Here is a 57,671-nt window from a genome sequence, read left to right on the forward strand (position 1 = left end):
GCGTCCATGAGCCTGAGCCTCGGCATGGATGTGCCGAACTGGCCGCCGGAAAACATCGAAGATCTGGCCAAGAAGTTCGACGACCAGATCTGATCATTAACCCCTCCGCCCAGGTCCCGCGTGGATCGGTTGGGGCGGTTAGAATGAGAGGCCCCAGGTCTCGTCCGCCAAGTAGGGACGAGAAACCAGGGTCGAGTAGGAGAGACCCCGATGCGCCACGGCGCCGCCTATCGTAAGCTCGGCCGTACGGTCAGCCACCGCCAGGCCATGTTCGCCAACATGGCCGCCTCGCTGATCAAGCACGAGCAGATCACGACCACCCTGCCCAAGGCGAAGGAACTGCGTCCGTTCGTCGAGAAGCTGGTCACCCTGGCCAAGAAGGGCGACCTGCACGCCCGTCGTCAGGCCATCAGCGCCGTTCGCGACGTGCCGCAGGTCGGCAAGCTGTTCGACACGCTGGCTCCGCGTTACGCCGAGCGTAACGGCGGCTACATCCGCATCATGAAGGCGGGCTTCCGTCACGGCGACAACGCTGCGATGGCCGTCATCGAGTTCGTGGATCGCGACGTCGAGGCCAAGGGCAAGGACTCCGGTCCGGTCTTCGCCATCGAGGGCGACGACGAGGCCTGATTTCAGGCTTTACTGTTGAAATGTCGAAAGGGCGGCCGGAGCGATCCGGCCGCCCTTTCTTTTTGCCTCCGCCGTGGCTTGGCTGTGGGTAATCCTCGTCGCAGGCCTTTTCAGGCTGCGGGTAAATTGCGTCCGGGCCGCGAAGACGCCAAGCTGTCGCCAAGCCTCGCAGAAGGCTGAGAGTGAACGCATCAGGAGATCCCATGACCCGTCCGCCCGCCGTGCTTGCGGCCAGTTTGGCTTTTTGGGCCCTGTCTTCCGTCAGCGCCCTGGCGCTGGAGGCCGGTTCGGCCCCGGCGGCGATAGTCGCCCAGGCCGCCCCCGCCCGCACCCTCACCACCCCGCTGGAGGCGTTCGGCCATGAGGTGGGGGCGGACTATCATCTGATCACCTACACCCAGTTCGAGCGCTATCTGCACACCCTGGCCGGCCAGTCGGACCGGATGAAGCTGTTGGAGATCGGCAAGTCCTCGGAAGGGCGGACGCAGTACCTCTCGGTCGTTTCCTCGCCGCAGAACCTGGCGAACATCGACCGCTATCAGGAGATCGCGCGGCGCCTGGCCAAGGCCGAGGGCGTCAGCGAGGACGAGGCCCGCGCCCTGGCCGCCGAGGGCAAGGCCGTGGTGTGGATCGACGGCGGCCTGCACTCCACCGAAACCGTGCCGCCCCAGGCCCTGATCGCCGCCTTGTATGAATGGCTGACCGCCGAGGACGCCGAGGCCAGGCGCATCCTGGACGACGTGGTCATCCTGTTCGCGCCGATGAACCCGGACGGATGGGAGCTGGTCTCGACCTGGTATATGCGTAACGCGGACCCGCTGAAGCGCGAATACGCGTCTATTCCCCGCCTGTATCAGAAGTACGTCGGTCACGATAACAACCGCGACTACTACCTGTCGGCGATGACCGAGACGACCAACGTCAATCGGCAGTTCTTCCGCGAGTGGTTCCCGCAGATCATCTACAACCACCACCAGACGGCGCCGGCGGGGACCGTGGTCTTCATGCCGCCGTTCCGCGACCCCTTCAACTACAACTACGATCCGCTGGTCATGAGCACCCTGTCCGAGGTCGGGGCCGCCATGCACAGCCGCCTGATCGAGGAGGGCAAGCCCGGCTCGACCATGCGCAGCGGGGCCAACTATTCGACATGGAACAACGGGATGGAGCGCTCCGTCACCTATTTCCACAATGCGGTCGGCCTGCTGACCGAGATCACCGGCCATCCGACCCCCAGCCAGATCAGCCTGATCCCGGACAACCAGTTGCCGCGCAACGACCTGCCCCTGCCGGTGGCGCCCCAGACCTGGCGTTTCGCCCAGTCGATTGAGTACTCGCAATCGATCAATCGGGCGGTGCTGAACTACGCCTCGCGCAACAAGGATCGGGTGCTGTTCAACATCTGGCGCATGGGGCAAAACGCCATCGACAAGGGGAATGCCGACACCTGGCGGGTCACGCCCTCGGCGATCGACGCCCTGAACGCAGCGGCGGGCGAGAACGCTCGCCGAGTCGATCCGGCGCTGTATGAAAGCGTGTTGCGCGACCCGGCCCGGCGCGATCCGCGCGGCTATGTCATCCCGGCGGATCAGGCCGACCTGCCCACCGCCGTCGCCTTCCTCAACAGCCTGATCAAGACCGGCGTGGATGTGGATCGCGCCACCCAGGCCTTCACCGTGGGCGGCAAGACCTATCCGGCGGGCTCCTATGTGGTGAAGACGGCCCAGGCCTATCGCCCGCACGTCCTGGACATGTTCGAGCCGCAGGACCACCCGCACGACCTGCAGTATCCGGGCGGCCCGCCCAAACTGCCCTATGACGCCACCGGCTACACCCTGGCCATGCAGATGGGCGTGCAGTTCGACCGCATCCTGGACGGCTTCGAGGCGCCGACCGAACGCGTCGCCGACGTCATGGCCCCGCCGCCGGGCCGGATCGAGGGATCGGGCCGGGCGGGCTGGCTGATCGATCATGCGCCCGTCAACGGCTACATCCTGACCAACCGCCTGCTGGCGGCGGGTCTGCCCGTCTACTGGCAGGAGGGCGAGACCCGCGCCGGTCGCGCGACCCTGCCGCCCGGCGCCCTGTGGATTCCGGCCGACGACAAGGCCCGCCCGATTGTCGAGGCGGCCGTGCGCGACCTGGGCCTGACCGCCCACGCGGTCGCCCGCGCGCCGGGCGGCGAGCAGATCGCCCTGAAGCCGGTGCGCATCGGCCTGGTCGACCGCTACGGCGGCTCCATGGCCTCGGGCTGGACCCAGTGGATGCTGGAGCAGTTCGAATATCCGTTCGAGGTGGTCTACCCGCAGCGCCTCGACGCAGGCGACCTGAACAAGGATTTCGACGTCCTGGTCTTCGCCTCGGACATGATCCCGGCCGACCTGTCCGCCGCCGCCCAGCGCCCGCAGCCGGCGCCCGAGAGCATCCCCGCCGAATACCGCGGCTGGCTGGGCCACATCACCGCCGAGACGACCGTGCCCCAGCTGGACGCCTTTGCACGGGCGGGCGGCAGCGTCGTCACCATCGGCTCGGCCCACCGCCTGGCCGCCGCCATGGGCGCGCCGGTGCAGGACGTGCTGACGGGCGCCGACGGCAAGCCCCTGGCCTCGACCGACTTCTTCATCCCCGGCGCGGTGATGCAGACCGAGGTCGACAACAGCCGCCCCCTGACCTTCGGCGCCCCGCGTCAGATGAACGTCTTCTTCAACCGCAACACGGGCTTCCGCCATGCGGGCGAAGGGGCCGGCCTGGTGCGCTATCCGCAACAGGTCGCCGTCTCCAGCGGCTGGGCGATCGGCCCGGAGAGGCTGTCGGGCGCCGACGCCGTGCTGGACCTGCAGCACAGCCAGGGCCGGGTCATCGTTCTGGGTCCCGATGTGGTGAACCGCGCCCAGGCGCGGGCGTCGTCGCGACTGCTGTTCAACGCCCTGTTCTACGGCCCCGCTGCAAGCCGCGCTAAGGACTAAGCGCGGCGCTCAGGCGTAAAAATGAAAAGGCCGCCCGGCGTCTGCGGGGCGGCCTTTTTGCTGCGGGAAGCGTCGGGATCAGCTTTCGGAGGCGTCGGCCTGCGCCGCCTTCGCGGCCCGGCTGCGGCCATAGATGAAGTAGACGGCGAGGCCGACAAGGTTCCAGACCACGAACCAGATCTGTGTCTTCTGCGGCAGGCTGGCGAGCAGGTACAGACAGCCCGCGATGGCGACGGGACCAACGAACCAGCCCAGCGGCGTGCGGAAGCCGCGCGCCATGTCCGGCGCGCGACGACGCAGGATCAACATGCACAGGGCCACGGCGCTGAACGCCACCAGAGTGCCGGCGTTGGCGAGGGCGACGATTTCGTCCAGCGGGAAGAACAGGGCGATGGTTCCCACCACGCAGGCGGTGAACATGGTGATGCGCACCGGGGCGCCGCCCCTGGAGACGCGGGCCAGGCCGCGCGGCAGCAGGCCGTCGCGCGCCATGACGAAGAAGATGCGGCTCTGGCCGTAGAAGAAGGCCAGGATCACCGTGGGCAGGGTCAGGACCGCCGTGACCGCCAGGAAATGAGCGGCGCCGGGCTGGCTGATCTCGCGCAGGATCAGGGCCAGCGGCTCGGGGCTGTTGGCGAAGCGGGTGAAGGGTGTCGCCCCCAGGGCGACGGTGGCGATGATGGTGTAGATGGCCGCGCAGGCCAGCATGGAGCCGATGATCCCAATCGCCAGGTCGCGCTTGGGATTGCGCGTTTCCTCGGCCGCCGTGGCGATGGCGTCGAAACCGTAGAAGGCCGAGAAGATGATGGCCGCCGCCGCCATGACCCCGCGCTCGACGCCGTCAGGCCCCATGTGACGGGCGAAACCATAGGGGCTGAAGGGCTCCAGGTTGGCGGCGTTGAAGTGAGGCAGGGCGAACCAGACGAACAGGGCCAGGGCCGACAGCTTCACCGCCACCAGGATCAGGTTCAGCGTCGCGCTTTTCTTGGCGCCCGTCAGCAGCAGGGCGGCCACGACGACGATGATGAAGAGGGCGGGCACGTTGGCGATTCCGCCCGCGTGCGGCCCCTGCATCAGGGCCATCGGCAGGCCCAGCCAGTCATGCAGCAGAGGGGCAGCATAGCCTGCCCAACTGACGGCCACGGCGCTGACCACAAGGCTGTATTCCAGGATCAGGCTCCAGCCGATGACCCAACCTGCCATCTGGCCCAGCACTACGCGCGAATAGGTATAGGCGCTGCCCGACGCCGTCACCGTGCTGGCCATCTCTGCGTAGCACATGGCGGCGCAGGCGCAGACGAAACCGGCGATCAGGAAGGACAGCAGGACGGCGGGGCCCGCCTTGTCCGCGCCGATGCCGATCAGGGTCAGGATGCCGGTGCCGACGATGGCGCCTACGCCCATCGCCACCAGATGCGGCCAGCTCAGGCTGCGAGCGAGGCTTTGGGGGCCCGGTTCTGGATTGGAGCGCGGTAGCGCGTCTGGGCCGCCCATCGGTGGCTCCTGTCTGGGGAAGGTCATGAAGCCAGCGGGTTTGCGGTGGATGCCGCGGCAATACAAGGGGCTCGGGCGCGCCAGCGGACGACCCGTCCGGATTTCTGATCCGATGGCGGAATTTTCGTCACGGTTTCACCGTTGAAACGGCACGAAAACGAGGCCGATCCGTCACCGGCACGCGCAAGCTTCCATCGCGCTTTTCTCTATCCCTCCCCATCGGGCAGGAGGGGTCCGATGTCATTACCGGTCGGTATGGCCGTCCCCCCGCCGCAGATTTTTGATCAATCGGTGGAACGACGATGAACAGCAGCTTCAAGACCCTGCTCGTGGTGGCGGCCAGCACCCTGGCTCTGGCGGCCTGCGGCGGCTCGGCCGAGGTGGCTTCGCCCGGCGAGGGCGACTTCGGCAATGGCGGCGGCAATGGCGGCGGTAACGGCAACGGCAATGGCGGCAACGGCCAGGCGGCGGCGGACTGCCCCGCTGGTTTCGCCAACGTCGGCACCATGGCCAACGGCACGTTGCGCAACTGTCAGCTGCCGCAGCAGATCAACGGCCCGCTGACCGTGCCGCTGCGCGCCGGCACCATCTATTCGATTTCGGGCCGCACGGCCGTCGGCGTGGACGGCGGCGTCGACGCCTCGGCCAACACCGGCACTCAGGGCGTACTGACGGTCGAGGCGGGCGTGACCATCTTCGCCTCGGGCGGCGGCGACTATCTGCTGATCAACCGCGGCTCGCAGATCTACGCGGAAGGCACGGCCTCGCAGCCGATCATCTTCACCAGCCGCCAGAACGTCGAAGGCGCGACGAACGAGAACTCGCACGGTCAATGGGGCGGCATCGTCATCGCCGGCCGCGCGCCTCAGGCCAACTGCCAGCTGACCGCACCGGTCACCTGCACCGGCCAGGTCGAGGGCACCAACGCCTTCTATGGCGGCGGCAACGCCAACGACAACTCGGGGCGTCTGCGTTACGTGCAGATCCGTTATTCGGGCTTTGAAATCTCGACCGGCAACGAACTGCAGGCTCTGACCCTGGCGGGCGTCGGCGCGGGCACTGTCATCGAATACGTCCAGTCCTACAACTCGTCGGACGACGGCATCGAAATCTTCGGCGGCAACGTCAACCTGAGCCGCATCGTCATCAACGGCGCTGACGACGATGGCTTCGACACCGACACCGGCTGGCGCGGCGGCGCCCAGTTCGGCATCGTGACCCAGCGCGCTCCGAATGCGACCAGCCGCTCGGCCGGTTTCGAGTTCTCGGCCGCCCCGGCCTCGACGCCTCTGGCCCAGCGCTACAACTCCCAGCCCAAGATCGCCAACTGGACCCTGGTGGGCCGCAACTCGCCGACCGACGCCCACACCGTCGCCCACTTCGACACGGGCGTGAAGGCCACCGTCGTCAACTCGGTCTTCACCAGCGTGGCGGGTTCCGCAGCCGGTTGCCTGGACATTGCGGACGCCGACACCGCCAGCGTGAACCCGGTGTTCAACTCGGTCTTCATGTCCTGCGGCATTCCCTACCGCGCCAGCGGCGCTGCGCGTTCGGAGCCAATCTTCACGGCCGGTTCGAACAACACGGTCAAGGGAACCTCGACCCTGACCGCGCCGACCTCGGGCGTCACCATCACCAATCAGGTTCTGACCTTCATCAACGGCGCCAATGAAACCGCCGTGACCCCGGTCAAGGCCTCGGGCGTGCATCCCTTCTTTGTCGATACCGACTATATCGGCGCCGTGAAGAACGCCTCGGACACCTGGTGGCAGGGTTGGACCTGCGGCCTGACCGCCAACTCGAAGTGCTGATGAACCCTCTGGCGAGGCGGCGGTCCGAAAGGGCCGCCGCCGACCCATTGAGCGCCCAGCCTCTCTCGACCTTCGCAAGGCAGCCGAACATGAAGAACAAGACCCTGACCCGTAACGGGGTGCTGCTGGCCAGCAGCGCCCTCGTCGCCGCTTTCGGCGCGCCCAGTCTCGCGCTCGCCCAGGCTGTCGCACAGGCGGCTGCTCCCGCCGCCGCCGTGGCGCTGAGCACTGAACTGCCCGCCGATCCGGAAAGCCCGGATCAGGTGACGCAGACCCCGGCCACCCAGTTGGGCGACATTGTCGTCCTGGGGCGCAATATCCCGGAGCCGAACCGTCAGAGCGCCGAGGTGGCTGCTTTCCTGACCTCCGAAGACCTGCAACGCACCGGCGATTCCACCGCCGCCGCCGCCCTGACCCGCGTGACCGGCCTGTCGATCGTCGATGGTCGCTTCGTCTATGTACGCGGTCTGGGCGAGCGCTATTCCTCGGCCCTGCTGAACGGCTCGCCGTTGCCCAGTCCCGAACCGCTGCAACGCGTGGTGCCGCTGGACCTGTTCCCCTCCAGCATCCTGGCGGGCGTGACGGTTCAGAAGTCCTATTCTCCCAACTATCCGGGCGAGTTCGGCGGCGGGGTCATTGACCTGCGTACGGTGGACGCCCCGGCCGAGCCCTTCCTGACCTTCAAGGCGGGCGTCGGCGGCAACACCGAGACCACCGCGCGCGACAACCTCGTCTACTACGGCTCGGATTCCGACTGGACCGGGTTCGACGACGACACCCGCAAGGTTCCGGGCCAGATCGCCCAGGCCTTCCGTCTCGGCAAACAGATCAACCTGGCCAACTTCTCGGCGTCGGAAGTTCAGGCGATGGGCCGCTCGCTGGTCAATGCGCCGCTGCGTCTGATGCAGCGTCAGCAGACGCCGGTCGACGGTAGTCTGGAGCTGGCGGGCGGCTTCCGCACCCCGACCGAGATCGGCGACATGGGCGTCATCGCCGTCGCCGGCTATGACAACTCGTGGCGCACCCGTCAGGCGATCCAGGAAAAATCGCAGTTCGAAGGCGACATCCTGATCCCCCGGTCGACCAAGGATGTTGAGTCCAATCAGAACGATGTGCGCCTGAACTTCCTGGGCGGCCTGTCGCTGACGACCGACGATCATGAGGTGAAGTGGACGAACCTCTATGTCCGCACCACGACCAAGCGCGCCCGCATCTCCAGCGGCCCGGACTTCGACGCGGGCGACAGCATCATCCGCAACGACTACACGGAATGGTTCGTGCGCCAGTTGTTCACCAGCCAGCTCGCGGGCGAACATTATTTCGGCGCTGACGGCGCGTGGAAGCTGGACTGGCGCGCGGCCTACGCCAAGACCTCGCGCGACGCCCCCTATGAATCGCGCTTCCAGTATGGCGTCGACGCCCAGGATCGCCTGATCCACAATGTTCAGGGCAACCAGATCTCGTTCAGCGAACTGGACGATGAAGTCTGGTCCGGCGGCGCGGACCTGGCCTACAAACTGCCGATGGCGGCGGGCCGCGAAGCAACCATCAGCGTCGGCGCATCGACGCTGGACAACACCCGATCAGCCGAGCGTCACGACCTGCAGTTCGAGGCCGTCAACGGCCTGACCGACAGCCAGCGCCGGGCGCGCATCGACTATCTGTTCTCGGACTTCAACATCAATCCGTGGACCCTGCAGTTGCGTGAGGTCGCAGGCTCGAACGGCGCCAACGCCTATGACGCCGACCTCAAGGTCAACGCGGTCTACGCCATGGTCGACGCCGAGTTCGTGCCGACCGTGCGCACCACCTTCGGCGTCCGTTTCGAGGACGGACAGCAGAGCGTGACCCCCCGCGACCTGTTCGGCGGGACCTCGTCCTATGAGGCGACCGAGATCAAGGAGCAGTACTGGCTGCCGTCGTTCACCGCGACGTGGAACTTCACCGAGGATCAGCAACTGCGCTTCGGCGCGTCCAAGACGATCGGCCGCCCGCAGTTCCGCGAGCTGGCGCCTCAGGCCTACACCGATCCGGAAAGCGACCGCGTCTTCATCGGCAACCCCTATCTGACGGACACCGAGATCCTGAACCTGGACGCACGCTGGGAATGGTACTTCGGTCGCCAGCAGTTCGTCACGGCGGGCGTCTTCTACAAGAAGCTGGACAAGCCGGTCGAAGCGATGATCGTCGACGTCGGCAATCAGCGCCAGCAGTCCTTCCTCAATGCGCCGGAAGCGACCGTCATGGGCGTCGAGGCCGAGGTGAAGAAGTATTTCGAGTTCGCCGATCAGGCGGCCTTCATTTCCAACAAGCGCTGGCTGGTGCAGGCCAACTACACCTGGTCCGACTCCGAGATTTCGGTGGGTGAGAACGACACCGTCATCACCCTGAGCGGCGCGGGCGCCCCGCAACCGGCCCGCGCCTTCCTGCAGGACGGCAGCCGTCTGCAGGGCCAGTCCGAACACGTCGCCAACCTGCAACTGGGCTGGGAAGACGACACGGCGCGGTCGCAGGCGACGCTGATCCTGAACTATGTGTCGGAGCGGATCACGGCGCGTGGCGCGGGTCTGTATGAAGCCCGCGAGCCTGACTATCTGCAGGAGCCGGGCGCCTTCCTCGACTTCGTCTATCGCAAGGACTTCACCGTTAAGGGCCGCGACCTGGGCTTCGCCTTCGAGCTGCGCAACCTGCTGGGGACCGGGTTCGAGGAGTATCAGGAACTGGGCAACAAGATCCGCATCAACAAATACGATCTGGGCCAGAGCGCCTCGGTCAGCCTGACCGCGCGTTTTTAGGCGCAGGTTACGACTGACATTTGAGCCGGGAGGTCTAGCGGCCTCCCGGCTTTTTTTTATTCCCTCTCCTGATGGGAGAGGGCTTGAGCCTCCAAGAGCGAAGCGATTGGCTCAGGCGAAAGGGTGAGGGTTCGCGGGTGAAGTCGGCCGAAGGCCGTGGCGCGACGGCTTGCGCCGACGGATGGGACAAACCCCTCACCCTTTCGCTTTGCGGATCGCCTGCGGCCCTCCGAAGCTCAAGCCCTCTCCCGCCGGGAGAGGGTGACGTTTGCACGTCATTCGCTCCGAACCCGCTGCATCTGTCGTGACAACTTCTCGGCGCTGTCATGGTTCGGAGCGAGCCGGGTACGGAGCATCCGCCTAGGGAGGCGTTGCGGCCGCGAGAGGCCGTTGGGGATGTCTTCCTTGCTCGCTGGCCTTCGCAAACTGAGCGGCGTTTCATGGGGCCGGGGCGGCTTGTCCCTCCGTCGTCTGCCGCTGCGGCGCGTGGTCGAAGCGGCGCTGATCCTGCTTCTTCTGGTGCAGGCCGGGCGGCTGGTCTGGCTGTTCGCGGCTCCGGCGCCGCAGGCCGTGCAGGCGCGTCTTCTGCCGGAGGTCGATCTCAGCATCCTGTCGCGCTTCGACGCCTTCTTCCGTAACGGCGGTGGAGGTGCGCAAACGTCTCCGTCGGACGGCGGCGGCCTGACCCTGTTCGGCGTGCGCGCGGACGGCGCGGGCGGCGGTTCGGCCATCATCGGCCTGTCGGACGGACGCCAGGTCTCGGTCGCGGCGGGCGAGGAACTGGAGCCGGGGCTGACCCTGACCTCGGTCGCCCCTGATCATATCATGCTGTCGCGCGGCGGCGCGCCGTTCCGTCTCGACTTTCCCGATATGGTCTCGGGCGCCGTGCCCGCAGCGCCTGCAACGACGCCGCAACCCGCTGTGACGGCGCCTGAACCCGCCTCGGCCGAGGACGCGGTGGTCGATCCTCAGCGCCTGATCGCCCAGGCGGGGCTGCGACCCCGCATCCAGGGGCTGGGCGTCAACGGCCTGACCGTTTCCGCATCGGGCGACGGGGGGGAGTTGCGCAATGCGAGGCTGCGCTCGGGCGACGTCATCCTGTCTGTCAACGGCACGGTCCTGAACAGCCCTCAGGCGCTCGCCGCCCTGCGCGGCCAACTGGCCGACGCCCCTTCGGCCCAGATTCAGTTCGAGCGCGACGGTCAGGTCCGCTCCACCACCCTAAGGACGCGCCCATGAAGGCCCCCAGTCGTCGCTCCGGAAGCCGCTCCCTGCTTACCGGCGTTCTGGCCGCTGTTCTGGCGGTCCAGCCGCTGGCCGCCGCGTCGGTGATGGCGCAGGAGACGCGTCAGACGCTGAACGTCCAGAACGCCGACATTCGCGCCTTCGTGCAGGATGTGGCGCGCACGACGGGGCGCACCTTCATCGTCGATCCGGCGGTGACGGGCACGGTGACGGTGTCCAGCCCGCGCCCGCTGACCCGCGCTCAGCTGTTCGAGGTCTTCCTGTCGACGCTGCGGGCCAATGGTCTGGTGGTGACGCCGACGTCGTCCGGCGCCTATCGCATCAGCCCGGCCCAGGGCGCGGCGCAAGGCCCCGCCACCGTCGGCGCCGAACGCTTCACCACCGAGGTCTTCACCCTTCGCCACATCGACGCCGCCTCGGCCGCCGAGACGATCCGGCCTCTGGTCGGGGCGCAGGGGCAGGTGCTGGCCAATCCCGGCGCCAACAGCGTGGTGGTGGCCGACTTCGCCGATAACCTGTCGCGCATCCGGGCGCTGGTCGGCCGCATCGACGTGGACCGTTCCGCCTATGAGGTGGTGGCGCTGGAGAACGCCTCGGCGCGAGAGATCGCAGGCGTGTTGCAACAGGTGACGGGCGGTCCCGGCGGGCCGGGTCTGGTGACGATCACCCCGGTCGAAAGCTCCAACGCCCTGGTGCTGCGCGGGGACGGTCAGGCCCTGTCGCGGGTGCGCGGCCTGATCGCCGATCTGGACGGCCGGGCGCGGGCCAGTCAGGACGTTAATGTCGTCTTTCTGGAACACGCGGACGCCGAGCAGCTTCTGCCGGTTCTGCAACAGATCGTGGGGCAGCCTGCCGATGCGGCGGCGACCTCGTCTCCGCGCCTGCGCACCGCCCGCGCCGGGGCGAACAATGCAACGAGCGGCATGGGGCAGGGCGGCCTGACCACGACGGGCGAGGGCGACAGCGGGCCGATCGGCTCGACCACGGTGACCGCCACCGGCCAGCGCGCCACGATCGCCCGTTTCCCCGGCGCGAACGCTCTGGTCATCTCCGGCCCGGCGGACCTGCAACGCACCTTGACCGAGGTGATCCGCCAACTGGACGTGCGCCGGCAGCAGGTGCTGATCGAGGCCATCGTCGTAGAACTGAGCGACAAGGCCGTGCGCGATCTGGGCGTGCAGTGGCTGATGGCGGGCGAAAACGGCGTCGGCCTGACCAACTATTCCGACCGTGCGGCGCCGCTGGTTCCCATCGCGGGCGGGGCGGCGGCAGGGCAGCTGGACAAGGACGACCCCCTGCGCGAGCGGTTGCAGAACCTGGCGCTGAACAGCCTGCTGGGCGCCAACGGCTTTGTCGGCGGGGCGGGCGGCAAATGGGGCGACGGCCTGTTCGGCTTCATCATCAATGCGGCCAAGACGGACGCGGGCTCCAACCTGTTGCAGACCCCGTCGATCATGACGCTGGACAACGAAGAGGCGACCTTCCTGGTCGGGCAGGAGGTGCCGATCACCACCGGCCGGGCCATTCTGGACGGCAACTCCAACCCCTTCACCACGACCGAGCGCAAGGACATCGGCGTGCGCCTGACGGTGCGGCCCCAGATCAATGCGGGCGGCTCCATCACCCTGACGCTGCGGCAGGAGGTGTCGAGCATCAACGGCCTGCTGACCAGCGGCGCCAACGACCTGATCCTGGACAAGCGCGAGCTGGAGACGACGCTGGTGGTCGATGACGGCGACATCGCCGTGGCGGGCGGCCTGCTGGATCAGAACGATCGGCTGGAGGTCAGCAAGGTGCCGGGTCTGGGCGACATTCCGGGCGTCGGCGTCCTGTTCCGCTCGACCAGCCGCGAGCGGGGGCGGACCAATCTGATGGTCTTCCTGCGCCCGACCATATTGCGCACGACGGCGGACGCGCAGGGGCTGGCGGCGGATCGCTGGGGCTATATGCGCGGCGAGCAGCAGCGGGTTCACCCCGACCGCGAGCCGAGCCTAGACGCCCTGCTGCGTGACTATATGCAGGCCCAGCCGCCTGCGGCTCCGGCAGCGGGGGAGCCGTTGGTCATCGCCCCTGTGGCGCCGGTCGCGGCCCGGCAGCTGCCGCCCGCAGCGGGAGCCGCCCGGTGATCACCGTCGTCGATCCGCGTCTGCCCTACGGCTTCGCCAAGACTCACGGCGTCCTGCTGCTGGCGGCGGGCGAGGTGATGGCGGTGGGGGTGCGCGAGGGCGCAGACCCTCTGGCGCTGGTCGAGGCGCGCCGCGCGCTGGGCCGCCCGCTGGAGGCGACGCCGCTCAGCGCCGCCGCCTTCGATCGCAAGCTGTCGGAAGTCTATGCGGGCGAGCAGTTGACGGCGGCCGACGGCGACGACCTGTCCCTGCCGGTGGGGCTGGACAGTCTGGTGGACGACATTCCGGCGGCGGCGGACCTGCTGGACGCCACGGACGACGCGCCGGTCATCCGCCTGATCAACGGCGTCATCGCCGAGGCCGCCCGCATCGGCGCCTCGGACGTGCATCTGGAAAGCTATGAGACGCGCCTGCTGGTGCGGATGCGGGTGGACGGGGTGCTGCGCGAGGCGCTGAGCCTGAACCCACGCGTGGCGCCGCTGCTGGTGTCGCGTATCAAGGTCATGGCGCGTCTCGACATCGCCGAGAAGCGCAAACCTCAGGACGGGCGCATTCCCCTGACGCTGGGCGGAAAGTCGCTGGACGTGCGCGTCTCGACCCTGCCGTCGCGGGCGGGCGAGCGGGTGGTGCTGCGGATTCTGGACAAGGATCAGGCCGGGCTGACGCTGGATCGGCTGGGCATGAATCCGGCGGCGCTGGAGGCCTTCCGTCACGCGCTGGCCGAGCCGAACGGCATCATCCTCGTCACCGGCCCGACCGGTTCGGGCAAGACGACCAGCCTCTATGCCGGACTGTCGCTGCTGAACGACGGCTCGCGCAACATCCTGACGGTCGAAGACCCGGTTGAATACGCCATGGAGGGCGTGGGCCAGACGCAGGTGAACCCCAAGGTCGGCATGACCTTCGCCGCCGGTCTGCGCGCCATCCTGCGTCAGGATCCCGATGTGGTCATGGTCGGCGAGATCCGCGACACGGAGACGGCGGCCATCGCCGTGCAGGCGTCGCTGACAGGCCACCTGGTGCTGTCGACGGTCCACACCAACGACGCGGCCGGGGCCGTGACGCGCCTGCGCGACATGGGAGTCGAGCCCTTCCTGCTGGCCTCGACTCTGCGGCTGGTGGTGGCGCAAAGGCTGGTGCGGCGCCTGTGCCCGCACTGCCGGATCGAGGAGACTGCGGACAGGGCGACGGCGCGGCTGATCGGCGCCGAAGAAGGCGTGCGCGTCTGGCGGCCGCACGGCTGCGCCGACTGCGGCTCGACCGGCTATGTCGGCCGCATCGGCCTCTATGAGACGCTGACGGTGGACGAGAAGGTGCGCCGCCTGATCGCCTCGGGCGCGGATGAAGACGCGGTGTTCGACGCCGCCTTCGCGCGCGGCGGGACGCTGGCCGACCGGGCGCGAGCGCTGGTGCTGGAGGGCGTCACCTCGGTCGAGGAGGCCCTGCGCGTGGCGCGTCAGGAAACCGCCGCCGAAGAGGTCGCGGCCTGATGGCGGCCTTCGACTACATCGCGGCTGACGCGGTCGGGCGGACGGTCAGCGGCTCTGTGACCGCTGCCGACGAGGCCGCCGCGCGCAAGGCGCTGGCGAAGCGTCAGCTGGCGCCATTACAGCTGTCGCCCGGTCGCTCGGGCGCAGTCGCGGCGGCGTCGAAAGCCGGCAAGGCCGGACGGCTGTCGCCCAAGGCGCTGGCGCTGACGACGCGACAGCTGGCGACGCTGATCTCCGTCTCTCCGCTGGAAGAGGCGCTGCGCAATCTGATGCTACAGGCGGATCGGCCGAACGTCCGCCGCGTGCTGGAAGGCGTCCACGCCGGGGTGATCGAAGGACGGCGCCTGTCCGACGCCATGGGCCAGCAGGGTGCGGCCTTTCCGCCGCTGTATCGCGCCATGACGGCGGCGGGCGAGCAGTCAGGCGCGCTGCAACCCATCCTCGAACGGCTGGCCGACGGGCTGGAGCGGGACGAGGTCGTGCGCGGCAAGGTGCTGACGGCGCTGGTCTATCCGTGTGTGCTGGCGGTCGTGGCGCTGGGCGTCATCGTCGCCATGATGACCTATATCGTGCCCAAGGTGGTCGATCAGTTCGACAGCATGGGTCAGACCCTGCCGCTGCTGACGCGGCTGGTCATCGGCCTGTCGGACCTGATGCGCGACTGGGGCTGGTTGATGGCGCTGATCCTCGCCGCCGTGGTCGCTGCGGGGCTGATCGCGCGGCGTCGCGAGGCGGTGCGGCTGAAGCTGGACGCCTGGGTGCTGCGGCTGCCGCTGGTCGGACGGTTGACGCGCGATCTGCACGGGGCGCGCATGGCCCGCACCCTGTCGACCATGATCGCGGCGGGCCTGCCGGTGCTGGAGGGGCTGACCATCACCGCCCGCACCGTCTCCAACCGCGCCCTGCGCCGCGCCACCGAACAGATGGCCGAGGCCGTGCGCGAAGGCGGGGGCCTGTCGGCCGCCATGCGCCGCGCCGAGGTCTTCCCGCCCATCCTCGTCTACATGACTGCATCCGGCGAAAGCAGCGGTCGGCTGGAGCCCATGCTGGAGCGTGCGGCCGACTATCTGGAGCGCGAATTCTCCAACTTCACCGCCGTGATGCTCAGCCTGCTGGAGCCAGCGATCATCGTGGTCATGGGCGGGATCGTCGCCGTGATCGTGCTGTCGATCCTGCTTCCCATTCTTCAGATCAACACCCTGGCCCTGGGGTGAGGAGACCTTCCATGCGCAGCGAAGATACTCAGGATAAACGTCAGAAACGTCAGGGCTTCACCCTTGTCGAGCTGATGGTTGTGATCGTCATTATCGGCCTGTTGGCGACGGTGGTGGCGATCAACGTCCTGCCCAGTCAGGACAAGGCGATGCTCGGCAAGGCGCGGGCCGATATCTCGGTGCTGGAGCAGGCGGTGGAGACCTATCGCCTCGACAACCTGACCTTCCCGACGGACCAGCAGGGGCTAAAGGCCCTGACTGCGCCGCCCGCCGATCTGGCGCGGCCGGAACGCTATCGCCAGGGGGGCTATGTCCGTCGCCTGCCGGAAGATCCGTGGGGCAATCCCTATCAGTACCGTCGTCGCAGCGCCCATGGCGGCCAGTTCGACATCTGGTCCTTCGGCGCCGACGGTCAGCAAGGGGGCGAGGGGAATGACGCCGACATCGGCAACTGGCAGGGCTGAAGCGCATTCTCGTTCGGCTCGCTCGACAGCCGTGGACACGCCCAAACGCGCTGAAACAGTGAGCCGCCGCGCGGTGAGCGGTAGCGCGCGACAAGGGTTTACCCTTGTCGAGTTAATGGTGGTCATCGCCATTATCGGCGTGGCGGCGGGGGCGGTGATGCTGTCCATGCCGGACCCGCGTCCGACGCTGGCGGTCGAGGCCGAGCGGTTCGCTGCGCGCCTGACGCTGGCGCGGGAGGAGGCGGTGATGACGAACCGTCCGATAGCCCTGCGCGCCGATGCGGCGGGCTATGGTTTCGAGAGCTTCGACGGCGCCGTCTGGACGCCGTTGACGGGCGCGCTGGCGCCTAAGGCGTGGGGCGAGGGCGCCGCCGTCGCCGGAGCCGGAGCCGCCCGCGCCGTGTTCGACCCCACCGGTGGCGCCGACGCCGCCAGCGTGCGGCTGGAGCGCGAAGGGCAGGCCGTCATCGTCGCCATCGACGGGGCGGGCGAGGTGACGATCCATGAGTGAGGGTTCGTCCCGCGCGGGCTTCACCCTGATCGAATGCCTTGTGGCGCTGGCCGTGTTCGGTCTGGCGGCGACGGCGCTGCTGAACCTGTCAGGCGAGAGCACCCGCTCGGCGGCGCGGGTCGAAACGCGGACGCTGGGCGGCATCGTCGCCGATAACGTGGCCGCCGAGGCGATGATCGCGCCCGACCTGCCCAGCGGCAGCACGGCTGGTCAGGCGTCGCTGGGCGGACGCGAGTGGCGCTGGGTGCGAGTGGTCAGCGCGACGGACATGCCCGGCGTCGGCCGCATCGACGTGCGCGTCTTCGCGGATGAGGAACAGGCCGCCGAGCGGGTGCTGTTCCGGGCGGCGGGGGCATGACGAAAGATCGCCTATCCGCTCAAGCAGCGAGCCGCCGCGCGGCGAGCGGTAGCGCCTCCAAACGCGCTCAAGCAGCGAGCGCCCGTGGCGCGAGCGATAGCGCGAAAAGCCGACAAGGGTTCACCCTTGTCGAAGTCATGATCGCTCTGTTGATCTTCGCCCTGCTGGCGGGGGCGGGCGCGCTGGTGCTGGGGCAGTCGATCGACAACCGATTTGCGGTGAAGGCCAATGCTGACCGGGTCGCCGCGCTGCAACGCACGCGCGCCCTGCTGCGCGCCGATCTGGCGCAGGCGACGGGGCGGCGGGTGCGCGGGCCGACGGGGCGTCCGGCGCCTCAGGCGATCATGGGGCCGCAACGGCCGGGCGGTCCCCTGCTGGTGCTGGCCCGCAGCGGCTGGAGCAACCCGGACGGCGCGCCGCGCGCCTCGTTGCAGCGGGTAGAATACCGACTGGTCGAGGACCGGCTGGAGCGCCGCGTCGCCCCCTATCTGGATGGAGCGCGAGCCGGGCCGCCGCAGGTGCTGTATCGCGGGGTGAAGGACGCGCGCGTCGCCTTCATCCAGAACGGGTCCGAGGCCCCCGCCTTTTCCGCCAGCAGCGACCGGCCCCTGCCGGATGCCGTGCGGGTGACGTTGACGCTCGACGGCTTTGGCCCGGTCGAGCAGCTGTTTCTGGTCGCCGCCGCATGAAGCCGGGCGCGCGTGACCGCCGGGGCATGGCCCTGCTGACCGTCCTGCTGCTGGTGGCGGTGATGGCGGCGCTGTGCGTGGTGCTGCTGGACGATGTGCGCTTTTCCGTGCGGCGTACCACCAACGCCGAGAGCCAGGCGCAGGCGCAAGGCTTTGCGGCGGGGGCGGAGGCCCTGGCGCGGCGGCGGCTGTCCGATCTGGTCCGCGCTGATCCTGCCCGCACGCCGCTTCAACCCCAGTGGAACGGCCGCGTCTTCGCCCTGCCGCTGGAAGAGGGCGAGGGGCGGGCGGTGATCAGCGACGGCCAGGCCTGTTTCAACCTGAACAGTCTGGTGCTGGGGCAGGGCGAGGATCTGATCGCGAGGCCCGAAGGGGCGGCGCAGTTCATCGCACTCGGCGAGACGCTGGGCGTGCCGCGCGGGCGGATGGCGACGGTGGCGGCGGCCCTGACCGACTGGATGGACGGCGACGACGAGGTCTCGCCGCAGGGGGCCGAGGACCCCGCCTACGCCAGCCGCCCGACTCCCTATCGCACCGGCGGGGTCATGTTGGCCGAGGTCAGCGAACTGCGCGCCGTGGCGGGGGTGGACGACGCACTCTATCGCCGTCTGAGGCCGTATCTGTGCGCCTTGCCGGAGGCGAGGCTGTCGCCCCTGAACGTGAACACGCTGGAGCCGCAGGACGCTGTGCTGCTGGTCGCGATCAGCCGGGGTGTGGTGGGCCTGAACGCCGCCAAGGCGGCCATCGCCGCGCGCCCGGCGACCGGCTGGACCAGCCCCGACGCCTTCTGGGCCCAGCCCGCCCTCTCCGGCGTGGTCGTCGACGAAGAGACCAAGGGCCAGATCACCCTGGCCACCCGTTATTTCGACCTGAGGGTCGAGATCGAGCACGGCGACGCGCGCGCCGTCCGCACCGCCCTGATTCACGTCGCGTCCGATGGGGCGGCGCGCACCGTCATCCGTCGCTGGACGCCTGAAGAATGAGCATGGAAGAATGAGCCACGCCCGCATCCTGTTCATCCCGACCAACGCGACCTTGGCCGCGCGTTTCCTGCTGGTCGATCGCGAAGGCCGCGTCGTCGGGCGCGGCGAACTGGACCCGCATCAGGCCGAGACCCCGCCGCCGATGCGGACCATCGCCGTGGCGCCGGGCGCGGATGTCATGACGCGCTGGCTGGACCTGCCGCCGGGCAATATGGCCCAGGCCAGAGCCGCCGCGCGCTGGGCGCTGCGCGATCAGGCGGCGGGCGAGGTGGACGGGCTGGACGTCGCGCTGGGCGCCGCGCCTGTCGACGGCGGCCCGCGCCTGACGGCGGCGGTGTCGGCCAAGATGCTACAGGCCTGGCTGCGGTGGATGGAGACCTTCGACATCCGGCCTGACGCCGTCGTGCCGGACAATCTGTGCCTGCCCGCGCCGCTGGAAGACGAGATGTTGGCCGCTGCGCAGGTGGGCGCGGACGTGGCTCTGCGCGGTTCGACCTTCGCTGCGACGGTGCAGCCTGATCTCGTCGAGGCGATTGCGGCCGGGCGCGCGCTCGACTGGCTGCAGGGCGAGGCGCTGGACGCGGCGCTGGCGGCAGGGGCGCTGGCGGCGCCGGTCGACCTGTTGCAGGTCCATGACCGGCGCGAGCGGGGGCAGGCGGCCAGGGGCTGGCGGCTGGCGGCCGGTCTGGCGGCGGCGCTTCTGGCCTCGCATTTGATCCTGATGGCGGCTGAAGGGCTGCGTGACCGTGCGGCGGCGGATCGCGCCGGAGCGGACGCAAGGGCCGGGGCGGTGAAGCTCTATCCCGAACTGGCGACGATGAAGGATGCGGCGCCCGAAGCTCTGCGCCGTCTGGACACTGGCCCGCCGCCGGGCGGAACTGCGCGCGCCATGGCCGCCGTCTTCGCCGCCGTCGAGCGCGTGCCGGGCGCTGAACTGGATGATGCGACCCTCGGCGGCGAAGGGCTGCGGGTCACGATGGACCATGCGGCCTTCAATGATCTGGACGCCGTGCGCGCCGACCTGGTCGAGGCCGGTCTGGCGGTGGTCGATGAAACCTCGGCTGAGGAGGGTGGACGGATGATCAGCACGCTCACGATCGGAGGCGCCCGATGAGGACCTCTTTCTCATCCGTCGTCGCCTTGTGGGACGGGCGGTCATTGCGCGAACGGCGGATGCTGGCGGTCATGGGCGTTGGGGTGCTGGGCGTCATCGCCTGGCTGGGCGTGGTGCGTCCGCTGGACGGTTGGAAGGCCGACCAGGCGCGCGCCCGCGTCGCGGCCGAGCGGCAGATGGCGCAGCTTCAGACCGCCGTGGCCCAGCGAGGCGGGCGACCGACTGAGGCTGTCGACCTTCAGGCGCTCGTCGCTTCGACGGCATCGGCGGCGGGCGTTCAGCCGGCGCTGGGCATGTCCGAGGGCGGGCGGCTGGGTTTTCGACTGGATCGCGTGACGACGACCCAGGCCTTCGGCTGGCTGGCGGCGCTGGAGCAGGGCGGTGCGCGGATCGAGGAACTGGGCGTGGTCGAAAATGCTGACGGAACGCTGGGCGTCAGCGGCGCGCTGGCCTCGGGCGCCTAGGGCGCTTTTCAACCTGCTCCCTTCAACGGTTGTGGACTTGGGCGGCGCGCCGAGGCAGGTATCGCAGCCATGTTCTCACGTGTGGCTCTTCCCCTGATCAGTGCGGCGGTTCTGGCGGGCTGCGCCTCGGCGCCGCGCGTCGAGACCCGCCTGTCGGCCGCCGTGCCTGTCGCTGTGACCGCCTATCGCCTGTTCGAGGGCGAGGCGCCGACTGCGGCCGATCGCGCGGCGAGCGACGCCGTGCGCCAGGCGCTGGCCGCGCGCGGCTGGCGCGAGGTGGACGACAAGACCGCCTGGCGGGTTGAGACGGCCTATGCCGTGCGGCCGCAGAAGACCGGGGTCTTCACCGATGTCGATGCGCGGGGCGGCGAATGGACCGAGGCGCCGCATTTGCCGCAATGGTGGAGCCGCAACCGTCAGATCCACTCCCTGAGCGTGATCCTGACGGGACCGGGCGATGAGGCGGGCGCCTATCGCGCGTCGGCGGTCGCGGTGCTGGGGCGTCGTCAGGCGGACGATGCGGCGAACCTGCTGGCCGAGGCGGCGGTGGCGCAGTTGGAAGCCGCGAACTAGCCTGCGGAGCTGGTCGCGGGCGACTCTGTCTCAATGATCCTGGGCAGGGTCAGGATGAAGGTCGCGCCTGGCGTGCCGGGCTGATGACTGATGGTTCCGCCGTGACGCTCGGCGACCGTGCGGACGAAGGCGAGGCCGAGGCCCGCGCCTCGATGGTCGGCGCCGCCGTGACCGAAGGCCTGGAACAGGCGCCGGGCGGCGTCTTCGGACAGACCGGGTCCCTGATCGCTCACGCTGAGGACGCAGACCGGGCGGCCGTTTTCTTCGGCGCCGCTCAGGCTGACCTGAATGGTTCCGTCGCTGGGACCGTATTTCAGGGCGTTGTCCAGCAGATTGGTGGTCAGGCGACGCAGCAGGGCGGGATCGCCCTGAACCAGGAATTCTTCTTCGCCGTCGGGCGTCAGGATGCGGACGCCCTTCTTCGACGCCTGGGGCCACAGGATGTCGGCGGCGTCCATCGCCACCTGACCCAGGTCCATGAGCTCTGAGCGATAGGGCTGGCTCTCGGCGCGGGCCAGCTGCACATAGCCTTCAGCCAGGTCGAGGGTCTGGCGCGCGTAATCGGCGATGCGTTTCTGGACCGCTGCGTCCAGACGCGGCGCGGGGCCGTCCAGCAGCGTCAGGATCGACACCTGGGGCGCGCGCATGTCGTGGCTGAGCAGTTGCAGCGCCTCGGTCCGCTGGCGCTCGGCGGCGCGGAAACGGGTCATGTCGGCGAAGCGCACGATGTGGCCGACGGGCTGCCCCTCGGCGTCGGTCAGGACAGAGGCCGCCGCTTTCAGGATGCGGCTGTCGGGCGTGGTGATCTCGCCGGGATCGCCGTCCGGGTCGAGGAAGCGGCGCCAGGCGGGCTCGCCCAGCGACTGGAACAGCAGGGGCAGGTCGGCGTCCGTTTGCAACTGGTCGCCGAACAGGGCCTCGGCCCGGTCGTTGGACAGGATGATGCGGGCGTAGGGGTCGGCCACCACCGTGGCGTCGGGCAGGCTGCGCAGGGCGTCGGAGATGAAGCGTTCGAGGTCGCGGACCTGGCGCACGGCGGCGCGCAGGGCGTCGACCTGACGGGCCACGACGTCGCCGCCTCGGGCCGGGCCGCTGAGACGTACGCCGTCGCGCTCGAAGGCCTCGACCTCGCTCTGCATATAGGCCGAGGCGGCGGCGAGACGACGCCAGCTCCACAGAGGATAGGCCAGAGCCAGACCCGCCGCCGCCGCAGAGGGCGGGAACCACACGCCGCCCGCCAGGAAGGCCAGCGCCGTGGCGAACAGGGTCAGGATGATAAGACCGACGCCCAGCGCCATATTGGCCGCCGGGCGCAGGATCAGAAAGCCGACGACCAGCAGGCTGAGCGGCAGCAGGGAAAGGACCAGCACCCAGCCGGGCGAGAGGCTGCGAGGGCCGCCGCCGTCCAGCAGGGTCTGCAACAGGGCGGCCTGCACCTCGACGCCGGGGCGTAGCTCGCCGTGCGGCGTGGCCGGGGTGGCGTAGCGGTCGCCCAGTCCCGGCGCGGTGGCCCCGACCAGCACCAGTCTGTCCTTCAGAAAGGCGGCGGGCGTCTCGCCGGTCAATACATCGGCAAAGGACAGGGTGCGGAAGGCGCCGGGCGGGCCGCGATAGACCACGGCTTCCGATATGGCGGGGTAGAGGGCGTCGTCAGCCTGTGGCGCCGGCGGGGGCGGGATAGTGGTTCGCGTGGCGGCTAGAGGCAGGATCAGATGCGGCCAGCTCTGATCGCTCGACTGGAGATACAGGGGCAGGCGACGCACGACGCCGTCGTTGTCGACCGTCAGATTGACGTGGCCCATCCCCGCTGCCGCCGTGGCCAGAATGGGGGCGGGGGCGTCTTTGCGAAAGGCGGCGTCGTTCAGACCCGGCGCATCCACGACGACAGGCAGGCGGACCTTGCCGTTGCGGGCAAGGGCGGCGGCCAGGGCGTCATCCTGCGAAGACGGCTCGGTGAACAGGACGTCATAGGCGACCGGCCCGGCGCCCGCCTCGGTCAGGCGGTCGATCAGGCGGGCGTGCAGGTCGCGCGGCCAGGGCCATTGCCCCAGGGCCTCCAGACTGCGGTCGTCGATGGCGATGATGACGATGTTCTCGTCAGCCGGCCCGGCCTTGGCCCGCATCAGGACGTCATAGGCCAGGTGGTCGGGCCCGTCGGCCACGGGCGTCAGCGCCAGCCAACTGACCAGCAGGGCGGATGAAGCCGCAACGACAACCCATTCGACCAGGGCGCGGCGGCCGGTGAGGCGAGCGCCGAACCAGCGTTTCCAGCCGCCTCTCAGCCCGGAAGGCGCGGGCGCCACCCTAGCGCCCGATGCGCAGCTGTTGCGGCTCGGACCAGGCTTCCAGCAGGCGGCCGAAGCGGTGACGCGCGCCCTGTACCCGCCAGCTGTAGACGCCTGGCGGAAGGTCGCTGAGGGTGAAGGCCTCGTCGGTCAGGCCGGGCTGGTCGATCAGAAGGGGGCCGTCGACGCCGCCCTCCTCGGTTTCGCGCCACAGCTGGAAGCGGAACGAGGCTTCGCCCACGCCCTCGGCCTCCCAGCGGAAGCGATAGAAACGCCTGCGGTCGCGCTGGTCCATCGCCGAGGCCAGACCGCCGACGCCGTTACGGGCGCGGATGAAACTGTAGGTCGTGGCCTTGCCCTCCAGCCCCTCGGGCGACAGGGCGGTCAGGCGCAGGAAGTAGGCGCCTTCTTCCATGTCTCCGAACGCCAGCGGGCCGCCGGGCGGGCTGTCGGCCTCGGCGAAGGCCTCGATCATGCCGGCGTCCTGAGCGATGCGGCCGCGATAGCGTTCGGCGCCGGGCAGAGGCTGGACCTCGAAAACGACCTGGGGTTGGGTCTGAGGCGCGTCGGGGCGGGCGAGGGCGGGGGCGGGCAGCAGGGGCAGCAGGCGAACGGCGCCTGCGGCGGCGCTGACGCCCTCATCGGCGGCGGCCAGTTGCTCAGCCTCGCCGGAGGCCACGGCGACGGCGCCTTCCAGCACTTCGGTGGCCGACCGTTCGCTGGCTTCGTCGAAGGAGACGCGGAAGTCGGTGCCGCGCACGGCCGAAACCGAGACGGGGGTGCGGATGGCGAAGCCGCCCGGGCGGGTGCGCGGCGTGACCCTAGATTCCGCGCGGCCCGTTTCGACGGTCAGGGCGTGATCGACGGCGCCGTTGATGGCGTAGCGGCGCAGGCGGCTGACGCGCACGCGGCTGTTGGAAGGCACGACCACATGGCTGCCGTCCGACAGGGCCAGGCGGACGAAGGCGTTGGCGCCGGTGCTCAGGACGGCGGACTCACGAACGATCTGACCGGCTGTGGGCGCGCCCGAAACGCCGCCCTGATTCAGGCTGACGGCGCCGCGAAAGCCGGCGATGCGCGCCTCATCCGGATCGGCGCGCAGCAGATCCACGGGCAGAGCCAGGGTGCGTCCGATCGACAGGCGGCGCGGATTGGCCACCCTATTCTCGCGCTGCACCCGACGGTAATCCAGCGGCCGGTTCATATAGGCGGTCGCCAGGTCGATCAGGGTGTCGCCGGGGCGAACCACATAGTCGAGGGTCTCGGCCTGGCGTAAAGGGGCGGTCGACTGCGCCGCCGCCGGCGCCGCCGACAGCAGCACCGCAGCCGCCAGAACACTGGCCCAGTTGTTGCTCATGCCTCGTCTCATCCGCCTATACTCAGGCGTCGACGGCGGTTTCGGCCCCCGCGACGCGCTCCAGGCGGTATCCGTAGCTGTAAATGGGGGTCAGGCGGAAGCCTTGCTCCGGCCTTAGCTCCAGCTTGTTGCGGACGCGTGAGACGTGCATGTCCAGCGAGCGGCTGTTCAGGTTGGGCTCGTTGCCCCAGACCGTCTCCAGAATATAGGTCCGCGACAGCGCCCGGTGCAGGTTGCGGAACAGCAGCAGGGCCAGGGCGTATTCCTTGGCCGTCAGGGCGATGGTCTCGCCATTGCGCGCCACGCTGCCTGCCGCCTCGTGAAAGACAATGTCGTCGTAGGTTTCTATCCCCGGCGTGACCGGCTGGGCGTAGGCGCGGCGGATCAGGGCGTTGATGCGCGCGGCCAGCACCGGCTTGGACAAGGGCTTGGGCAGGTAGTCGTCAGCCCCGGCGTCCAGGCCTGCGACCACGTCTTCGTCCTCGGCGCGGCTGGTGACCAGCAGCATGGGCGGCGCGGGCTTCAGATTGTTCCGCGCCCAGGTCAGGATTTCCAGCCCCGACCGATCCGGCAGGTTCCAGTCGACAATGATCATGTCGAAGGTGTCCTTGCGTAGCGCCGAGATCAGCGCCTGGCCTCGCGAAAAAAGAGTGGCGCGATAACCGGCGTCCTCGACCACGTCGGAGATGAACTCCAACTGGACAGGATCGTCATCCAACACCGCGATTTTCATAGTTCTGCACGCTCCGGGGAATGGCTGAACCATAGCCGTGGAAGTGGCGGGTTAGGTGAGTGTAAAATGTAAAATATGGTCACCTCGCGGAAAGGTTGAAATTCACTGTGACAAGCCTGGCAGTGGGGTCAAGCGGGGCGCCTGATCCCGGCACAGGGACTTGATCCAGCGCCGCACCGTTTTCAGCCGGGCGGCGCCGTGAACCTCGCGGTGGGTGCTGAGCCAGAAGCGCCGTTCGATCAGCACCTGATCGGCCAGAATCCGCGTCAGCCCTTCGGCCAGAAAACACGGCAGGACGCCGATGCCGCCGCCCGCCGCCACCATGTCCCGCTGGGCGCGGATGGACGAGGACGCCAGTCGCGGCCGCAGATTGGGCCGGATCTCCTCCAGATAGCGCAACTCGGGGGCATAGATCAGGTCGTCGACATAGCCGACCATGTCGAAGCGGTTCAGATCGTCGATGCTATCGGGCGCCCCGTGCCGTTCCAGGTGTTCGGGGGCGGCGTAGAGCGCCAGCTGATAGGTGGTCAGCGGCTCGACGATCAGGCGCGGGCTGTCGGCGGGGCTGAGAGTGATGGCCATGTCCACCTCGCGGCGGCTGGGCGACAGGAAGCCGGAACTGGCCGCCAGTTCGACGTTCAGTCCCGGATGCGCCGCCAGCAGGCCTGGCAGGGCGGGAGCCAGCACCGCGCCGCCGAAGCCTTCCGAGGCGCTGATCCGCACGGCGCCCGCGATCAGGTCGGGCTGGGTGACGCGCCCGGCGGCCTCCATCGCGCTTTCGGCGTCCAGCGCCCGCTCCAGCAACTGGGCGCCGGTGGCCGTCAGGTGCAGCCCGGCGGCCGAGCGCACCAGAAGGGTCGACTTCAGCGCTGTCTCCAGCCGCGCGACACGCCGTCCGACGGTGGCCGCGTCAACGCCCAGTCGCTGCGCCGCCGTGGCCAGAGACCCGGCGCGAGCGGCCGCCAGAAACACCCTCAGATCATCCCAGTCGAACATATGCAGATATGCACATCATCACCTGCAAGATTGCAATGGGCCTGACCGACCCGCTCTGCTAGGGCAGGTTGACGAAGAACCATAATCATCGGGAGAGACGTTCAATGCGCGATATTCGCCACTTCATCGACGGTGCGGCTTTCGAGGGGGCGTCGGGCCGCTTCGGCGACGTCTTCAACCCCAACACCGGCGAGGTTCAGGCCCGCGTCCAACTGGCGACCGTCAGCGAGATGGACCGTGCGGTCCAGTCGGCGCAGGCCGCCTTTGAAGGCTGGTCCTCGACCAACCCGCAGCGCCGCGCCCGCGTCATGTTCGAGTTCAAGCGCCTGGTCGAGGCGAACATGAACGAACTGGCCGAGATGCTGTCCAGCGAGCACGGCAAGGTCATCGCCGACTCCAAGGGCGACATCCAGCGTGGTCTGGAAGTCATCGAGTTCGCCTGCGGCATCCCGCACGCCCTGAAGGGCGAATACACGCTGGGCGCCGGTCCGGGCATCGACGTCTACTCCTCGCGTCAGGCCCTGGGCGTGGTGGCGGGCATCACCCCGTTCAACTTCCCGGCCATGATCCCGATGTGGATGTTCGGCGTCGCCATCGCCGTCGGCAACACCTTCATCCTGAAGCCGTCCGAGCGCGACCCGTCCGTGCCGGTGCGTCTGGGCGAACTGATGATGGAGGCGGGCGCGCCCAAGGGCGTGCTGAACGTCGTTCACGGCGACAAGACGGCGGTCGACGCCATCCTGGCCCACCCCGACATCCACGCCGTCAGCTTCGTCGGCTCTTCGGACATCGCCCACTACGTCTATCAGACCGGCGCCCAGCACGGGAAACGCGTCCAGGCCATGGGCGGCGCCAAGAACCACGGCATCGTCATGCCCGACGCCGATCTGGATCAGGTCATCAAGGACCTGTCCGGCGCGGCCTATGGCTCGGCGGGCGAACGCTGCATGGCCCTGCCGGTTGTCGTTCCGGTCGGCAAGAAGACCGCCGATGAACTGCGCGAGCGTCTGGTCGCTGAAATCCCGACCCTGCGCGTCGGCGTCTCGACCGATGACCAGGCTCACTATGGCCCCGTCGTCTCGGCCCAGCACCGCGACCGCGTCGCCGGCTGGATCAGCAAGGGCGTTGAGGAAGGCGCCGAACTGGTCGTCGACGGGCGCGACTTCAGCCTGCAGGGGCATGAGAAGGGCTATTTCATCGGCCCGTCGCTGTTCGACCATGTGACGACGGACATGTCGTCGTATCAGGAAGAGATCTTCGGCCCGGTGCTGCAGATCGTCCGCGCCGCCAACTTTGAGGAGGCCCTGAGCCTGCCGTCCAAGCATCAGTACGGCAACGGCGTCGCCATCTTCACCCAGAACGGCCGCGCGGCCCGCGACTTCGCCGCCCGCGTCAACGTCGGCATGGTCGGCATCAATGTGCCGATCCCGGTGCCGGTGGCCTACCACTCCTTCGGCGGCTGGAAGCGTTCGGGCTTCGGCGACACCAACCAGTACGGCATGGAAGGCGTGAAGTTCTGGACCAAGACCAAGACGGTGACGGCCCGCTGGCCCGACAGCGCGCTGGAGCATGAAGACTCCAGCTTCATCATCCCGACGATGAGCTGACTCTGACCCTCTCCCGATGGGAGAGGGCTTGAGCCTCCAAGAGCGAAGCGATTGGAACAGGCGAAAGGGTGAGGGTTCCGAAGTCAGCCGTTTTGCGACGGCTTACGCCGACTGAGGCCGGGAACCCTCATCCGGCCCTTCGGGCCACCTTCTCCCATCGGGAGAAGGATTAGCTGAGAACATACGGGATCACCCCCCGCTCATTCTCCGGCACGGCCAGCGTGCGGTCGATCGGCGGAAAGGCCCGCTGGGTGCAGTCGGTGCGTTCGCAGATGCGGCAGTTGACGCCCATTCGCGTCGGGGGGCCGTTCAGATCCAGCCCGTCGGCATAGACCAGCTGCCCCGCGTGCTCGATCTCGCACCCCAGTCCCAGCGCATAGCGCCTGTCTGGCTCCAGAAACGACCCGCCCGGTTTGGACACGCTCTTGGCGAGGCAGACGTAGCGGGCGCCGTCCGGCATTTCCGACAGATTGACCAGGATGCGGTCCGGCGCGCTGAACGCCTCATGCACGTTCCACAGCGGGCAGGCGCCGCCGAAGCGGGCGAACTGGAAGCGCGTCGCGCTGTGCCGCTTGGTGATGTTCCCCGCCATGTCCACCCGAGCGAAATAGAAGGGCACGCCGCGCCAGCCCGGCCGTTGCAGCGTCGATAGCCGGTGGCAGGCCTGCTCGAAGCTGACGTGGAAGCGGTTGCGCAGCCGGTCCACGTCGTGCCGCAACTCCCGCGCCGCCTCCAGAAAAGCGCGATAGGGCAGCAGCAGCGCCCCCGCCGCATAGTTGGCCAGACCGACCCGGCACACATCCCGCGCGGCGGGGATGTCGAAGGCGGCGCGGTCCAGTTCGTGCTCGATCAGGTCCTCGAACCGTAAGCGAACCAGTTGGTGCGCCATCTGGAAGGCGCGGGTGGCGCCCGGCAGGCTGGCGTCGACATAGAGGATGCGCGCGCCCGGATCGAAACGCCGCATGGCGCCGCGCCCCTGACCCGTGGCGACGCGCACGCCGCACAGGTCGTTGAGGGCGGTCTCCAACTCACGTTCCGGGTGGGCGCCGTCGCCGAGGTTCAGCCGCGCGGCCAGATTTTCCGCCGCCCGGTCCAGGGCGTCGATGTAGTTGTCGCGATAGTGGAAGAAGTCGCGCACCGCCTCATAGGGCAGGGCGGGGGCGGCGACTGTGGCGCGTTCGTCGCGGCCCAGCGTCTCGTTCAGCGTCTTAAGCCGCTCGTCCAGACGGCGATAGTCCTGATGCAGGGCCAGAAACTGCCGCGCCAGCCGGGGCGCGTTCATGGCCGCCTGCTTCAGCTCGCCCGCCGTCGGCGCCTCGGCGTGGCCCGCGACGTCGGTGGTCGCCTCGCGCAGGTCGGCGATCAGGCGGGCGTCGCCGTCCAGGTCGAATAGGCTGGCGTCCACGTCGAAGGCGCGCGTCAGGGCGATCAGCACCCGTGCCGTGGCCGGGCGCTGGTTCGTCTCGATCTGCGACAGATAGGACGGCGACAGCGCCAGCCGCCCGGCGCACTGCTCCAGCGTCCAGCCGCGCGTCTCGCGCAGCTTGCGGACCTTGGTCCCGAGGTAGAGTTTTTCAGCCATCGCCCTGCATCGGTCATCGGCGTTGCAACTTTGCAAAAACGCCTGTGCGCCTTGGCAGGCTTACGCACTTACGCACCTTTTGCAAAGTTGCGATTGCCTTTTTGCAACGAAGCGGCTTGTTGGACCCTGAACGAAGTCAGGGAGTCGCCCAACCATGAGCCAGGCCATCCTCGAGGAACTCGAGCGCCGTCGCGCCGCCGCCAAGCTGGGCGGGGGCGAGAAGCGCATCGCCAGCCAGCACGCCAAGGGCAAGCTGACCGCCCGCGAACGCATCGGCGTCCTGCTGGACGAAGGCTCCTTCGAAGAGACCGACATGTTCGTGGAGCACCGCAGCCACGACTTCGGGATGCAGGACCAGCGCATCCCCGGCGACGGCGTCGTCACCGGGCGCGGCACGATCAACGGCCGTCTGGTCTATGTCTTCTCGAAGGACTTCACCGTGTTCGGCGGTTCGCTGTCGGGCGCCCACGCGGCCAAGATCGTCAAGATCCAGAAGATGGCCCTGACGGCGGGCGCGCCGATCATCGGCCTGTTCGATGCAGGCGGCGCCCGTATTCAGGAAGGGGTGGAGAGCCTCGCCGGCTACGCCGACATCTTCCTGCAGAACACTCTGGCCTCGGGCGTCATCCCGCAGATCTCGGTCATCATGGGCCCGTGCGCGGGCGGCGACGTCTATTCGCCTGCCATCACCGACTTCATCTTCATGGTGAAGGACACCTCCTACATGTATGTGACCGGCCCCGACGTGGTGAAGACCGTCACCAACGAGGTGGTCAGCCACGAGGATCTGGGCGGCGCCCGCGTCCATGCGGGCAAGTCGGGGGTTGCCGACGGCGCCTTCGAGAACGATCTGGAGGCCCTGTCGGAAGTCCGCCGCCTGATCGGCTTCCTGCCGCTGTCGAACCGCGAGACGCCGCCGGTCCGCGACACCTATGACGAGCCGGATCGCGACGAGGCCTCGCTGGACACCCTGGTCCCGGCCAATCCGAACCAGCCCTATGACATGAAGGAACTGATCCTGAAGACGGTCGACGAGGCCGACTTCTTCGAGATCGGCGCCGACTTCGCCAAGAACATCATCTGCGGCTTCGGCCGTCTGGACGGCCAGCCGGTTGGCATCGTCGGCAATCAGCCCCAGACGCTGGCGGGCGTGCTGGATATCGACAGTAGCCGCAAGGCCGCGCGCTTCGTGCGTTTCTGTGACGCCTTCCACATCCCGCTGGTGACGTTCGTCGACGTGCCGGGCTTCATGCCGGGCACGAAGCAGGAATACGGCGCCCTGATCAAACACGGCGCCAAGCTGCTGTTCGCCTATGCCGAGGCCACCGTGCCCAAGCTGACGGTCATCACGCGCAAGGCCTATGGCGGCGCCTATGACGTCATGAGCTCCAAACACCTGCGCGGCGACGTCAACTACGCCTGGCCCACCGCCGAGATCGCGGTCATGGGCGCCAAGGGCGCGGTCGAGATCATCTTCCGCAAGGAGGCCGGCGACCCCGAGGCCCTGGCCGCGCGCGAGGCCGAATACAAGGAACGCTTCGCCAACCCCTTCGTCGCGGCCGGGCTTGGCTACATAGACGACGTCATCATGCCCCACGGCACCCGCCGTCGTCTGATCAAGGCGCTGAAGACGCTGAAGAACAAGACCCAGGAAAATCCCTGGAAGAAGCACGACAACATCCCGCTGTGATGGGGTCCAAGCTTCCAGAGGGCGTCGCGCTTTCTCCTGACGGAGATGTGACCTTTGCCGGCAAGCAGGGGCGGCAGTTGCTGCTTGGAGTCTTGCTTCGGGCCAAGTTTGCTCGGCCGTTGGAGCGTCATGCCGTGCTGAGCGAGTGGATGGCTGAAATGGTCAAGGATTTGGCCGGTGACACTCCTTCAGTCGATGTCGGCGCCGATCCTGAATTCAGGAACGAACTCGTGTCCTGCATTCTGACAGACGCCATGAGTGGACGATTGCCGTGGTGGACGATGAGTGACGACGAGCGTGAAGCCGTCATCCGCGATGTCGCCGTCGCACCGCATTCGATCTCGAAGTTCAACACCGAGGAAATCATGCTCGCGGTTCAGGACGAGGTTCTGAGAGCGCAGCGACTCCTCGACGCCGTCGCCAAGACGACAGGGAAATAGCCCATGTTCAAGAAAATCCTCATCGCCAACCGGGGCGAGATCGCGGTTCGTGTCATCAAGACCTGCCGTCGCATGGGCATCAAGACGGTGGTCGTCTATTCCGACGCCGACGCTGGTTCGCTGGCGTGCGAGATGGCGGACGAGACGGTTCACATCGGCCCGTCGCCCGCTGCCCAGTCCTATCTGATCCAGGACAAGATCGTGGACGCCGTGAAGCAGACGGGGGCGCAGGCCGTGCACCCCGGCTTCGGCTTCCTGTCGGAGAACGCCGGGTTTGCGCGGCGGCTGAAGGCCGAGGGCATCGCCTTCATCGGGCCGAACCCCGAGGCGATCGACGCCATGGGCGACAAGATCACGTCCAAGAAGTTCGCCGCCGAGGCGGGCGTCTCGACGGTGCCGGGCCACATGGGTCTGATTGAAACGCCGGACGAGGCGGTCAGGATCGCGCGTGAGATCGGCTATCCGGTGATGATCAAGGCGTCGGCCGGGGGCGGGGGCAAGGGCATCCGCGTCGCCCATTCGGACGACGACATGGCCGAGGGCTTCGCCGCCGTAAAGGCCGAGGCGCTGAACGCCTTCGGCGACGACCGCGTCTTCCTTGAGAAGTTCATCGTCGATCCGCGCCACATCGAGATTCAGGTGCTGGGCGACAAGCACGGCAACGTCATCCACCTGTTCGAGCGCGAATGCTCGATCCAGCGCCGAAACCAGAAGGTCATCGAGGAGGCGCCGTCGCCCCTGCTGGACGAGGCCACCCGCGCCGCCATGGGGGCGCAGGCCGTCGCCCTGGCCAAGGCGGTGAACTATGACTCGGCGGGCACGGTCGAGTTCGTCGCCGGTCAGGACAAGAGCTTCTTCTTCCTGGAGATGAACACCCGTCTGCAGGTCGAGCATCCGGTGACGGAGCTGATCACCGGCGTCGATCTGGTTGAGCAGATGATCCGCTCGGCCTGGGGCGAGCAACTGGCGATCAAGCAGGACGACCTGTCGATCAACGGCTGGGCCATCGAGAGCCGCATCTACGCCGAGGACCCCTATCGCGGCTTCCTGCCGTCGATCGGCCGTCTGGTGCGCTATGAGCAGCCCGAGGAAGGCGATCAGGGCGACTACATCGTCCGCAATGACTCGGGCGTCCGCGAGGGCGACGAGATCAGCATGTTCTACGACCCCATGATCGCCAAGCTGTGCGCCTGGGGTGAGACGCGCGAGGACGCCGTGCGCGGCATGGCCCGCGCGCTGGAGGACACACATCTGTCGGGGCTGGGCCACAATGTGCCCTTCCTGGCGGCGGTCATGGACCAGGAACGCTTCCAGTCCGGCGAACTGGCGACCAGCTACATCAAGGACGAGTTCCCCGGCGGCTTCCACGGCCTGGCACCGTCGGTCGAGCAGGTGAAGATCCTGATCGCCTCGGCCGTGGCCATGAACGAGGTCATCGCCGAACAGGACGGCGACCCCAGCGAGCGCACCGACTGGACCGTGCTGGTCGACAAGGCGGCCCATGAGGTCGAGGTCGGCTATGATGAGGCCGAGGACCTGATCGTCGCCATCGACGGCGAAGAGGTCTCCCTGTCCGAGATCGACTGGCGTCCGGGTCTGTCGCTGTTCAAGGCGGTGCTGGACGACGACGCCTTCACCGCCGAGGTGAAGCGCGCCGCCGACGGCTTCGACATCCGCCACCGCGCGGCCAAGGCGCGGGTGCGGGTGCTGCGTCCCGACGTGGCCCACCTCTACGCCCTGCTGCCCGAGAAGCAGGCGGCGGACACCTCCAAGCTGGTGCTGTCGCCGATGCCGGGGCTGGTGGTCGATATCCCGGTGGTCGAGGGGCAGGAGGTCAAGTCCGGCGAAACCGTCGCCATCATCGAAGCCATGAAGATGCAGAACATCCTCAAGGCCGAGCGCGACGGCAAGGTGAAGGCCGTCAAGGCCAAGGCCGGCGATCCGGTCGCCGCCGACGACGTGCTGGTGGAGTTCGAGTGATGCTTTCCTTCTTTCGTTATCCTCCGGCGCTCCGCAGGAGCGACCGGGGGACCCAGCGGCGCCGCAGCGAAGCGAAGGCGACAACGCCGCGTTTTGATGGGGCGCACGGCGTGCGTGACAGCTTCGCGCTTTCGCGCGCCGCTGGGTCCCCCGGTCTGCGCCGCTGCGCGGCTGGCCGGAGGATGACGAAGGAAGAAGGAGCGGCTGCATGACCTTCCCCAATCCGACCCCGCTGGAGTGGCGCGAGGCCGCAGTCAAGGCGCTGAAGGAGCGTCCGCTGGACAGCCTCATCCATCTGGATGCGGACCATCTGGCGACCAAGCCGCTGTATGGGGCGGCGAATGGCGGCGAGCCTGTATTCGCGCCCCGGCCCTCGGATTCCGAAGGCCGGGCGTGGGACGTGCGGGCGCTGAACGAGGGCGAGGACGCGGACGCCCTGAACCAAGCCGTCCTGACTGATCTGGTGAACGGGGCGGCATCCGTCCTGATCGCCGGGCCGGCAGCGGCGGACACTGCGAAGCTGGCACGCGCACTGGACGGGGTGGCGCTGGAGCTGGCGCCGGTGGCGCTGGACGCCGGGTTCGACGGGGTGAAGGCGGCCGAGGCTCTGTCGGCGGTCGCCAAGGGTTCCCCCCGCGCCAAGCTGGCCTTCCACCTCGATCCGATCTCGGCCTATGCCAAGGCGGGCGGGGCGTCAGGGGATTTCGCGACCCTCATGGCCGAGACGGCCAAGGCGGCGGCGACCCATGCCGCGACCTATCCCGAGGCGACGCTGTTCATGGCCTCGGGCCGTGTGGCGCATGAGGCGGGCGGCTCCATCGCGCAGGAACTGGCCTTCGCCGCGTCGTCGGCTGTGGCCTATGTGAAGGCGGCCGTGGCGGCGGGCCTGTCGGCCGAGGCGGCGCTGAAGGGCGTGGTTCTGGGCGTGGCCGTCGATCAGGCCTATTTCGACTCCCTGGCCAAGATCCGCGCCCTGCGTCTGGTCTGGGCCACCGTCTCCAAGGCGTTCGGCGCCGAGGTTCCGGCGGTCATCGAGGCGCGCTCGTCGCGACGGATGCTGTCGGCGCGCGATCCGTGGCCGAATATGCTGCGCCTGACCGCCGCCGGGTTCGCCGGGGCCGTGGGCGGGGCTGATGCGGTGGTGCTGGACGGCTTCACCCGCGCGGCGGGCCTGCCGGACGACTTCGCCAAACGTCAGGCGCGCAACACCCAGTTGATCCTGATGGAGGAGTCCAATCTGGGCCGTGTCGACGATCCGGCCAGCGGCTCCTGGTATCTGGACGCGCGCACCCGCGAACTGGCCGAGGCGGCATGGGCCGAGTTTCAGGTCTATGAGGCCGAAGGCGGCGTGATCGCCTGTCTGGAAGGCGGAGTGATCCAGCCTCGCATCGCCCGCGCTCGCGACATGGTCGAGAAGGCCTTCAAAGACGGCGCCGCCCAGATCGTCGGCGTCACCAAATTCGTCGATCCGGACGTGCGTTCCGCGCCGGTGACGCCTGCGCCCGCCGTGGCCGCCGTCGCCGGAGCGTTCGAGGCCTTGGCGCCTGTCCGCTTCGCCGCCGCCTTCGAGGAGGCCGCTCAATGAGCTTTCCTGATTTCTCCAAGGTCGCCCTTGATCTGGGCGCGACCGGCGTCGGGCCGGACCGCGTGGCATGGACCACGCCCGAGGGGCTGACGGTCGAGACGGCCTATGGGCCGGAGGCGCTGGACGGGCTGGACTTCATCCACGGCCTGCCGGGCTTCGCTCCGTTCGTGCGCGGGCCCTATCCGACCATGTATGCGGGCGCGCCGTGGACGATCCGCCAATATGCGGGCTTCTCGACCGCCGAGGAGTCCAACGCCTTCTATCGCCGCAACCTTGCCGCCGGTCAGAAGGGCCTGTCGGTCGCCTTCGATCTGGCCACCCACCGGGGCTATGACTCGGACCACCCGCGGGTGAAGGGCGACGTCGGCATGGCGGGTGTGGCCATCGACAGCATTCTGGACATGCGGACCCTGTTCGACGGCATTCCGCTGGACCAGATGTCGGTGTCCATGACCATGAACGGCGCGGTGCTGCCGATCCTGGCCCTCTACGTCGTGGCGGGCGAGGAGCAGGGCGTCGATCACGCCAAGCTGACCGGGACCATTCAGAACGACATTCTGAAGGAGTTCATGGTCCGCAACACCTACATCTATCCGCCCGCGCCTTCGATGCGGATCATCGCCGACATCTTCGAGTGGACGGCGAAGGAAACGCCCAAGTTCAACTCCATCTCCATCTCCGGCTATCACATGCAGGAGGCGGGGGCCTCGGCGGATATCGAGCTGGCCTACACCCTGTCGGACGGGATCGAATACCTGCGCGCGGGCAAGGCGGCGGGCATGGAGATCGACCGGTTCGCGCCGCGTCTGAGCTTCTTCTGGGCCATCGGCATGAACTACTTCATGGAGGTGGCCAAGATGCGCGCCGGCCGCCTGCTGTGGGCCGAGGCGGTCAAGCGGGAAGGCGGCGTCAATCCGAAGTCGCTCAGCTTGCGGACCCACTGCCAGACCTCAGGCTGGTCGCTGGCGGCGCAGGACGTGTTCAACAATGTGCCCCGCACCATGGTCGAGTGCATGGCGGCGGCGGGCGGTCAGACGCAGAGCCTGCACACCAATGCGTTGGATGAAGCCCTGGCCCTTCCGACCGACTTCTCGGCCCGAATCGCGCGGAACACGCAGATTCTGGCGCAGGCCGAGACCGGCCTGACCCGCGTCATCGATCCCTGGGGCGGCAGCTTCTACGTCGAGCGCCTGACGCAGGAGCTGGCGACCAAGGCCCGCGCCCTGATGGAGGAGGTCGAGGCCTACGGCGGCATGGCCAAGGCCATTGAAGCGGGCATCCCCAAGCTGCGGATCGAGGAATCCGCCGCCAAGACGCAGGCCCGCATCGACACCGGCCAGCAGACGGTCGTGGGCGTGAACAAATATCTGAACCCCGTGGTCGACGACATTCCGATGCTGAAGGTCGACAACGCCGAGGTGCGCGCCCGTCAGATCGAGAAGCTGCAACGCCTGAAGGCCGAGCGGGACGAGGCGGCGACGCAGGCCGCGCTGGACGCTCTGACCGAGGGCGCGCGTGGCAATGAAAACCTGATGGAGCTGGCGGTGCGGGCGGCCCGCGCCAAGGCCACTGTGGGCGAAATCTCCGACGCGCTGGAGGCCGCCTTCGGCCGCCATATCGCGACGGTGAAGATGGTCTCGGGCGTCTACGCCAAGGAGGCTGGGAGCGATCCCAAGGTCGCCCGCGCCCGCTCGATGGTTGCGGCCTTCGTCGAGAACGACGGCGGCCCGCCGCGCATCCTGATCGCCAAGCTGGGTCAGGACGGCCATGATCGCGGCCAGAAGGTCGTCGCCACCGGCTACGGCGACATCGGCTTCGACGTGACGGCGGGGGCTCTGTTCCAGACGCCGGCGGAGGCCGCGCGCGATGCGGTCGAGAAGAACGTCCACGCGGTCGGCGCCTCGTCGCTGGCGGCGGGGCACCTGACGCTGGTGCCCGAGCTGAAGGCCGAACTGGCCAAGCTGGGGCGCGAGGACATCATGATCGTGGTCGGCGGCGTCATTCCGCCGTCGGACGTGCAGCCTCTGATCGATATGGGCGCGGCGGCCGTCTATCCGCCCGGCTCGGTCATCGCCGAGACGGCCGTGGACCTGATCGAGAAGCTGAACCAGCGCCTGGGCTATGCTCAGCCCGCGCCAGTCCAGAACATGGGGGAGACGAAGAAGTGATCGGCAACCTGAACCACGTCGGCGTCGCCACGCCCTCCATCGCCGAGTCGATCAAGCTGTATCGCGACGTGCTGGGCGCGACGAAGATCGGCGAGCCGTTCGACCTGCCCGCGCAGGGGGTGAAGGTCTGCTTCATCGACACGCCGACGGCCCAGATCGAACTGATCGAGCCGTTTGACGAGACCAGCCCGATTACCGGCTTCCTGGCCAAGAACCCCAAGGGCGGGCAGCACCACGTCTGCTTTGAGGTGGCGGACATTCATGCCGCCATCGCTGAAATGCGCGCCAAGGGCGTGACCATCCTGGGCACGGGCGAGCCGCGGATCGGCGCGCATGGCACGCCGGTGGTGTTCCTGCATCCCAAGGAGATGGGCGGGGTGCTGATCGAACTGATGGAGACGCCGAAAGAGGCGCACTGAGCTTCGGTTTTGTAAACCGATACAGGCAAAAGGCCCGGTCGCGAGACCGGGCCTTTTCTATGACGGTGAGCAGCGTGACGCCGATCAGTACAAGATCTTCCGCAGGCTGATCCTGAACGTCCGGCCCATCGGGTCGAGGTAGTCGGGCTGATACGACAGCGGCGTGTTCCCCAGACCGTCACGCACATCCAGCCGCTGGTCGAAGATGTTCTCGACGCCGAGGCTGACGCGCGTCCCCTTCAGCCACGGATAACGTGAGACCAGGTTTTCGCGCGACGACAGGTCGGCGAACAGGTTCAGGTTCACCGTCGTCAGGTCGGAGAAGCTCAGGTCGTCGTCGGGCGAGGAGCCGCCGTTGATACGGGTGGATTCCTTCCAGTTGGCGTTCAGGAACCCGCCCATGCCGTTCTTGAAGGCGCCCATCTGCAACTGGACTTCGTTACGGGACTGGCCGCCGCGCGCGCCGATGGCGGCGCCGTCCAGCAGGTCGAGCACGGGCAGGCCGTCGCGGATCGTGATCTCATCCTGGATGCGATAGGTGTGATACAGCGAGACGTTGAACCGGCCCTGGCCCGGCATCATGCCGCCGCCGCGACCCCGTCCGCCGGGGCCGCCCGACCCGCCGGCCTGCATCCGCACCGCTCCACCCGGAGGAGGGCCGCCTGCGCCCGGAGCGCCGCCAGGGGGCGGACCGCCCTCGACCCGCATGACGGTCGGCGCGCCATCCGGAGCGCCGCCGCCCGGCCGAGCGCCTGCGCCAGCGCCGCCCGGCGCGCCCGATCCGCGCGGGCCGCCGCCGCTGCGTGCGTTCATCCGCGCCATGGCCGCCGGGTCCGGCTTGCCAAAGGCGGTGGAGAAGTTCAGACCCCAGCGGATTTCCTGCTGCTCGGCCTTCTGGAAGTTCAGCGGCCGAGCGTCGATCGACAGCAGATTGCCGTCCAGATCGCGGGTGAAGCGCTCGGGCAGGGCGGCTTCCAGTTCCGGCGTGATGGTCGGGAAGGAGGCGATGGAGCCTTCGGTTTCGGTGCGGGTGTAGTTGGCCGTGAACCGCAGGTCCTTGTCCTTCAGCGGCGTCAGATTGACCCCGAACTTCAGGACGCGCTTGGTCTCCTCGGACAGGTTGGGGTTGCCGCCTTCGATCCGGGTGATGGTGACGGACTGGCCGGTGGCGAAGTCATAGACCGGCACGTTGGGGGTCGACAGCGTCGGGTCGTTCAACTGCGACATCGACGGGGCCTTCTGCTCGTCGGCCCAACTGGCGTTGAAGTTGACCGGCTCCCACGGCGACCAGTTCAGCCCGACCGTATATGCCGAAAGGCCGCCGAAGTCGGACAGGTCCTCATAGGCCAGGTTCAGATTGGCCGACAGATTGCCGAGCGCGCCCAGCACTTCGCGGTCGCGGTTGGCGATGGGCAGGTTGAAGTTGCCCGAGGCGCTGGTGCGGTCGCGCGACAGGGAGCGTTCGGAGAAGACGCTGGTCTGTTCCTGTTCAGAGAAGCGCAGGGTCTCGGAATCGAGCGACTGGCTGTCGAAACCGATCTTGAAGGTCGAGGTCAGCGATCCGGCCGGACCTTCCCAGGCCGTGCCGTTGATGACGCCTTCGATGCTGGACTTGCTGGAGACGGAGCGGGCGGTGTCGAACGGATTGGTCGGCAACTGGCCCAGGTCGCCGAAGGGGTCGATGACCCCCGCAGTCACCCCCGCCTGCAGGGCGTCGTCGTTGAGGCCGCGTCCGGTGCGGGTCTTGGTCTCGGCGCGGTCATAGCCGCCGTTCACCGTCCAGCGCCAGTCGCCCAGATAGCCGTCGACCAGGAAGCCCAGCTGACCCGACAGGGTGTCGCTGCTCCGTCCCAAGGCGCCCGGCGCATCGACATAGCGGTGCAGCAGCACATCGCTGGCGAAGGGCGAATACGGGCTGGTCGAGGGCAGGGCGAGGCTGAGGCCCGGCAGGCCCAGATAGGAGAAGCTGGTGGTATCGGACAGTTCCCCGCTGAGCGTCAGGGACATGGTCTGGTTCAGGTCACGCACCAGCGAGCCGGTGATGGAGCTGTTCTCGCGCTTGGGCGACAAGGTGCGATAGGCGGTCAGGTCGTCGGTGCGCGGCCCGATGCCGAAGTCGCCCAGGCTGGCGCCGCCGCCTGCGCCCGCGCCGACCGAAGCGGTCGTCACGCTCTGGCCCAGCAGGGCCGACAGGGCGGGATCGATCTCGCCGCCGCCGGGCGCCGTGATATTGCCCATCAGGTCATAGGGAACGCCGTCGCGGCGGATGTTGCGCTCGGTCTCGAACAGGGGGCTGTCGTTCTGATAGCCGAGGTCCAGCGTCCAGCGCTGCTTGCCGGCGATGCGCAGGACGTTGTTGTCGATCTGCGTCAAGGTGCGGCCGCCCTGCTCGGGGCGGCGCACGCTGGCCTGGGTCGTCAGGGAGCGGAAATCGGCCTTGAGCACGAAGTTCACCACCCGCTGGTCGGCGCTGTAGCCGTAGGACAGGGCGGTTTCCTCGGGCAGGATTTCGGTGCGCTCGATCGCCTCGGGCGGAATCCCGCGAATTTCACGGAAGCCCGAGATGCGGCGGCCATTGACCAGGAAGACCGGCGAGCCGCCGCGCGAACTGCGCGTCACCGGCTCCAGCAGGGTCATCAGCTCCTGAATGCTGCTGGCGCCGTAAGCCTTGATCTGTTCTTCGTCGAGGACCAGTTCCGGCTCGTAATCGCCTAAGGCTGCGCCGCGCCGGGCGGTCGTCACGACCTCCAGCGTGCCCAGGTCATAGGCGTCATCGTCGATCTCTTCCTGCGGCACAGGGGTCGCAGTCTGAGCGGGCGCGGCCTGACTGGGCGAGGATGGGGCGGGCGAGGATGGGGGCGCGGAGGAAGCCGCCGCCGTGTCGGCAGGAGACAGGGAGGCGAGGGCGAACAGCAAGGCGACTGGCGACATGTCGAGTCCTAAAGGCAACCGGGAAATAGGCACGCTCGCGGTCGAAGCCCTGTCTCATCGACCGCATCGGCTCAGATAGAGAACAATGTGCGCCGAAAAGGGGCGCAATCGCACTCAGGAATTAAACTCCTGTAATAAGAGGCTTAGTCCCGTCAGAACCGACATGGGTCCAACGGACGAAGGGACGGAATCCGTCGGATCCCGCCCCCTGTTTTTTGCAGCGTGGAAGAAACCTAGAAGCGGGCGCGCACGCCGACCGTCAGGTTGCGCCCGCGCAGGGGCGCCGTCTCGGCCAGGAAGGAGGCGTGGTTGAACGCCGTCTCGTCCAGCAGATTGGTCCCGCGCAGGAAGATCTGCGAGCGGACCGGCCCCAGATCGACGTCATAGGCGATCGTGGCGTTGACCATGTCGTAGCCCGGCGTCTCGGTCTCGAAGGCGGCGATGTCGGTCTGTTTGAAGGTGCGGCTGTATTCGACGTCGCCCGACCACGGTCCCTGGAAGGCGGCCAGACGCACGCCCGCCCGCGCCGCCGGGATGCGCGGCAGGTTCCCGCCGTCGCCTTTCAGCTCGCCCTGGACGTAGTCGCCGAAGACCGTGCCCGACAGCCACGGCGTGAACTGTTGCGTCAGTTCGCCCTCGATGCCGGTGAAGGTCGCGTCGGCCTGGCTGTAGCGGATCAGACGGAAATCTTCGTATTGATCCAGCGTTCGAGCGAAGATGTAGTCGTCATAGACATAGTGATAGGCGCTGACCGATCCGGTCAGGGAGCCTTCGGTCTTGCGCAGGGTCAGTTCGATCGAATTGGCCGTCTCGACGCTCAGATCGGAATCGCCGATCTCATAGGTGTTGGTCGCCAGGTGGACGCCGTCGGCATAAAGTTCCTGAGCCGAGGGCGCGCGCTGCGAACGTGACAGCGACACGGCGCCCGTCCAGCCGGGGGTGAAGTGCCATACAGCTGCGCCCGAGATGGAGAAGGGCTTGTGTTTGACATCGGCCAGTCCGAGCGCCGAGGCCTCCTGCCATTCCTGACGCAGGGCGCCCTCCAGGTGCCATAGGCCGATCTCGTACTCCTCCATCACGAACAGGCCGGTGTTCTTGGTCGTGCTGGGCGCCAGGAAGCTTTCGAGACCGACGGCGGCGAAATCGCTCTTGCTCAACTGCAGGCCGACGACGCCCTTGAAACCGGCGATTTCGCGGTGTTGGGCCTCGATCCGGCCGTCATAGCCCTTGTTGGTGAAGGTCGTGGCGACGACGCCTTCTTCCAGCTCGCTGTGCTCATAGTCGGTGTAACCGGCGCGCAGACGTACGTTCTCAATGCCCGGCAGCGGATCGCGCAGTTCGCCGCGCAGATCGACCCGGCGGCTCTTCAGGCGGACTTCGGGGGCGGCGTGGTCGTGGTCGCCTTCATGGTCGTGCCCATGGTCGTCGTCCCCGTGATCGTGGTCGTCATGGCCATGATCGTGGCCGCCGCCGCAGTGGAGGTGGTCGCCGTGAGGGTGGCAGCCCTCATATTCGTGGCTGTGACCGGCCAGGCCGTAGTGGCTGGTCTGTTCCGTATAGGCCGCGCCCAGATAGCCGCGCGAGCCGATCCAGGAGGCGCCCAGGGTCGCCGTCGAGGTCTCATTATAGGAGCCGTCCAGGCGCGGTTCGTCCCAGCCCGGAACCTTGTAATCGTCCGACTTGCGCGCCGCCGCTTCGACGCGGAGGGCGAAGTTTCCGGCCCCGACCGTCATGCCGACCACGCCGGCTTCCTCATTGTCGACCGAGCCGCGACGATATTCGGCCACGCCTTCTCCGCCTTCAGCCGGGATGCGGGTCGGGATCTTCTTGTCCAGCAGATTGACCGCGCCGCCGATGGCGCCGCCGCCATAGAGCAGGGCCGCCGGACCGCGCAGGATCTCGACGCCTTCCAGCAGCAGGGGCTCGCCGCTGACGGCGTGGTCGGGCGAGACTTCGGAAGCGTCCATCAGGCCCGCGCCTTCGCTCAGCACCTTGACGCGAGGCGAGGTCTGGCCGCGCACCACCGGGCGGCTGGCGCCCCCGCCGAAGGTGTCGGAGTTGACGCCGGGGATGCTGCTGAGGGTGTCGCCCAGCGTCGACTGGCGCCGGTGAACCAGGTCGTCGCCGCTCAGCAGGGCGACGTGCGAGCCGACGTCATCGCCTGCGCGGCCCAGGGGCAGGGCGCGCACGACGACCTCATCCACCTCATAGGCGTCGGCGGCGCGGGGGGCGTGATCGTGCGGATCGTTCTGGGACTGACGCTGTACGACATCCTCGGCGAAAGCAGGCGCAGCGACGCCCAGGCTGGTCACCGCCGCCGCCCCCGCGGCAGTCAGCAGGAAGGTCCGAAATCGCATGTCACGCATCCCCGTTACAATGATGTGAGGCTTGATATGTTATAGTATATCATTACGCAACCACCCCCTTGACGATTTCGTCTTGGGGGAGCCTTCACAAGCCCGCGACGTTGCAGCAGGGTCGCTGTTTCAAGGGGGCCGCCATGACCAGAACCGTTACGTTTCAGACCATCGCCCTGACCGCCGGGCTGGGCCTGCTGGTCGCCGGTTGTTCGCAGGAAAAGCCAGCCGAGCCGACCTCGCCGATCGAGGCCCCGGCGACGCAGGACGCGGCGGCCGTCGGCTATGCCTGCGAAAGCGGCAAGACGGTCGTTGTCGCCTACCCCGACGCGCAGACCGCCCGCGTCTCCTACGAAGGCAAGGACTACGCCCTGACCAGCGTCGTCTCGGCCAGCGGCGCGCGTTATGCGGGGCAGGGGCTGGAGTGGTGGACAGCCAGCCGCGGAGAGACCGAGAGCGGCACGCTGAGCCGTATGGGGCAGGGGGATCAGGCGGGCGGCGTCATCATCGAGCGCTGCAGCCGCCCGGTCGCTGCAGTGGCGCCGCCGCCCTCGGGCGCACCCTGCGCCGCCGAGAACCTGCGTCTGGCGGTCGAAGGCGGCGATGCGGGCATGGGTCACCGCGTGACCACTCTGGCGCTGAGGAATACAGGCCCGTCCGCCTGCACGGTCACGGGCTATCCCTCCGTCAGCCTGTTGGACGGCGACGGCAAGCTGCTGACGGGCGTTCGGGCGGCGCAGGCGCCGGGCAACTATTTCGCGCAGGGGCGCGCGCCGACGCCGGTGGAGATCCGCCCGCAACAGGCCGCCTGGTTCGATCTGGCCTGGAGCGTCATCCCGCATGAGGACAAGGGCGAGACGACCTGTCCCTCGGCCAAGACGGTGCGGGTCACGGCGCCGGGCGCGGCGAGCGCCATCGCCCTGCCGCTGGCCTTCACGCCCTGCGGCGGGCAGGTTGAGGTCAGCCCCTTGCGCCCCGTGGCTGAGGCCTCGGCTCAGGCGGCTGCGCCCGCCGCAGGCTAGGGGTTCAAACCTGCCGAGATTCAGCGTAGCGGAGCAAACATGACCCAGAATATGAACCAGGCTTTCTACGACCGTGTTTCCGCCGAACTGGCTGATATCGACGCCCAGGGGCTGACCAAGCCCGAGCGCGTCATCGCCTCGCGCCAGGGGCCGGTGATCTCCGTCAACGGCCGCGACGTGCTGAACTTCTGCGCCAACAACTATCTGGGCCTGGCAGGCGACGAGCGCGTCACCCAGGCCGGGATCAGGGCGCAGGAAAAGTGGGGCGCGGGCACGGCGTCGGTGCGCTTCATCTGCGGCACGCTCGAAATCCATAAGGAGCTGGAGCGCGCCATCGCCGACTACCTCGGCTTTGAGGACGCCATCCTGTTCGCCGCCGCCTTCGACGCCAACGGCGGCATCTTCGAGCCGCTGTTCGGGGCCGAGGACGCCATCGTCTCGGACAGCCTGAACCACGCCTCCATCATCGACGGCGTGCGCCTGTCGAAGGCTCAGCGCTACCGCTTCGCCAACTCGGACATGGCCGATCTGGAGACTAAGCTGAAGGAGGCGCGCGCCGCCGGCGCCCGCAACATCATCATCGCCACCGACGGCGCCTTCTCGATGGACGGCTATATCGGCAAGATCGACCAGATTCGCGCCCTGGCCGACCAGTATCAGGCCCTGATCATGGTCGATGACTGCCACGCGACCGGCTTCCTGGGCGACAAGGGCAAGGGCTCGTTTGCGCACTGCGGGGTCGAGGTCGACTTCGTCACCGGCACCTTCGGCAAGGCGCTGGGCGGGGCGATGGGCGGCTTCATCTGCGCCCGGTCGAACGTCGTGGAACTGCTGAAGCAGCGCGCGCGGCCCTACCTCTTCTCCAACGCCCTCGCGCCCGCCGTCTGCGGCTCGTCGCTGGAGGCCATCCGCATCGCTTCGGGCGAGGAAGGCGACAAGCTGCGCGCCCAACTGTTCGCCAACGCCGCGCGCTTCCGCTCGGCGATGGCGGAGGCCGGTTTCGACCTGCTGCCGGGCGAGCACCCGATCATCCCGGTCATGCTGGGCGACGCCAAGCTGGCGCAGGACATGGCCGCGCGCCTGCTGGAGCTGGGCGTCTACGTCATCGGCTTTTCGTTCCCCGTGGTGCCGCGCGGCCAGGCCCGAATCCGCACCCAGATGTCGGCGGCCCATACCTTCGAGCAGATTGATCAAGCGGTCGCGGCGTTCACGACGGCCGGCAAGGAATTGGGAGTTATCTGATGACCGACACCATGAAGGCCCTGGCCAAGACGAAACCGGCCGAAGGGCTGGAACTGATCGACGCCCCCATCCCCGTAGCGGGCGACGAGGACGTGCTGATCAAGGTGCACCGCACCGCTGTCTGCGGCACCGACATCCACATCTGGAACTGGGACGAATGGTCCCAGAAGAACGTGCCGGTTCCGATGATCACCGGCCACGAATTCTCGGGCGAGATCGTTGCTATCGGCAAGGACGTGGATCGCCGTCTGAAGGTGGGCCAGCGCGTCTCGGCCGAGGGACATGTGATCGACCTGAACTCCGAAGCGGCCCGCGCCGGTCACTTCCACCTGGACCCCGACACGCGCGGCATCGGCGTGAACCGTCAGGGCGCCTTCGCAGAGTACGTGGTGGCCCCGGCCTTCAACGTGATCGAGCTGCCGGACGATGTGCCCTATGAGATCGGCTCCATCCTCGACCCGTTCGGGAACGCTGTGCACACGGCGCAGCAGTTCGACCTGCTGGGCGAGGACGTCATCGTCACCGGAGCTGGTCCGATCGGCATGATGGCGGCGGCTGTGGCGCGTCATGCGGGCGCGCGTACCGTAGTCTTGACGGATATCAATGACTTCCGTCTGGAACTTGCGCAAAAAGTCGCGCCGGGCGTGCGCACGGTCAACACCACCAAGGAAGACCTGCGCGACGTGATGCACGAACTGGGCCTGAAGGTCGGCTTCGATGTGGCGCTGGAGATGTCGGGCTCGCCCGTCGCCTTCAAACAGTGCGTCGACACCCTGATCATGGGCGGCGGCATGGCCATGCTGGGCATTCCCAGCAAGCCGATGGAGACGGACTGGGGCGCGATCATCCTGAAGGCCCTGACCATCAAGGGCGTCTATGGGCGTGAGATGTTCACCACCTGGCGCAAGATGCTGGGCCTGCTGAAGGCCGGTCTGGACCTGACCCCGCTGATCACGCACCAGATGCCCTATCAGGACTTCGAGGCAGGCTTTGAGGCCATGAAGTCGGGCAAGTCGGGCAAGGTCGTCCTGAACTGGGCCGATTGAGGCGGGGCGGCCTGGATCAGGCCGCAAGCAGCTTGATCAGGGCGGTCTCGAAAGAGGCCGCTTCTGACTTCGGCAGGCTTTGCGCCAGCCGCCCCTGTTCGAACAGGGTGACGACCGCAGGGTGGACGTAGGACGAGCGGCAGACGGTCGGCGTATTGCCCAGCAGACCCGCCACAGCCTTGATGCAGATCGTCACCTTCCGTTTGGCGTCGGCGGCCGAGGTCGGGGCCTCGGCGTCGCGCAGGGCGCGGGCGGCGGACACCGTACCGGCCCAGGTGCGGAAGTCCTTGGCTGAAAACTCCTCTCCCGCCGCCTCGCGGATATAGGCGTTGACCTCGTCCGAGGTGACGGGATGCAGGGCGCCGTCCGCATCACGGTATTTGAACAACTGCTGACCGGGCAGATCCCGCAGCGCCCGGACCACCGTGGCGAGGCGTCGGTCGCGGACGCTGACGCTGTGTTCGATCCCGCTCTTGCCGCGAAAGGCGAAGGTCAGGGCGGCGCCGTCCACATCCAGGTGGCGCTTGCTGAGAGTGGTCAGGCCATAGGAGCGGTTCTGGCGCGCATACTGGTCGTTGCCGACGCGGATCAGGGTGATCTCAAGCAGGCGCACGGCGGTGGCCAGCACCTTTTCCCGACACGGGCCGCGCCGCGACAGGTCGTCCTCTACGCGCTGTCGCAGACGGGGCAGGGCGCGGGCGAAGGCGGGCAGGCGCTCGAACTTGTTTTCAGATGCATGAGCCGTCCAGTCGGGGTGATAGCGGTACTGTTTGCGGCCGCGCGCATCGCGCCCCGTCGCCTGAATATGGCCGGTGGCGCGCGGACAGATCCACACATCGGTCCAGGCCGGCGGGATGGCCAGGCTGCGGATACGGTCCAGCGTGGAGGTTTCCCGGATCAGGTCGCCGGCCGCATCCCGATAGCAGAAGCCGCGACCGGAGCGACGGCGCGTCAGCCCCGGGCTGTCATCGCTGCACCAGGTCAGCCCTTTCGGCGGTGGGGGATGAGGGGACGTCACACGCCGACCTCGCGCAGGCGGGCGCGCAGGATGTTGATCCAGTCGCGGGCCTCGTCCCCGCCCCACAGGTTCCAGGCGATGTAGCCCGCCGAGGGCTTGATCGGATCGGCCCAATGGCGACCGTGCCTGTCCACGGCGTGACGGGCGAAATAGCTGTACATGGATTTGATGTCGCGATCGCTGAGCGGCGTGCGCGACATCAGCTGTTCGGCGCGGCGAACGCCGACCTCGGTCCCGCCGCGTCCATGTTGTTCACGAAGGGCCAGGCCTTGCCGGGCCGCCTTGGCGATGGCGGCGCCGGGCGTGCGGTCTTCGTCGGACAGGACCGGGTGGTCGATCATCATGGCTCTTCTCGGGCGGCATACGGCAACGGCGGCCGCGTCGAGCGGTTCCTTAGCCGAGTCTCGCCGATGGCTTGACCTGAAGGCGCAGGCGAGGGACGGAGCGGCATGAATTATCGTCACAGCTTTCACGCCGGAAACTTCGCCGACCTGGTCAAGCACGCCCTGGTGCTGTGGCTGCTGAAGGATCGCCAGGCCAGGGGGCCGGTGACGGTGTTCGACACCCACGCGGGGGCGGGCCTCTATGATCTGTCGGGCGACGCCCAGCGCTCGCGCGAGGCCGAGGCCGGGGTGGCGCGGCTGATGACCGCCGAGGCGCGGCCGCCGCTGATCGAAGCGCTGGCGGCCGAAGTGGCCGCGCTGAATCCCCAAGGCGGCGTGCGGTTCTATCCGGGCTCGCCGGTGCTGACGGCGCGGGCGCTGCGGCCGGAGGATGCCTATCGCGGTTTCGAGCTGAGCCCGCCTGTCGAAGCCCTGCTGATCGAGTCGCTCGCCGCATGGCCGAACGCGACGGGACGGGCGGGCGACGGCTATGAAGAGGCGGTGCGCGCGGCCAGAGGCGTCAAGGCGCCGTTGGTGCTGATCGATCCGCCGTTCGAGCGGCCTGACGACTATGTCCGCTCGGCCGAGACGGCGGCGGCGGTGGTGCGCGCGGATCCGACGGCGTGCGTCGCGATCTGGACGCCTTTGAAAGACCTTGAGACGTTCGACGGCTTCATCCGACGGCTGGAGCAGGCGGGGTTGGCGCGGGTGCTGGTCGCCGAGGCGCGCCTGCGGCCGCTGAACAATCCGATGAAGATGAACGGCTGCGCGATGACGGTGGTCAATGCGCCGTCGGGGGCCGAAGCGGCGGCGGCTGAAATCTGCGGCTGGACGGTTCAGGCGCTGGGCGACGCCGGGGCCCGGGCCGAGGTCTGGCGCGCGGGCTAGCCGCTCGTCGGCTCGCCTGGTTCATAGAGGTGAGGCTCGAAAGTGGCGATGGCCAGGATCGGGCCCATGGCGGCGACGACCTGGGGGTGGCGTGTCATGGCCTTCCAGTCCGTCGCGCTGGCCCAGATCGCGTGATTGGCGGCGACGCGGCCGTTCAGTCCGCGATGCAGGGTCGCTGAGACAAAGCCGGGCAGGCCGGATTGCACCTTCGCCAGGGCCGCAAGGCGCTCGATCAGTTCGTCCAGGTGGCGCTGGTCGCACTTGAAGATGTTGATCAGCACGACCGGATCATCGGTTGCGGTCATGACGGTTCGTCCCATTGCCTTGGCTGATCTTCTACCCCAATCCAGGGGCTGACGCCTCCTTCATCGTGCGTCTGCGGGAGTGAAAACCGAGCATGAACGTCATCGCCATTCTTGAGACCGGGCGACCGCCAGCGGATCTGGCCGCCCGATACGGCGACTATGTCGATCAGTTCCGCGCCCTGCTGGGCGACGGGGCGGCCACGCGCCGCTTTGACGTTCAGGCGGGCGAACTGCCGGACGATCCTGCGGCCTTCGCCGGAGTCATCGTCACAGGCTCTGCGGCGGGCGTTTATGAGGATCTGCCGTGGATCGAGCCGCTGGCGCAGTGGCTGCGCGATGCGCGCGGCAAGACGCGCCTGACGGGCATCTGCTTCGGCCATCAGATCATGGCTCAGGCGTTCGGCGGCCGGGTCGAAAAGTCGGGGCGCGGCTGGGGCGTGGGCCTGCATACCTATGAGGTCACCGGCGACGAGGCATGGATGCAGCCGCCCGCTGGGACCTTATCTATTCCCGCCTCGCACCAGGACCAAGTGATCGCCCTGGCGGATGGCGCGCGGGTGATCGCAGCCAGCCCCTTCACGCCCAATGCAGGCGTGGCCTGGGGGGACGACGCCATCAGCTTCCAGTGCCATCCGGAATTTGACCCTGCCTTCGCCGCAGCCCTGACCGAAGGGCGGCGCGGACGGATCGCCGAGCATCTGGTGGACGAGGCGCAGGCCAGCCTGCAGCAGGCCAACGACAGGGCGATACTGGGCGCTTGGATCCGCAACTATCTGGGCGTATCGAACGCAGAGGAAAATAAGGCCTGATTGCGGCGGGGCGATAAGCCTTGCTCAATATCTCGCCCCCACTGTCGCGCCCATGTCAGGCGGGAGGAAGATGTTGAAGCGCCGTGTTCTGTTCAGGGGCTTCGTTCTCGCGGGCGTTGCGGCGGCCTCTGTCGCTGTCGCCGAGCCGCCCATACAGGCCGATACGGCGCCTCCTCCGGCGACCGTCGAACTGGCTCGCGCGGTCGAGCAGCGGGCGATGCGCACGAACTTCGACGCGCTTGAGGCTTTTGGCCATCAGGCCCTCAGGCGAAGCGACCGCGAGGGGCTGAATCGCCTGTACCATGTCGCCTGGACGTTTCTGAATCAGGGCGATTTCGAGCGGGCCGCTCTATGGAACAGTCGCTTGGCGGCGCAGGCAAGGGCGGCGAACGATAGTCGCTATCTGGCGATCGCGCATCTCAATGCGCTGACGGCGCGCTATGACCAGGGCGATCTGGCTGTGGCCGCTGAAATGGAGGGCGCAGCGTCGACGACTGGCGACTGGTTCGTCAAGGCGCACGCCGCTCGGCTGTACGCGTTGGCTCTGATGGATCAGGATCGGGTCGGCGAGGGACTGCGTCTTCTGGCTGCCGTTGAAACCGAAATTCCGGTCGAGGACCCTTTCGCCGACACCGCTCGCGCCGGGGTGTGGGAAGTGACCGGTATGGGGCTGATGAAGCTCAACGACGTGGCCGGGGCGGCTGCTGCTTTCCATCGGTTTGAAATCGACTATTCCAACCCGGCATATCCCCGCCCGGATTTCGACAGCCTGTACAATCTGACGCGGATGTCGGTTCAGGTCGGCGATCTGGCGCGGGCCGAGCATTATTACGCGGCGCACCACCGCTTGGCTGAGCGGTCCGGCATTGCGGCTATTCGCGCCTATGACGCGGCCCTGTGCGCTGCGGTGGCCGATATGCGGCAACTGTCGGCCCAGGTGCTGGAATGCCTGGCGCCTCACGCTAGGCTTATTGACCGCAAGGCCTTCCTGTCGCTGGACATCCTGCCGCTGCGCGGCGTAGCGCGGGCGCGTATGGGCGACATCCAAGGCGCCCGGCGCGACCTGGAGCGCCTGCGCGAGCTTGCGCCGGACGGCATCGTCGATCCGCGCGAGCGCCTCGTGGAGGCGGAGGTGCTGAGGGCGTCCGGGCGGGCGGCCGAGGCCTTTGACGTGCTGCGCGACTATGAACAGCGCCGCGCCGTGCAGGCGGCGCAGCGCTTCAGCGCCGGCATCCATCAGGTCACCGGCGACATGCAGGAACAGTTGGCCGAGCGTCGTCGTCAGTTGCAGACCGCGCGGGCCAATACCCAGCTTCAGCGTGCGGTCATCCGTGGTCAGAACTGGATCATGGGCATCGGTCTCCTGTTCGTCCTTTCGGCGTTGTTCGTCGTCATCTGGCAGAGGCGCCAGTCCCGGCGCCTGCGCGCAGCCCAGCTTCGCGCCGAAGAGGCCAGTCAGGCCAAAAGCGAGTTCCTGGCTAATATGAGCCATGAAATCCGCACGCCCTTGAACGGCGTTGTAGCGATGACCGACGTGCTGTCACGGCGGGATTTGACGCCCAAGGATCGCGAACTGGTCGACATCATCCGGTCGTCCGGCGTCACCCTGGAGCGGTTGCTGTCGGATATTCTCGACACGGTTCGGGTTGAGACCGGCGAGATCAGACTGGACCCGGCGCCCTTCGATCTGGGCGTCATGTTGCGCGAAATCATGGCCTTGTGGACGCCTATGGCCATTCAGAAGGGCGTCAACCTTGCGCTTGAACTGGACCCTGTTCTCGACGCCGCCTTCATCGGCGACGTGGTGCGCCTGCGGCAGGTGTTGACCAATCTGGTTAGCAACGCCGTGAAGTTCACCGAAACAGGTCAGGTGCGGCTTGAAGCGCGTCTCGCTGCGGATGGGCGGGCTTCGTTCATGGTTTCGGATACCGGCATCGGCTTCGACGAGGAGTTCAAGCAGCGAATCTTCCATCGTTTCCAGCAGGCGGATGGCTCCATTACCCGGCGGTTCGGGGGCAGCGGTTTAGGGTTGGCGATTTCGGCTGATCTGGTGCGGCTGATGGGCGGGCGTCTCGATTGCGAATCGCCGACGGACGGAGGCGCGCGGTTCTGGTTCGAACTGTCTCTGCCTCCTGCGCCGGAGCCTGAGGTTCAGACTGTTGCGCCCGCCGCGCGCTCCATCGCGCGCCATGAGCGCCTGAAGGTGCTGCTGGCCGACGACCATCCGGCCAACCGCTTGGTGGTTCAGGTCATGCTGGAGGCCATGCCGGTCGATCTGGTCAGCGTTGAGAACGGCGCTGAGGCGCTGGAGGCCTTCAGGCGAGATGGCTTCGATCTGGTGCTGATGGATATGCAGATGCCGGTCATGGACGGCCTGACCGCCACCGCCGCCATTCGCGAGCATGAGCGGGCGACGCACGCGCCGCGCACGCCCGTGCTGATGTTGACCGCCAATGCGCTGAGGGAGCACGTCGAGGCCGGGCAGGCGGCGGGCGCTGACGGCCACCTGACCAAGCCCCTGACCGTGGCCGCCCTGACCGAGGCGATCGAGGCGGCCGTCATGCATGAGGCGGATCAGGTTCCGGCCTGATCCGTGCGGCTCAGGGCCACTTCACCACGGGCGGCATGGAACTGAGGATGGCGTCCACATTGCCGCCGGTCTTCAGGCCAAACATGGTGCCGCGGTCGTAGAGCAGGTTGAACTCGACGTAGCGGCCGCGACGGATCAGCTGTTCCTCGCGCTCCGCGTCGGTCCAGGGCTCCTGCATCCGGCGGGCGACGATTTCAGAGTAGACCTTCAGGAAGGCCTCGCCGACCGCCTGGGTGAAGGCGAAATCCTTCTCCCAGTCGCCGCTGTCGTGGTGATCGTAGAAGATGCCGCCGGTGCCGCGCGGCTCGTTGCGGTGGGGCAGGAAGAAATACTCGTCGCACCACTGCTTGTATTTGGCGTGCCAGGCCGGGTCGAAGGCGTCGCAGGCGCCCTTCATGGCGGCGTGGAAATCGACGGTGTCGGGGTGATCGTCTCGGCGATCGACATCCAGAACAGGCGTCAGGTCGCCGCCGCCGCCGAACCAAGTCTTCGTCGTGGAGATCAGGCGGGTGTTCATGTGCACGGCGGGCACGCGCGGGCTGACCGGGTGGCAGATCAGACTGATGCCGGTGGCGTAGAAGCGCGGGTCTTCCTCGGCGCCGGGCACGTTCTTGGCGTAGTCGGCGGGGAAGGTTCCGTGGACGGTCGAGCAGTGGACGCCGACCTTTTCAAACAGGCGGCCGCTCATCATGCCCATGACGCCTCCGCCGCCTTCGGGGCGATCCCAGGGCGTGCGGACGAAACGACCGGGCTCTCCGGTGAACAGTTCAGCGGGGGCGGCGTCCTCCAGCGCCTCGAAACCGGCGTGGATCTTGTCGCGCAGGGTCTCGAACCAGGCGCGGGCGCGCTCGCGGCGCTCAATCATCAGGGCGGGGTCAGCTTGGATCATGAGGGCTTCAACCATGACGCGGCCTTTCTGAACAGTCCGGCGGGGTGCGCGGATGACGGCCTGATGCCGCAGGCGAGGCGGGGGGGCCTTGATCCAGATCACAATCCCTTGGCGTCAAGGCGGTATACGAACAGTTCCCTCCGCGGTCCGGCTGTGCCAGCCTGCCACACCCGCAAGAAGCAGCGCCGATGGCGACCGGGCGGGCCTAGTATCAAAGAGGGGAAACCATGATCCGCATCGCCCTGAACGCCAGACTGAACGCCAGACTGCGAGCCAGTCTGTTGGCCGCCGCTTCCATCGCCGTTCTGGCGGGACCGGCCTTGGCTCAAACCCAGCCGCAAGAGGCGCGGGTAATGCAGATTCTGAAACGCACGCCCCTGATCGACGGGCACAACGACCTGCCGTGGGCCTTGCGTCAGGGCTTTGGGAATGACCCGCATGGCGTTGATCTGAATGCGAATCTTTCGGCGTCGACGCGTCTGCATACGGATATTCCGCGTCTGCGCGCCGGGGGCGTGGGCGGTCAGTTCTGGTCGGTCTATGTCCCGGCCAGCATGGCGCCGGTGGAGGCCGCCAAGGCCACCTTCGAGCAGATCGACACCGTCAAGCGTATCGCCGCCGCCTATCCCGAGACTTTCGAGATCGCCACGACCGCCGATGACCTGGTCCGCATCCACCGCGCGGGCAAGATCGCCAGCCTGATCGGCATGGAGGGCGGCTATTCCATCGACGATTCCCTGGGTCTGTTGCGCGAGTTCTATGATTCGGGCGCGCGCTACATGACGCTGACCCACTCCAAGAGCACCACCTGGGCCGACAGCGGCACCGACGCGCCCAAGTGGAACGGGCTGAACGCCTTCGGCGAGGACGTGGTCCGGGAGATGAACCGGCTGGGCATGATGGTCGACCTCAGCCACGTGTCCGAGGACACGATGGTCGACGCCATCCGCGTGTCGTCGGCGCCGGTGATCTTCTCTCACTCGTCGGCGCGAGCGGTGACGGCCCATCCGCGCAATGTGCCCGACGTCGTGCTGCGCCAGATGGCGGGCAACGGCGGCATTGTCATGGTCACCTTCGTGCCGGGCTTCATCAGCGAGGCGGTGCGCGCCTCGGGCGCGGCGCGGGCCGCTGAGATGACGCGGCTTAGCGCCCTCAACCCCGGCGATCCCGCAGCGGTCAAGGCGGGCATGGACGCCTGGAACGCCGCCAACCCGGCGCCCAAGGCGACGATTGAGGATGTCATCGCTCACATCCAGCACGTCCGCGACGTGGCGGGCATCGACCATGTGGGTCTGGGCGGCGACTATGACGGGGTGGACAGCCTGCCGGTCGGCCTGGAGGGCGTGGACGGCTATCCGCGCCTGCTGGCCGAGTTGATGCGCCGAGGCTGGAGCGAGGCGGATATCCGCAAGATTTCAGGCGAGAACCTGCTGCGCGTCATGCGGGCTGTGGAACGGGTGGCTGAGTCCAAGCGGGCTGAGCGACCGAGCCTGGCTAAGCTGCCCGACGACGGCGCGCCGGAGTAAGTCGAACCCTTCTCCCCTTGAGGGAGAAGGTGGGCCCGAAGGGCTCGGATGAGGGGTGTCGGCGGGCGGTATGAAGTGGGAAACGCGAGCGCGCGTCTTCGCACCCCTCATCCGTCCGGCTCCGCCGTCCACCTTCTCCCTCAAGGGGAGAAGAATCAGCGCTGCGGCAACCCCTGCATCTGCCTCAACGCCTCATGCAGGCCGATCCCGGCGCTGACCGACAGGTTCAGAGACCGGGCTTCCGGCCGGATCGGAATATAGATTCGCGCATCGGCCGCCGCGTGGACGTAGTCGGGCGAACCGGCGCTCTCCTTGCCGAACAGCAGGACGTCGTCGGGCTGGAACACGAAATCCGTCAGCGGCTCGGCCGCGCGCGTCGTGAACAGCACCAGCCGACCCGGCGCGCGGTCGCGCTGGAAAGTCTCCCAGTCGGCATGGCGCGTCATATGGGACAGAGGCCCGTAATCCAGAGCCGCCCGCTTCATCGCCCGATCGTCGAAATTAAAGCTCGTGGGCTCGATGACGTGCAATTCCACGCCGAAACAGGCGCTCAGACGGATGCAGGCGCCGACATTATGGGGGATGTCAGGTTGAAAAAGGGCGAGACGCATTCTAAGGCCCTCATACGCGCGGGGCGGGGCCTTGTCGCGGCTTTTGTTGCGACTGTTTCGCAAATCGCTTTCGCGACTTGTCTGAAGCAGCCGAAACCAAGGCCGGACGGGCAGGGGTTTGCCTTCGCACAAAGGGTTCCATTCGGTTGACGTTCCATCTTGGGGCGGACGACCGGCGATGCAGAGGTGAAACGCGTGGCCGAATCGGTCGTGAATGCTGACGGGCCTGACGGCCAACACGGGGGTGGCGACGCCACCCGCCGCGACTTCATCCACATTGCGGCAGGTGCGGCTGCGGCCGGTGCTGGCGTGATGGTGGCGTGGCCGCTGATCAACCAGATGAACCCGGCGGCCGACACCCTGGCCCTGGCGTCGATCGAATTCGATCTGACCAAGGTTCAGGAAGGCCAGCAGGTCGTCATCAAGTGGCAGGGCAAACCGGTCTTCGTGCGCTATCGCACTCCGGCCGAGCTGACCAAGGTCATCGACGAGGGCGCCGTGGGCAGCCCGCCGCAGACCGACGCCGAGCGCACCAAGGCCGGTCACGAGAAATATCTCGTCGTCATCGGCTCGTGCACCCACCTGGGCTGCGTGCCGACCTTCAACGCCGGCGAGTACGGCGGCTGGTTCTGCCCGTGCCACGGTTCGCACTACGACGCCTCGGGGCGTATCCGTAAGGGCCCGGCGCCGTTGAACCTGATCGTGCCGAACTACGAATACATGTCCGACACCCGCGTGAAGATCGGCTGAGGACGGACAGAGGAACCATGAGCGATCACGAATCCACTTACGTCCCGAAAACCGCTGTCGAGCGGTGGATGGACACGCGCCTGCCGATCATCCGTTTCGGCATGGACTATGCGAACCTGCCGACCCCGAGGAACCTGAACTACTGGTGGACCTTCGGCGGCATCCTGGCGCTCTGCCTGATGACCCAGATCATCACCGGCATCGTCCTGGCCATGCACTACACCCCGCACGTCGACATGGCCTTCGCCTCGGTCGAGCGCATCATGCGCGACGTGAACGGCGGCTGGCTGATCCGTTATGTGCACGCCAACGGCGCGTCGATGTTCTTCATCGCCGTCTATCTGCACATGCTGCGGGGCCTATACTACGGCTCCTACAAGGCGCCGCGCGAGATGATCTGGATCGTCGGTTGCGTGATCTTCTTCCTGATGATCGCCACCGCCTTCCTCGGCTACGTCCTGCCGTGGGGCCAGATGTCCTTCTGGGGCGCTGAGGTCATCACCAACCTGATCGGCGCCATTCCGGTCGTCGGCGAGCCGATCCTGATCTGGCTGCGTGGCGGCCCGGCGATCGACAATGCGACGCTGAACCGCTTCTTCTCGCTGCACTACCTGCTGCCGTTCGTCATCGCCGGCTGCGTTGTGCTGCACCTGTGGGCCCTGCACGCCGCCGGTCAGAACAACCCGGTCGGCATCCTGATCCCGAAGGACCGCGCCAAGAAGGACATGCTGCCCTTCCACCCGTACTTCACGGTCAAGGACGGCTTCGCGATCATCCTGTTCCTGATCCTGTTTGCGGTCTTCGTCTTCTATCAGCCGAACGCTCTGGGCCACGCCGACAACTACATCCCGGCCAACCCGCTGCAGACTCCGGCGCACATCGTGCCTGAGTGGTACATGCTGCCCTTCTACGCGATCCTGCGCGCCATTCCCGACAAGTTCGGCGGCGTGGTGGCCATGTTCGCGGCGATCGGCATCCTGTTCGTCCTGCCGTGGATCGATACGTCCAAGGTGCGCTCGATGCGTTACCGCCCGACGATGCGGACCTTCTTCATTATCTTCCTGTTCGTCTGCTTCGGACTGGGCTGGTGCGGCGCGCAACTGCCGGACGCTCCGGTCGTGCCGGGCATGCCCAGCTTCAACCTGATCGACGGCCAGCTGAACTCCTACCTGTGGCTGACCCGTTTGTTCACGCTGTACTATTTCGCCTTCCTTGGGCCGATCATGTTCTTCGTGGGACTGAAGGAAAAGCCGCTGCCGATCCCGGCGACGATCTCGGAGCCCGTGCTCCCGTCGACCGCAGCCGAGAAGGCGTGAGCGCGATGATGAGCAACGAGAAAAAGACCGTGTCCTTCCGCAAGATCCTTGTCTCTGTGACGGCCGCTGTCGGCCTGGTCGCCATCGCCGCTCCGGCGATGGCCGCCGGGGGCGCCAAGCATCCGCGCGACGGCGGCTTCAGCTTCGCCGGGCCGTTCGGCACCTTCGATCAGGGCCAGCTGCAACGCGGCTATAAGGTCTATCGCGAAGTCTGCGCCT

Annotated in this window: 47 protein-coding genes (2 of these 47 only partly in view); 34 read left to right on the plus strand and 13 right to left on the minus strand. The window is 67.7% G+C overall.

The genetic code is table 11. The annotated features are described in order from the left end of the window. The 3 genes from RSD66_RS06835 to RSD66_RS06845 all read left to right on the plus strand — a co-directional run. Positions 1-93, plus strand: the 3' end of a protein-coding gene (locus tag RSD66_RS06835) for a DNA-directed RNA polymerase subunit alpha (RefSeq protein ID WP_024353160.1). 927 nt of this gene lie to the left of the window's left edge; 93 of the gene's 1,020 nt are visible here — the last part of the coding sequence; its start codon lies beyond the left edge, outside the window; it ends in the stop codon at positions 91-93. 117 nt (positions 94-210) lie between these two features. Continuing rightward, entirely contained in the window at positions 211-630 is a 420-nt protein-coding gene (rplQ, locus tag RSD66_RS06840) for a 50S ribosomal protein L17 (protein WP_003170003.1), read from the plus strand. A gap of 203 nt (positions 631-833) precedes the next feature. Next, the gene (locus RSD66_RS06845; RefSeq protein ID WP_415289416.1) at positions 834-3,596 is read left to right on the plus strand and encodes a M14 metallopeptidase family protein; all 2,763 of its coding nucleotides are present in this window, start codon (positions 834-836) and stop codon (positions 3,594-3,596) included. A gap of 78 nt (positions 3,597-3,674) precedes the next feature. Here RSD66_RS06845 and RSD66_RS06850 read toward each other — a convergent pair whose 3' ends face one another. Next, positions 3,675-5,090 carry an amino acid permease gene (locus RSD66_RS06850; protein WP_415289417.1) on the minus strand — a complete coding sequence of 472 codons (1,416 nt, stop codon included), beginning with the start codon at positions 5,088-5,090 and terminating at the stop codon, positions 3,675-3,677. A 302-nt stretch (positions 5,091-5,392) separates the two neighbouring features. Here RSD66_RS06850 and RSD66_RS06855 point away from each other — a divergent pair, with 302 nt between their 5' ends. The 14 genes from RSD66_RS06855 (at position 5,393) to RSD66_RS06920 (ending at position 20,927) form a co-directional block, all read left to right on the plus strand. Beyond that, a complete protein-coding gene (locus RSD66_RS06855) occupies positions 5,393-6,901 on the plus strand; it encodes a hypothetical protein (protein WP_024353157.1) in 1,509 nt (502 codons plus the stop codon). Positions 6,902-6,990: 89 nt separating this feature from the next. Further along, positions 6,991-9,696, plus strand: a complete 2,706-nt coding sequence (locus RSD66_RS06860) for a TonB-dependent receptor domain-containing protein (RefSeq protein ID WP_346525408.1) — start codon at positions 6,991-6,993, stop codon at positions 9,694-9,696. A gap of 456 nt (positions 9,697-10,152) precedes the next feature. Then, positions 10,153-10,935, plus strand: a complete 783-nt coding sequence (locus RSD66_RS06865) for a type II secretion system protein N (RefSeq protein WP_415289418.1) — start codon at positions 10,153-10,155, stop codon at positions 10,933-10,935. Beyond that, positions 10,932-13,067 carry a type II secretion system secretin GspD gene (gene gspD / locus RSD66_RS06870; protein WP_415289419.1) on the plus strand — a complete coding sequence of 712 codons (2,136 nt, stop codon included), beginning with the start codon at positions 10,932-10,934 and terminating at the stop codon, positions 13,065-13,067. The genes RSD66_RS06865 and gspD overlap by 4 nt, the downstream gene beginning before the upstream one ends. Next, on the plus strand, positions 13,064-14,557 hold the full coding sequence (gene gspE / locus RSD66_RS06875; protein ID WP_024353153.1) for a type II secretion system ATPase GspE: 1,494 nt from the start codon (positions 13,064-13,066) through the stop codon (positions 14,555-14,557). The genes gspD and gspE overlap by 4 nt, the downstream gene beginning before the upstream one ends. After that, positions 14,557-15,771: a type II secretion system inner membrane protein GspF gene (gspF, locus tag RSD66_RS06880; RefSeq protein WP_415289420.1), complete on the plus strand. Its 1,215-nt coding sequence runs from the start codon at positions 14,557-14,559 to the stop codon at positions 15,769-15,771. Before gspE ends, gspF begins: the two co-directional genes overlap by 1 nt. An 11-nt stretch (positions 15,772-15,782) precedes the next feature. Next, the gene (gene gspG / locus RSD66_RS06885; RefSeq protein WP_415289421.1) at positions 15,783-16,235 is read left to right on the plus strand and encodes a type II secretion system major pseudopilin GspG; all 453 of its coding nucleotides are present in this window, start codon (positions 15,783-15,785) and stop codon (positions 16,233-16,235) included. Positions 16,236-16,308: 73 nt separating this feature from the next. Then, positions 16,309-16,746 carry a GspH/FimT family pseudopilin gene (locus RSD66_RS06890; RefSeq protein ID WP_415289422.1) on the plus strand — a complete coding sequence of 146 codons (438 nt, stop codon included), beginning with the start codon at positions 16,309-16,311 and terminating at the stop codon, positions 16,744-16,746. Then, complete coding sequence (gene gspI / locus RSD66_RS06895) at positions 16,739-17,104, plus strand: type II secretion system minor pseudopilin GspI (RefSeq protein ID WP_415289423.1); 366 nt, start codon at positions 16,739-16,741, stop codon at positions 17,102-17,104. The genes RSD66_RS06890 and gspI overlap by 8 nt, the downstream gene beginning before the upstream one ends. Then, complete coding sequence (gene gspJ / locus RSD66_RS06900; protein ID WP_415289424.1) at positions 17,101-17,793, plus strand: type II secretion system minor pseudopilin GspJ; 693 nt, start codon at positions 17,101-17,103, stop codon at positions 17,791-17,793. The genes gspI and gspJ overlap by 4 nt, the downstream gene beginning before the upstream one ends. Before the next feature lie 26 nt (positions 17,794-17,819). After that, complete coding sequence (gene gspK, locus RSD66_RS06905) at positions 17,820-18,776, plus strand: type II secretion system minor pseudopilin GspK (protein ID WP_415289425.1); 957 nt, start codon at positions 17,820-17,822, stop codon at positions 18,774-18,776. A gap of 10 nt (positions 18,777-18,786) precedes the next feature. Next, entirely contained in the window at positions 18,787-19,890 is a 1,104-nt protein-coding gene (gspL, locus tag RSD66_RS06910; protein WP_415289426.1) for a type II secretion system protein GspL, read from the plus strand. After that, positions 19,887-20,354 carry a type II secretion system protein GspM gene (gspM, locus tag RSD66_RS06915; RefSeq protein WP_415289427.1) on the plus strand — a complete coding sequence of 156 codons (468 nt, stop codon included), beginning with the start codon at positions 19,887-19,889 and terminating at the stop codon, positions 20,352-20,354. The genes gspL and gspM overlap by 4 nt, the downstream gene beginning before the upstream one ends. 81 nt (positions 20,355-20,435) lie before the next feature. Then, positions 20,436-20,927: a hypothetical protein gene (locus tag RSD66_RS06920; RefSeq protein ID WP_415289428.1), complete on the plus strand. Its 492-nt coding sequence runs from the start codon at positions 20,436-20,438 to the stop codon at positions 20,925-20,927. Here the strand turns inward: RSD66_RS06920 and RSD66_RS06925 are convergent. The 4 genes from RSD66_RS06925 to RSD66_RS06940 form a co-directional block, all read right to left on the minus strand. Continuing rightward, positions 20,924-23,230 (minus strand): CHASE2 domain-containing protein, encoded by a 2,307-nt coding sequence (locus RSD66_RS06925; RefSeq protein WP_415289429.1) that lies wholly within the window; start codon positions 23,228-23,230, stop codon positions 20,924-20,926. The genes RSD66_RS06920 and RSD66_RS06925 overlap by 4 nt on opposite strands. A 1-nt stretch (position 23,231) precedes the next feature. Then, on the minus strand, positions 23,232-24,569 hold the full coding sequence (locus tag RSD66_RS06930) for a FecR domain-containing protein (protein WP_415289430.1): 1,338 nt from the start codon (positions 24,567-24,569) through the stop codon (positions 23,232-23,234). A gap of 22 nt (positions 24,570-24,591) precedes the next feature. After that, a complete protein-coding gene (locus RSD66_RS06935; protein ID WP_024353142.1) occupies positions 24,592-25,302 on the minus strand; it encodes a response regulator transcription factor in 711 nt (236 codons plus the stop codon). Positions 25,303-25,404: 102 nt separating this feature from the next. Continuing rightward, the gene (locus RSD66_RS06940) at positions 25,405-26,298 is read right to left on the minus strand and encodes a LysR family transcriptional regulator (protein ID WP_346525387.1); all 894 of its coding nucleotides are present in this window, start codon (positions 26,296-26,298) and stop codon (positions 25,405-25,407) included. 104 nt (positions 26,299-26,402) lie between these two features. Between RSD66_RS06940 and RSD66_RS06945 the strand changes: the two genes are divergently transcribed. Continuing rightward, on the plus strand, positions 26,403-27,905 hold the full coding sequence (locus tag RSD66_RS06945; protein ID WP_119411716.1) for a CoA-acylating methylmalonate-semialdehyde dehydrogenase: 1,503 nt from the start codon (positions 26,403-26,405) through the stop codon (positions 27,903-27,905). A gap of 169 nt (positions 27,906-28,074) precedes the next feature. Here RSD66_RS06945 and RSD66_RS06950 read toward each other — a convergent pair whose 3' ends face one another. Then, positions 28,075-29,487 carry a short-chain fatty acyl-CoA regulator family protein gene (locus tag RSD66_RS06950; RefSeq protein ID WP_415289431.1) on the minus strand — a complete coding sequence of 471 codons (1,413 nt, stop codon included), beginning with the start codon at positions 29,485-29,487 and terminating at the stop codon, positions 28,075-28,077. Positions 29,488-29,641: 154 nt separating this feature from the next. On the opposite strand from RSD66_RS06950, the gene RSD66_RS06955 reads away from it, so the two are divergent. The 6 genes from RSD66_RS06955 to mce all read left to right on the plus strand — a co-directional run bounded on the left by RSD66_RS06955 (position 29,642) and on the right by mce (position 37,769). Beyond that, positions 29,642-31,177, plus strand: coding sequence for an acyl-CoA carboxylase subunit beta (locus tag RSD66_RS06955; protein WP_191743127.1), 1,536 nt, complete (start codon positions 29,642-29,644; stop codon positions 31,175-31,177). Continuing rightward, positions 31,174-31,617 carry a hypothetical protein gene (locus RSD66_RS06960; RefSeq protein WP_415289432.1) on the plus strand — a complete coding sequence of 148 codons (444 nt, stop codon included), beginning with the start codon at positions 31,174-31,176 and terminating at the stop codon, positions 31,615-31,617. Before RSD66_RS06955 ends, RSD66_RS06960 begins: the two co-directional genes overlap by 4 nt. Before the next feature lie 3 nt (positions 31,618-31,620). Further along, entirely contained in the window at positions 31,621-33,597 is a 1,977-nt protein-coding gene (locus RSD66_RS06965) for an acetyl-CoA carboxylase biotin carboxylase subunit (RefSeq protein WP_415289433.1), read from the plus strand. Between the two features lie 208 nt (positions 33,598-33,805). Next, positions 33,806-35,182: a methylmalonyl-CoA mutase family protein gene (locus RSD66_RS06970; RefSeq protein ID WP_415289434.1), complete on the plus strand. Its 1,377-nt coding sequence runs from the start codon at positions 33,806-33,808 to the stop codon at positions 35,180-35,182. Then, positions 35,179-37,350 (plus strand): methylmalonyl-CoA mutase, encoded by a 2,172-nt coding sequence (gene scpA / locus RSD66_RS06975; RefSeq protein WP_415289435.1) that lies wholly within the window; start codon positions 35,179-35,181, stop codon positions 37,348-37,350. Before RSD66_RS06970 ends, scpA begins: the two co-directional genes overlap by 4 nt. Further along, a complete protein-coding gene (gene mce, locus RSD66_RS06980) occupies positions 37,347-37,769 on the plus strand; it encodes a methylmalonyl-CoA epimerase (protein WP_024353133.1) in 423 nt (140 codons plus the stop codon). Before scpA ends, mce begins: the two co-directional genes overlap by 4 nt. Before the next feature lie 84 nt (positions 37,770-37,853). Here mce and RSD66_RS06985 read toward each other — a convergent pair whose 3' ends face one another. Beyond that, positions 37,854-40,700, minus strand: a complete 2,847-nt coding sequence (locus RSD66_RS06985; RefSeq protein WP_415289436.1) for a TonB-dependent receptor — start codon at positions 40,698-40,700, stop codon at positions 37,854-37,856. A gap of 233 nt (positions 40,701-40,933) precedes the next feature. Then, the gene (locus RSD66_RS06990; RefSeq protein WP_415289437.1) at positions 40,934-43,057 is read right to left on the minus strand and encodes a TonB-dependent receptor domain-containing protein; all 2,124 of its coding nucleotides are present in this window, start codon (positions 43,055-43,057) and stop codon (positions 40,934-40,936) included. A 143-nt stretch (positions 43,058-43,200) separates the two neighbouring features. On the opposite strand from RSD66_RS06990, the gene RSD66_RS06995 reads away from it, so the two are divergent. Genes RSD66_RS06995 through tdh form a run of 3 tightly spaced genes read left to right on the plus strand, consistent with a single transcriptional unit; the run spans position 43,201 to position 46,367 of the window. Further along, a complete protein-coding gene (locus RSD66_RS06995) occupies positions 43,201-44,079 on the plus strand; it encodes a DUF4232 domain-containing protein (RefSeq protein ID WP_346525460.1) in 879 nt (292 codons plus the stop codon). A gap of 51 nt (positions 44,080-44,130) precedes the next feature. Further along, a complete protein-coding gene (locus RSD66_RS07000; RefSeq protein WP_415289572.1) occupies positions 44,131-45,321 on the plus strand; it encodes a glycine C-acetyltransferase in 1,191 nt (396 codons plus the stop codon). 11 nt (positions 45,322-45,332) lie between these two features. Further along, entirely contained in the window at positions 45,333-46,367 is a 1,035-nt protein-coding gene (gene tdh / locus RSD66_RS07005) for an L-threonine 3-dehydrogenase (protein ID WP_415289573.1), read from the plus strand. Between the two features lie 16 nt (positions 46,368-46,383). Here the strand turns inward: tdh and RSD66_RS07010 are convergent, their stop codons facing one another. Continuing rightward, on the minus strand, positions 46,384-47,385 hold the full coding sequence (locus RSD66_RS07010; RefSeq protein ID WP_415289438.1) for a DNA topoisomerase IB: 1,002 nt from the start codon (positions 47,383-47,385) through the stop codon (positions 46,384-46,386). Then, on the minus strand, positions 47,382-47,729 hold the full coding sequence (locus RSD66_RS07015; RefSeq protein WP_415289439.1) for a hypothetical protein: 348 nt from the start codon (positions 47,727-47,729) through the stop codon (positions 47,382-47,384). The genes RSD66_RS07010 and RSD66_RS07015 overlap by 4 nt, the downstream gene beginning before the upstream one ends. Positions 47,730-47,834: 105 nt before the next feature. On the opposite strand from RSD66_RS07015, the gene rlmJ reads away from it, so the two are divergent. After that, entirely contained in the window at positions 47,835-48,656 is an 822-nt protein-coding gene (rlmJ, locus tag RSD66_RS07020; protein WP_415289440.1) for a 23S rRNA (adenine(2030)-N(6))-methyltransferase RlmJ, read from the plus strand. On the opposite strand, the gene RSD66_RS07025 is transcribed toward rlmJ, so the two are convergent. Next, positions 48,653-48,961, minus strand: coding sequence for an antibiotic biosynthesis monooxygenase family protein (locus tag RSD66_RS07025; protein ID WP_415289441.1), 309 nt, complete (start codon positions 48,959-48,961; stop codon positions 48,653-48,655). The two genes, rlmJ and RSD66_RS07025, sit on opposite strands and share 4 nt — an antisense overlap. A gap of 92 nt (positions 48,962-49,053) precedes the next feature. Here RSD66_RS07025 and RSD66_RS07030 point away from each other — a divergent pair, with 92 nt between their 5' ends. Together RSD66_RS07030 and RSD66_RS07035 are read left to right on the plus strand one after the other, a co-directional pair. Continuing rightward, entirely contained in the window at positions 49,054-49,770 is a 717-nt protein-coding gene (locus tag RSD66_RS07030; RefSeq protein ID WP_415289442.1) for a type 1 glutamine amidotransferase, read from the plus strand. 70 nt (positions 49,771-49,840) lie between these two features. Next, positions 49,841-52,360, plus strand: coding sequence for an ATP-binding protein (locus RSD66_RS07035; RefSeq protein WP_415289443.1), 2,520 nt, complete (start codon positions 49,841-49,843; stop codon positions 52,358-52,360). Between the two features lie 10 nt (positions 52,361-52,370). Here the strand turns inward: RSD66_RS07035 and hemF are convergent, their stop codons facing one another. Next, complete coding sequence (gene hemF, locus RSD66_RS07040) at positions 52,371-53,249, minus strand: oxygen-dependent coproporphyrinogen oxidase (protein WP_415289444.1); 879 nt, start codon at positions 53,247-53,249, stop codon at positions 52,371-52,373. Positions 53,250-53,476: 227 nt separating this feature from the next. On the opposite strand from hemF, the gene RSD66_RS07045 reads away from it, so the two are divergent. Continuing rightward, the gene (locus tag RSD66_RS07045; protein WP_415289445.1) at positions 53,477-54,775 is read left to right on the plus strand and encodes a dipeptidase; all 1,299 of its coding nucleotides are present in this window, start codon (positions 53,477-53,479) and stop codon (positions 54,773-54,775) included. 155 nt (positions 54,776-54,930) lie between these two features. Here the strand turns inward: RSD66_RS07045 and RSD66_RS07050 are convergent, their stop codons facing one another. After that, the gene (locus RSD66_RS07050) at positions 54,931-55,386 is read right to left on the minus strand and encodes a tRNA (cytidine(34)-2'-O)-methyltransferase (RefSeq protein ID WP_415289446.1); all 456 of its coding nucleotides are present in this window, start codon (positions 55,384-55,386) and stop codon (positions 54,931-54,933) included. A 195-nt stretch (positions 55,387-55,581) separates the two neighbouring features. Here RSD66_RS07050 and petA point away from each other — a divergent pair, with 195 nt between their 5' ends. The 3 genes in view from petA to RSD66_RS07065 are tightly spaced (at most 17 nt apart) and all read left to right on the plus strand, a layout consistent with a single transcriptional unit that may run on beyond the window. Next, positions 55,582-56,136 carry a ubiquinol-cytochrome c reductase iron-sulfur subunit gene (gene petA / locus RSD66_RS07055; protein WP_024353118.1) on the plus strand — a complete coding sequence of 185 codons (555 nt, stop codon included), beginning with the start codon at positions 55,582-55,584 and terminating at the stop codon, positions 56,134-56,136. 17 nt (positions 56,137-56,153) lie between these two features. Further along, entirely contained in the window at positions 56,154-57,452 is a 1,299-nt protein-coding gene (locus RSD66_RS07060) for a cytochrome b (protein ID WP_024353117.1), read from the plus strand. 5 nt (positions 57,453-57,457) lie between these two features. Next, positions 57,458-57,671, plus strand: the start of a protein-coding gene (locus RSD66_RS07065) for a cytochrome c1 (protein ID WP_024353116.1). It continues 662 nt past the right edge of the window; the window shows 214 of its 876 coding nt (coding positions 1-214); it begins with the start codon at positions 57,458-57,460; the stop codon falls past the right edge of the window.

Source organism: Brevundimonas sp. S1H14, from assembly GCF_047716865.1.
GTDB lineage: Bacteria > Pseudomonadota > Alphaproteobacteria > Caulobacterales > Caulobacteraceae > Brevundimonas > Brevundimonas naejangsanensis.

Bases quoted from the DNA above. Each gene is read 5' to 3' on its own strand.
- rplQ (WP_003170003.1), top strand. From the start codon at position 211: ATGCGCCACGGCGCCGCCTATCGTAAGCTCGGCCGTACGGTCAGCCAC.
- RSD66_RS06845 (WP_415289416.1), top strand. From the start codon at position 834: ATGACCCGTCCGCCCGCCGTGCTTGCGGCCAGTTTGGCTTTTTGGGCC.
- RSD66_RS06850 (WP_415289417.1), bottom strand. From the start codon at position 5,090: ATGGGCGGCCCAGACGCGCTACCGCGCTCCAATCCAGAACCGGGCCCC.
- RSD66_RS06855 (WP_024353157.1), top strand. From the start codon at position 5,393: ATGAACAGCAGCTTCAAGACCCTGCTCGTGGTGGCGGCCAGCACCCTG.
- RSD66_RS06860 (WP_346525408.1), top strand. From the start codon at position 6,991: ATGAAGAACAAGACCCTGACCCGTAACGGGGTGCTGCTGGCCAGCAGC.
- gspD (WP_415289419.1), top strand. From the start codon at position 10,932: ATGAAGGCCCCCAGTCGTCGCTCCGGAAGCCGCTCCCTGCTTACCGGC.
- gspF (WP_415289420.1), top strand. From the start codon at position 14,557: ATGGCGGCCTTCGACTACATCGCGGCTGACGCGGTCGGGCGGACGGTC.
- gspG (WP_415289421.1), top strand. From the start codon at position 15,783: ATGCGCAGCGAAGATACTCAGGATAAACGTCAGAAACGTCAGGGCTTC.
- gspI (WP_415289423.1), top strand. From the start codon at position 16,739: ATGAGTGAGGGTTCGTCCCGCGCGGGCTTCACCCTGATCGAATGCCTT.
- gspJ (WP_415289424.1), top strand. From the start codon at position 17,101: ATGACGAAAGATCGCCTATCCGCTCAAGCAGCGAGCCGCCGCGCGGCG.
- gspK (WP_415289425.1), top strand. From the start codon at position 17,820: ATGGCCCTGCTGACCGTCCTGCTGCTGGTGGCGGTGATGGCGGCGCTG.
- gspL (WP_415289426.1), top strand. From the start codon at position 18,787: ATGAGCCACGCCCGCATCCTGTTCATCCCGACCAACGCGACCTTGGCC.
- gspM (WP_415289427.1), top strand. From the start codon at position 19,887: ATGAGGACCTCTTTCTCATCCGTCGTCGCCTTGTGGGACGGGCGGTCA.
- RSD66_RS06930 (WP_415289430.1), bottom strand. From the start codon at position 24,569: ATGAGCAACAACTGGGCCAGTGTTCTGGCGGCTGCGGTGCTGCTGTCG.
- RSD66_RS06935 (WP_024353142.1), bottom strand. From the start codon at position 25,302: ATGAAAATCGCGGTGTTGGATGACGATCCTGTCCAGTTGGAGTTCATC.
- RSD66_RS06940 (WP_346525387.1), bottom strand. From the start codon at position 26,298: ATGTTCGACTGGGATGATCTGAGGGTGTTTCTGGCGGCCGCTCGCGCC.
- RSD66_RS06945 (WP_119411716.1), top strand. From the start codon at position 26,403: ATGCGCGATATTCGCCACTTCATCGACGGTGCGGCTTTCGAGGGGGCG.
- RSD66_RS06950 (WP_415289431.1), bottom strand. From the start codon at position 29,487: ATGGCTGAAAAACTCTACCTCGGGACCAAGGTCCGCAAGCTGCGCGAG.
- RSD66_RS06955 (WP_191743127.1), top strand. From the start codon at position 29,642: ATGAGCCAGGCCATCCTCGAGGAACTCGAGCGCCGTCGCGCCGCCGCC.
- RSD66_RS06965 (WP_415289433.1), top strand. From the start codon at position 31,621: ATGTTCAAGAAAATCCTCATCGCCAACCGGGGCGAGATCGCGGTTCGT.
- RSD66_RS06970 (WP_415289434.1), top strand. From the start codon at position 33,806: ATGACCTTCCCCAATCCGACCCCGCTGGAGTGGCGCGAGGCCGCAGTC.
- scpA (WP_415289435.1), top strand. From the start codon at position 35,179: ATGAGCTTTCCTGATTTCTCCAAGGTCGCCCTTGATCTGGGCGCGACC.
- RSD66_RS06985 (WP_415289436.1), bottom strand. From the start codon at position 40,700: ATGTCGCCAGTCGCCTTGCTGTTCGCCCTCGCCTCCCTGTCTCCTGCC.
- RSD66_RS06990 (WP_415289437.1), bottom strand. From the start codon at position 43,057: ATGCGATTTCGGACCTTCCTGCTGACTGCCGCGGGGGCGGCGGCGGTG.
- RSD66_RS06995 (WP_346525460.1), top strand. From the start codon at position 43,201: ATGACCAGAACCGTTACGTTTCAGACCATCGCCCTGACCGCCGGGCTG.
- RSD66_RS07000 (WP_415289572.1), top strand. From the start codon at position 44,131: ATGAACCAGGCTTTCTACGACCGTGTTTCCGCCGAACTGGCTGATATC.
- tdh (WP_415289573.1), top strand. From the start codon at position 45,333: ATGAAGGCCCTGGCCAAGACGAAACCGGCCGAAGGGCTGGAACTGATC.
- RSD66_RS07015 (WP_415289439.1), bottom strand. From the start codon at position 47,729: ATGATGATCGACCACCCGGTCCTGTCCGACGAAGACCGCACGCCCGGC.
- rlmJ (WP_415289440.1), top strand. From the start codon at position 47,835: ATGAATTATCGTCACAGCTTTCACGCCGGAAACTTCGCCGACCTGGTC.
- RSD66_RS07025 (WP_415289441.1), bottom strand. From the start codon at position 48,961: ATGACCGCAACCGATGATCCGGTCGTGCTGATCAACATCTTCAAGTGC.
- RSD66_RS07030 (WP_415289442.1), top strand. From the start codon at position 49,054: ATGAACGTCATCGCCATTCTTGAGACCGGGCGACCGCCAGCGGATCTG.
- RSD66_RS07035 (WP_415289443.1), top strand. From the start codon at position 49,841: ATGTTGAAGCGCCGTGTTCTGTTCAGGGGCTTCGTTCTCGCGGGCGTT.
- hemF (WP_415289444.1), bottom strand. From the start codon at position 53,249: ATGATCCAAGCTGACCCCGCCCTGATGATTGAGCGCCGCGAGCGCGCC.
- RSD66_RS07045 (WP_415289445.1), top strand. From the start codon at position 53,477: ATGATCCGCATCGCCCTGAACGCCAGACTGAACGCCAGACTGCGAGCC.
- RSD66_RS07050 (WP_415289446.1), bottom strand. From the start codon at position 55,386: ATGCGTCTCGCCCTTTTTCAACCTGACATCCCCCATAATGTCGGCGCC.
- RSD66_RS07060 (WP_024353117.1), top strand. From the start codon at position 56,154: ATGAGCGATCACGAATCCACTTACGTCCCGAAAACCGCTGTCGAGCGG.